Genomic DNA, 56372 nt, shown 5'->3' with positions numbered 1-56372 from the left:
AGCGGTCCGGACCACGACGGGCGTCGCGGTAGCTCGATATTTGGTCGTGAGATGGGTCTTCAGGGCTGTGCGTGGTCGACCGCGGCGGCGCGGTCGGCGCGGGCCGTGCGGCGTAGCCAGTAGAGGCCGATGAGCGGCAGGACGAGCGGGACGAAGCCGTAGCCGCGGCCGTAGACGGACCAGACCGAGTCGTCCGGAAAAGCCGCTTTGTCCGCGATGCTCAGCGTGCCTACCACCAGGACGCCGGCCAGCTCCACCGAGCAGCAGATCAGCGCCAGCCGCCGGCCGGAGGCGCCGCCGCGGGCCAGGCCGATCGTCGCGACCAGGTAGATCAGGGCGGCGAGGGCGGAGAGCAGGTAAGCCTCGGGCGCCTCGTCGAACTTGGTGGCGATCTGCACGGTGGCGCGGGCACCGGCGGAGAGCGCGAAGATCCCGTACACGATCACGAGGACCAGGCCGGGCCCCGAGTTGAGCCGGTCACGCACCGGTGGCCTCCCAGATCTGGTTGAGCCGTGCGACGAGCACGGGCATCACGAGCAGGGCTACGGTCAGGATCACCGAGCCCCACCGGGTCGGCTCCAAGCGGGCCAGCGCGATCGCGACCGGCGGCAGCGCGAGGAACGTGAAGAGGTAGCCCACGAACGTGCCCACCTCGGTGGGGCGGTCGCCGCCGATCATCGCGATCACGGCGACCACGGTCAGCACGAGCGCCGCCACCTCGACGAGCGCCGTGCCCACGTAGTGGCTGAGGTCCGGCGGCCGGTTGCGGATCGCCGCGACGAGGCACAGCAGCGCGACCACGAGTGCCGCGACGATGACGATGGCCCCGAGGGAGTCGTTCACGCGGACACTCTACTAATTCACGTAGTAGGGCTGGGGACGCCAACGGCGCCAACGTCGGACCGATTGTGCGGTGACGGATCAGTCACGTGACGCCTATAGTTGACGTTGGTCGATGGTCACCGGGGAGGCCCTCGTGGAGTTGACCGCCGTCTCCGCTCTGTTGGTGGTCGCTGGCTGCGTCGTGTTCGGCCTTGTGGTCCTGGCCGCGATCGCCGAGCGGCCGCGCCGGCAGCCCCGCCCCGATCCGGCAAAGCTGCGCGCCGCCGCCCGCGCGCTGGCCGCCCACGCCGGTCACACGCACGCCATCGCCGGGCGGGCCGCGGCGGCCGCGATCGAGGCACGGGAGCGGCTGGCGGCGGCGGAGGAGACCCGCGAGGAGGCCTGGCAGGCGCAGGAGGCGGCCGGTGCGGCGTTCCAGGCCGCCTGGCAGGAGGCGCAGGCGGCGCGGGACGAGCGTGACGCCGTTCCGACGGTCGACCTGGAGCTGGTCGTGGCCGGCGACGTCGAGGGGGCCGACGGCGACCGGCAGCGGGACGTCTCCCGGGCCGCCCTCTCCGCGTACCGGCGCGGTGACCTCTCCGTCGACGAGCTGCGCGAGGTGTGGCGCCGGGCCGGCGACTGGGATCCGGAGCAGGAGGAGCGCGAGCGGCGGGCCGACCACCTCCGGGCGGAGGAGCTGGCCGCGCGGCGGGCCTACGAGCGGGCCGCGCTGTTTGCCCGGCAGGCCGCCGAGGCGCTGTGGGCCGCCGAGGCCGATTCGCGGGCGATGTCCGGTGAGGCGATGGCCGCCGCGGCGGAGGCGCACGAGGCGCTGCTGGTCACGCAGCGGTTCGCCGGCAAGGGCGAGGGGCGGAAGAAGAAGCGGCGCAAGCGCTGACCTGCCGGTCCGGCCGGGCACCCCGCCGCCTAGGGTGACCTGCGTGGGAATGAGATTTGGGCTGCTCGGCACGGGTCACTGGGCGGCGGAGACGCAGGGCGCGGCGCTGGGCGCGCACCCCGGCGTGGACCTGGTCGCGGTGTGGGGCCGTGACGGGGCGAAGGCGGCGGCGCTCGCCGGGCGGTACGGCGCGACCCCGTACACCGACCTGGACGCCCTGCTGTCCGAAGTGGACGCCGTGTCGATCGCGCTGCCCCCGGACGTCCAGGCCGACCTCGCCGTACGGGCCGCCACGGCGGGCAAGCACCTGCTGCTGGACAAGCCGATCGCGATGGACACCGCGGCGGCGGACCGGATCGTGGCGGCGGTACGCGAGCGCGGCCTCTCCTCGGTCGTCTTCTTCACCAACCGCTTCCGCGACAACATCGTGCGGTTCGTCGAGGAGACCGCGGCGACCGGCGGGTGGCTGGGGGCCCGGGTGACCCAGTTCGCCTCGATCTTCCAGCCCGGCAACCCGTACGGCGCCTCGCCCTGGCGCCGCGAGCGGGGCGCGCTGTGGGACATCGGCCCGCACGTGCTCTCGGTACTGCTGCCGGTGCTCGGCCCGGTCGCCGAGGTCAGCGCGGTGGGCGGGCCCCGGGCCACCACCCACCTGACGCTGCGGCACGCCGGCGGTGCCGTGACGACCGCCTCCCTGACGCTCGACGCGCCGGCCGGGGCGATGCTGCGGGACACCGACTTCTACGGCGAGCACGGCGTCGCCTCGATGCCGGTACCGGAGGGGAGCGCGGTCTCCGCGTTCGGCGCGGCGGTCGACCGGCTGCTCGCGGGCGGGCAGGAGCCGTGCGACGCCGGGTTCGGGCGCGAGGTGGTGGCCGTACTCGAGGCGGGGGATATCGCCCTGCGCGAAAAGCGGCCGGTCGCGGTGGCCTGAGGGGTTACGGTCGCGGCAAGCGACGCACCCGGCGACCGCACCGGGCACCGCTTCCAGGGAGGCCCCTCATGGACCTGCGACACGATCCGCTCCGGCCGTGGCGCCCGCCGCTCGGTCCCGGCTCGCCGGGGCAGCCGCCGCTCCCGCCCGAGCTGCCGGCCAGCGAGGGCGTGCCGCCGTGGCTCCAGGAGCGCCTCTTCGACCAGCGGATGGTCGTGCTCACCGGGCGGCTCGACGACGGCGCGGCGACCCGGGCGGCCGCCGCGCTGATGACGCTCGACGCGCTCGGCAGCGAGCCGGTGCGGTTGCAGCTGGCCACGCCCGACGGCGACCTGGCCGCCGCGTTCGGGCTGATCGACGTGATCGACTCGATGGGCGCGCCGGTGCACGCGGTGGTCACCAGCCTCACCGGCGGCGCCGCGGTGGGCCTGCTCGCGGCGGCGGAACGGCGGCTGGCGTACCGGCACGCGCGCATCCGGCTCAGCGAGCCGCGGGCGGCGGCGGTGAGCGGTACCGCCGACGAGGTGGCCGCCGCCGCGGGGCAGTACCTGCGCGAGCTGGAGGAGCTGGCGGTGCGGATCGCGACCACCACCGGGCAGCCGCGTAGCCGGATCGAAGACGACCTCTCCGCCGGCCGGATGCTCACCGCCGAGCAGGCCAAGGAGTACGGCCTGCTGGACGAGATCGTGGGCCCGGACAAGTAACCGGTATCAGGCAAGTAGCCGGTGTCAGGTATGAATCGGGCATCGTCCGCCCCGGGACCGAGTGATCCTCTACGACTTTGGTCGTAGCCGGTGGGCGTGACATTCCACTTCCGGTAGGTCGTCGCGGGCCGGACGCCTACCTAGGCTCGAAGGCATGGGGGAACCGCAACACCAGTTGAAAGCCGAGGTCACCGTCGGCGCGAGGGGGATCGACGTACGCGTCGCCGGTGAGATCGACATCGCGAACGTGGACGAGTTCCGGGCGGTGCTGTGGGCCTTGCCGGCCACGCCGGCGCCGCTGCGGGTCGATCTGGGGGAAGTCGGCTTTCTGTCCGCCGCGGGGGTCCGGGCGCTGGTCGCGGTGCATCTGCGCACCCGCGCCCGGGGCGGGCAGCTGGTCATCTGCAATCCGAACGCGGTGGTCCGCCGCACGCTCCGCGCCACCCGGGTCAACCGGGTGATCCCGATCGTCGGCTCCTCGGTCGCCGAGGACGTCACCCGCCCCTGGCCGGAGCCGGTGCCGATCCGCCGTTCGCTCGCCGAGCTGTGACCGCCTGACGCGGCCGTGGCGCCGCGCCCGGGCCCGGAGAGGAACGCAGCGGGGGTGCATCCCCCCGGGAAGCACCCCCGCCGTCCCTCCCCCCAGCCCCAGAGGGGGAGCGGGCCGCGCGGCGCACCCCCATGCGCCGGCACGGCTCTGTGAAGTCCGGATACAGGAGCACCGAGCGGCGCCCGTGATACGCCGAAAAATTCTTTCGTGGGTACGTATCAGCGCGACTTTGATCACCTCCTCCCTTGTGCGCGACGCACTGTCGCTTCGGTGATATCGAAACGCACCTACGATGGCGCAGTGTGTGAGTGTGCAGGTCAGGCCCGGCCTTGGCGGCGGGGATCGGATGGGAGGGGGGTGCGATGACGTCGGCGACCTCTGACGACACCGGGGTCGGAGCGGCCTCCTGGGAAGTGGCCGCGCGGGAGTTCGCCGCGTGGCGGGCCGGTGACCGGGCGGCACTCGACCGCCTGGTTCGGCTGTTGACGCCGGTGTTGTGGCATCTTGTCCGGGCATATGGGCTCGATCGCGAGTCGGCCGAAGACGTGGTGCAGACGACCTGGCTCGCGTTGGTGCGCAATGTGGACTCGGTGCGTGACCCGCAGGCGGTGCTCCGGTGGACGACCACCACCGCGCGCCGCGAGGCGTGGCGCACGGCCCGGGCCGGCAAGCGGGTAGACGTGGCCGAGCCGCAGACGCTCGACGCCGCCCTGCCCCCGGTCGGTGGGCCGGACGGCACCGTGCTCGCCGAGCGCACCGCGCGGACACTGTGGCGCCACATCGCGGAGTTGTCCGAGCGTTGCCAGCGGCTGCTGCGCGTGATCGCGTTCGAAGACCGGCCGGACTACGCCTCCCTCTCCACCGAGTTGGGGATCGCGGTGGGCAGCATCGGGCCGACCCGCGGGCGCTGCCTCGAAAAGCTACGCGGCCTGCTGGCCGCCGATCCGGAGTGGAGTGACCGGCGTGACTGACGACCTGACGCTGTTGCGTGCGGTCCACGATATGTACGACACGTTGGACCCGCCGCCGGCTGACCTCGCCGACCGCGTGCTCTTCACGCTGGGGCTGGAAGACTTGGAATTCGAGCTCATGCGGCTGCAGGAGACCCTCCAGCCGGTCGGCGCGCGTGGCCCGGAGACCGCGTCGACGGTCACCTTTTCGGCGGAAAGCCTCACTGTGATGGTGACCGTGTCGGATTCGGGACCGCAGCGGCACCGGATCGACGGTTGGATCGCACCAGGCGGGGCCCTTCGGGTCGAGCTGCGCACCCCGCGAGGTGTGCACGAGACCCAGGCCGACGTCGACGGGCGGTTCGCCTTCGCGGAGGTGCCGTCCGGCCTGGTGCAAATCATGATCCATCCGACGTCCGGGGCGACGGTACCCCTGCACCGCCCGGTGGTGACGCCGCCGGTCCAGCTTTAGCCCCAGACCTCTTTTCGTGGGGAGTTTCATCGTGGCCACCGCAGACAAGCACGTCCCGACACCGCCGGCCGGTCTCCTGGCAGCACACGGCGCCCGAGCGCTCGATCCCGTCTCGGCCCAGGTGCTGCCCGACCAGCGGCTCCAGTCCACTGTCTACGTCGCCAACCGGCTGCTGATGCGCCCGGGCGGAGGTGACCACCGGCGCCTCTTCAACGAGGTCGGTGCCGGGCTCCAGCTCCAGCTCGACGACCCGCCCGCGGGCGGCCGCTGCGTGCGCGTCTCACCCGGCAACGGTGGCCCGGCCACTCCCGACGCGTGGCGGGTGCTGCAGGCGGCCCGGTCGAAGGACGCGGCCCGTTCGCGCGCTCTGGGCCTCGGCCTCGACCACCTCATGTTCGCGACGAGCTCGCCGATCACGGGGAGCCCGTTCCACTCGGCCTTCCCGTTCCACTCCGCGTTCCCGTTCCATTCGGCGTTCCCGTTCCACTCCGCCTTCCCGTTCCACTCGGCGTTCGGCGGGCCGATCGCGCAGTACGGGATGCTCGGTTTCGGCGCCACCCAGCCGGTCAACCTGGTCCTGCCGACCCCGCTGCGCCAGGCGACGGTGACCCCGCGGCGGCCGGTGGTGGCCGTGCTCGACACCGGTTGCGGCGACCACCCCTGGTTCGCCGAAGGGCTGCTCGACCCGATCAGCGCGCTCGTCGGCGACGACGGCACCGCGCTGGACACGACGGGCGACGTGACCGGCCCGCTCGACGGGATGCGCGACCCGCTCGCCGGGCACGGCACGTTCATCTGCGGCCTGGTCCGGCAGGCCTGCCCGGACGCCGACATCCTCCCGGTACGGGTGATCCACTCCGACGGCGTGATCGTCGAGTCCGAGCTGCTCGCGGCGCTCCAGACGCTTCGCGAGCTGGCCCGCAAGGCCGCCGCGGGGGAGGCGGGCGGCCAGGCGATCGACGTGATCTCGCTCTCGCTGGGCTTCTACCACGAGTCGCCGGACGACGACGCGTACATGTCGCTGCTCTACGAGGAGGTCCGCGAGCTCGCCGAGCTCGGCGTCGCGGTGGTGGCCGCCGCCGGCAACGACGCCACCGCGCGGCCGATGTTCCCCGCGGCGTACGCCGAGCCGCCGCAGGGCGTCGACGCGCCGGCCGTACCGGTCTCCAGCGTGGGCGCGCTCAACCCCAACGGCTCGATCGCGCTCTTCAGCAACACCGGCTCGTGGGTGCGCCACTGGGAGCCGGGTGCCGCTGTGGTGAGCACGATGCCGAGGTTCGACCACGCGATGGGCGCCGGCGCGGCGTACCCCGACCCGTTCCACGGGCGGAGCCGGGAAAACATCGACCCGGACGACTTCGGCGGCGGGTTCGCGATCTCCAGCGGCACCTCGTTCGCGGCGCCGATCCTCGCCGGCCGGATCGCCAAGGCGCTGATCGCGTCCAACGGTGTGGGTTCGCTGCTGATGACCGAGAGCGACCCGGTCAAGCGGATGCAGCGGGCGATCGAGGCGCTGCGGCCGCAGCCGTAACGGGTGGCGGCGGCAAACGGAGCGCCGCCGCTGGAGTATCGGTCGAGACGGGGTCGCGGGCCGCCGTGCCATGATGGGGCGTGTCCGTCGCCAGTGCCGCCGAGCTGCACGCCCAGTCCGTTCGGGAGACCGAGCACGGACGGCACGCCGCGGCTCGGCGGCTGCTGCGGGCCGCGCTGGGCAGCGGCCCCGACCCCGAGCTGCGCGCCCGGATCCTGATCAGCCTCGCCTACCACCAGGCCGAGGCGCGCAGCCTCGACGCGGGGCTGCGCCTGCTCGCCGAGGCCGACGAGGTGCCCGACCTGCCGCAGCGGCTACGGGGCATGGTCGCCGCGCAGCGCGGCCTGCTCTACATGCGGGCCGGCCGGTCGGGTGACGCGCTCGCGGCGCTCGACGCGGCGGTGGGCCTGCTCGACGAGTCGGTGCCGGAAGACATCTGCCGCCCCCTGCTCAACCGCGGCATCCTGCACATGCAGCGCGGCGTGCTGGCCGCGGCCCGCGCCGACTTTCGCCGCTGCGTCGAGGTCGCCGGCCGGCACGAGCTGGGCATGCTGGCCGCCAAGGCGTCACACAACCTCGGCTACCTGTCGCTGCTGTCCGGCGCGTTGCCGCAGGCGCTGCGCGAGATGGACGCGGTGTGGGCCACGCTGGCCGGCGAGTCCCCGACGTACGCGGCGGTCTGCCACATCGACCGCGCCCAGGTGCTGCTCGCCGCCGGCCTGTGGCGCGAGGCGGACGACGACCTCGCGCACGCCGTCGAGCTCTTCCGCGGGGCCAAGGCGCCGCAGGACCAGGCCGAGGCGGAGCTGGCCCGGGCCCAGGTCGCCCTGCTCGAAGAGCGCTACGCCGACGCGCGGCGCCTGGCCGAGCGGGCCCGGCGCCGTTTCGTGGCCCGCGGCGCCGACGCCTGGGCGCTGCTCGCCGAGCACGTGGCCGTCGCGGCGGCGGTCGGGCGGGGGCAGCGGGTGCGGGGCGCGGCCGAAGACGCCGCCCGGGTCGCCACCGGGCTCGCCGCGGCCGGCCTCGACGACGACGCGCGCCGGGCCACGCTGACCGGTGTGGCGGCGCTGCTCGCCGTCCGTCCACAAGGGAGCGTCGAGGGGATCCGGGCGGCGGCCGGCGGTGCGATCCGGCTGCGCCGCGACGACCCGATCGCCACCCGGCTGGCCGCCCGCTCGGTGCGCGCCGGGCTCGCTGACGCCGAAGGGGAGCCGGGGCGGGCCGACGCCGAGCTGCGGGCGGCGCTGGCCGACCTGCACCGCTACCAGGCCTCGTTCGGCAGCCTCGACCTGCAGACCGCGGTGAGCGGCCACGGCCGTCACCTCGCCGAGCAGGGGCTCGCCCGCGCGCTGGCCTCCGGCCGGCCGGCGACCGTCTTCGGCTGGGCCGAGCGGGCCCGGGCGCTCTCCACCCGGCTGCCGCCGGTGGTGCCGCCGGCCGATCCGGAGGCCGCCTCGATGCTGGAGGAGCTGCGTCACCTCCGCGTCGAGCTGCGCGGCGCCGTGCTCGCCGGCCAGCCCGCACCCGGTCTGCGCGCCCGCTGCGCCCAGCTCGAGCGGCTGATCCGGCAGCGCTCCTGGTACACGCCGGGGCCGGGGCAGACACTCGCGCCCGCCCCGCTCGGCGACGTGCAGGACAGGCTGGGCGTGGCCGACGCGACGTACGTGGCGCACCTGCTCTCCGGCGGCCGGCTGCACGCGCTCGTGGCCGGGCCGCGCCGCCGCGCGTTGATCGACCTCGGCCCGGCGGCGCCCGCCGTCGAGCTGCTGCACCGGGTCCGTGCCGACCTCGACGCGCTCGCCACGCTCAACCTGCCCGAGCCGATGCGGGTCAGCGTGCGCGCGGCCAGCCGCCGCTCCCTGCACCGCCTCGACGAGCTGCTGTGGCACCCGCTGCGCCGGCACCTCGCCGAGGGCCCGCTGCTGCTGGCGCCGGCGGCCGGGCTCGTGGCCGTACCGTGGACGCTCCTGCCGGCGCTGCGCGGGCGCCCGCTGGCGGTCGTGCCGTCCGCGACCGCGTGGCTGGCCGCCCGTGACCGGGCCGTGCTGCCGTCGCGGCCCACGCTGGCGCTGGCCGCGGGGCCGCGGGTGGCCCGGGCCGCGGAGGAGGTGCGGCTGGTCGCGGAGGTGTGGTCGGCGCGGTCGCCGACGGAGTCCACCACCGCCGGGGTACGGGACGCGGTGCGCTCCGCCGACGTACTGCACGTGGCCGCGCACGGCGTGCACGAGCCGGACAACCCGCTCTTCTCACACCTGGAGCTGGCGGACGGGCCGCTCTTCGGCCACGAGCTGCACCAGCTGCCGCGGCTGCCGGCGCACATCGTGCTGTCGGCGTGCGAGCTGGGCCTCGCCCGGCCGCGACCGGGCGAGGAGACGCTGGGGATGACCGCCGCGCTGCTGCACGGCGGCGCGGGGAGTGTCGTGGCCGGCGTCGCGCGGATCGCCGACGCGGTCGCTTACCAGGTCGGTCCGGCCCACCACGCGGCGCTGCGAGACGGGCAGTCACCGGCCGCCGCGCTGGCGGCCGCCATCGAGAGCGCGGCGAAGGCCGAGGAGGACCTGGCGCCGCTGGTCTGCTTCGGCGCCGGTTGGTGAGGTTCTCTCATGCAGGACAGGAGCGGGCTGGCGGAAATCCGATACACCTCGCGTCGCGATCGCGCTAGCGTTGTCGCCATGGCACACGCCCTGACCAACATGACCCCCGCCCGGACGGGTGCGTGGGGTCTCACCTCGGTTGTCAGGCCCCGGCCGGTGCGTCCGGCCCTGGGCTGACGCCGCACACCCACTCCGCGTTCTCTTCCAGGGCCCTCCGAGTCCCCGAATCGTCTCGGACAGGCCTCGCTTTCGCGCGCGCTCAAGCCTTCGCGCCGGCCTGTCCGCGTATGCCGGCCCGCTCGTGGGCCGGTGGGAGAGGACGCCGGCAGTGGCGCACAACACCCGATCAAGCCGCAATACCCAACGAATCCACAACGAGCGCGACCGCAGCCGCCGCGTGCTGTCGCAGACGTTCCTGCACGACCCGGACGAGCTGGACCGCGTGGTACGGGCCGCCGATCCGGGCCGCGGCGACCTGGTACTGGAGGTGGGCGCCGGCGACGGGCGGCTCACCCGGCGGCTGGCCAAGGTGGCCGGGCGGGTCGTGGCGTACGAGGTCGACCCCGCTCTCGCCACCACCCTGGCGGTACCGGAGAACGTGGCCGTACGGCACCAGGACTTCCTGACCGCCCGGGCGCCCCGCGAGCCGTTCGCGGTGGTGGGCAACATCCCGTACGCGCTCACCGCACCCATCGTGCAGTGGTGCCTGCGGGCGCCTGCGCTCACCGCGGCGACGCTGGTGACCCAGCTGGAGTACGCGCGCAAGCGCACCGGCGACTATGGACGGTGGAGCCGGCTGACCGTGTCGACGTGGCCGGAGTTCCACTGGGGACTGTCCGGGCGCATCCCGCGGCGGGCCTTCCGGCCGGTGCCCCGCGTCGACTCCGGCATCCTGCGGCTGGAACGGCGACCGGTGCCGCTCGTGCCCGCCGGGCGGATGGCCGCCTACCAGTCCTTTGTGGACCTCGGCTTCGGCGGCGTGGGCGGCTCGCTGCACGCCTCACTGCGCCGGCGGTACCCAGCTCGCCGGGTGGACGGGGCCTTCCGGGCGGCGCGGCTGGAGGCATCCACTGTGGTCGGTCACGTGTGGCCGGAGCAGTGGCTGCTCCTCTTCCGCCTGCTGCAGGCCCCCCGCCCGTAACCCTCGCCCCCGCCTCCCGCCCGTGACCTTCGCCCCCCCCCGTGATCGAAGCTCCCTTCATGCCGTTCTAGCGACGTGAAGGGAGCTTCGATCACCGGCTAAGCCGTCACTCCTGATTGGACGGCCAGCACCGCCAGGCGTACCCGGTTGGGTGTCCCGGTCTTGGTCATGAGGCTCGCGATGTGCGTCTTCACCGTGGTGACCCCGAGGTGGAGGCGCTCCGCGATCTCGCCGTTCGACAGGCCCTCGCCGACCAGGGCGAGCACCTCGGTCTCCCGCGGTGTGAGCCCGAAGTCCGGCCGGGCCGGGTACGCGGGCGCGGAACGGCTGTGCACCGCGGACGCGACGAGGCGGCGCAGCACGGCCGGGCTGAACGGAGAGTCGCCCGCGGCCGCCCGGCGCACCCCGTCCAGCAGGTCCTCGGGGGCGGCGTCCTTGACCAGGAAGCCGCAGGCGCCGGCGGCCAGGGCCGGGTAGAGGTGGTCGTCGTCGTCGAACGTGGTGAGCACGACCACCCGTACGGCCGGGCGGGCGGCGAGGACCCGTGCGGTGGCGGTGATGCCGTCGACGCCCGGCATCCGCAGGTCCATCAGGATGACGTCGGGCAGCACCTGGTCGGCGAGGCGTACGGCGTCGGCGCCGTTGTCGGCCTCGCCCACCACCTCCAGGTCGGGTGCCGCGGCGCAGAGCATGCGCAGCCCGGCGCGGACCAGGTGCTGGTCGTCGGCGAGCAGCACCCGGATCACGCTCGGGCCTCCACCGGTGCCGGCTTCTGGTGGCAGGTCTTCGTGGTGCGGGCGGTGACCGGTGGCGTGGCCGAGGGGAGCAGGGCCGACAGGCGCCACCCCCGCCCCGCGCGTCCCACCGACAGCGAGCCGCCGAGCAGCTCGACCCGCTCCCGCATGCCGACCAGCCCGTGGCCGGGGGCGCCGCCGGCGGTGGGGAGGGCCGGCGGGCTGGCGCCACCGTCGTCGACGATCTCCAGCAGCACCGCGTCGTCGGGCGTGAGGCGCATGGAGACCTCGGCGTGGGCGGCGGTACCGGCGTGCTTCGCCACGTTCGTGAGGCCCTCCTGGGTGAGGCGCAGGACGGCGAGCCCGCGTACCGGATCGAGCCCACCCACCGCGGGGTCGACCGAGGACGCGATGTCGAGCCCCACCTGGCGGCCGCGCTGCACCACCTCGTCGAGCGCGGCGTGCAGCTCGCCCGGCTCCACGAACGGCGGGGTGTCGCCCACCTCCGGGTCGCGCAGCACGGTGACCAGCCGGCGCAGGGCCGACAGCGTGGCGGTGCCGCTGCCGTGAACGTCGTCGAGCACCTCGCGCACGCTGGGGTCGTCGGTCGGCAGCACGTGCCGCGCGACGCCGACCCGCAGCACGATCGAGGCGACGTGGTGGGCGACGACGTCGTGCAGCTCGCGGGCGATCGCCGTACGCTCGGTGGCCCGCGCGGCCCGCGTCTCGGAGAGGCGGCGCCGCTGCTCCTCGGCCACCCGCTGCTGCGCCTGGGCGGCGGTCTGGCGCACCGAGCGGATGTACGCGCCGATCAGCACCGGCGCGCCGACCATGACCGCGGCCCGGTACAGCAGGGAGGGCAGGCCGTCGCTCGGGTGCAGGACGTAGACGGTCGCCGGAGCGAGCGCGCCGACCAGCACCTGCCAGCCGGAGCGGCGCATGGCGAGCTCGAAGAGGGCGACGGCCGCCGCGATCTTCACGACGACGGCGGCGTTGTTGCCCACCTCGTACGCCAGCATGAGCAGCCCGGACTGCGCGACGGAGGTCGCCAGCGGCCACCGCCCGCCGCCCGCGCTCAGCCCCACGGCGGCGAGGGCGATCACCCAGTCGGCCATGGTCGGCGGCGGTGCGGGGGCGCGCAGCAGCACCAGATAGCCGACGGTCAACACGAGCAGCAGCGTCAGGCGCGCCGGCCAGGCCCGCTCGTCGAAGAGCCGGCCGATCCACTGGGTCACCACATTCGAACAGTAGGCCCCGGACGGACGTGCTGGCCTCCTGCCGCGGCAGGAGACGACACAATGGGCCGGTGACGAGTGAAGATCCGTACACGGTGGTCTGGTCGGAACAAACCGCTCATCTCGGTCGCATCGCGGGCGAAGAGGCCGGCTGGTACGCGGCGACGGCCGCCGCACTGGTCCGCCCGGACGACCGGCTCGCCGTCGATGTGGGCTGTGGCGGCGCCGGCATGACCCGGGCGCTGGCGACCGCCCTGGGCGCGCAGGGGCGGGCGGTCGGCGTGGACGGCGAGCCGGCGATCCTGGAAGCGGCGAAGGAGCGCGCACCGCACCTGGAGTTCGTCGCCGCCGACCTCGACGGTGACCTCACCGACCTGCGCGCCGCGCTCGGCGAGCCGGCCGACCTGGTGTGGGCGTCCGCGTCGGTACACCACGCGGGCGACCAGCAGGCCGCGGTGAACGCGCTGGTCGGCCTGCTCGGCCCCGGCGGCCGGCTGGCGCTCGCCGAAGGCGGCCTGCCCGCCCGCCACCTGCCGTGGGACCTCGGCGTGGGCGAGCCCGGCCTGGAGGTCCGGCTGGACGCCGCGCAGGACCGCTGGTTTGCGGCGATGCGCGCCAGCCTGCCCGGCTCGGTGCGCATGCCGTACGGCTGGAGCGAGTGCCTGCGCCGCGCCGGCCTCACCGGCGTGACCGCCCGCACGACGCTCTTCGAGCGCGAACTGCCGCTCACCGACGCCGAGGTCAACCGCGTGCTCGACAAGCTGACCCACCGGGTCGACCACCTGCGCCCCGCCGGCCTGCTGGACCCCGCCGACCTGGACGCCTGGGACCGGCTCCTCGACTCGGCCGACACCGCCTGGCTCGGCCTCCGCGACGACCTCTACTGGCTCGACGCCCGCACCGTCCACACCGGACGCTGCCCGTAGCGCGCTGCGGGCCGCCTGCACCGGCGCCTGACCCCCAGGATCCCTCAACCCAAAGATTGAGCTACCGCGACGTCCGCGGTGGTCCAGACCGTCGCGGGCCCGTGGGCACCGAGCGTCTACGGGCGGGCCAGGGCCAGCCACTCGTGGGCGGTTACCTCGGAGCCGGGAGCCGCCAGCAGCCGGTCCAGGGTGCCGGGCACGCGGGCGGTCAGGTCCCACAGGGCGCCGCCGGGGAGGCGGACGCGGGCCAGTGGCACGCCCGCCACGTACGCCTGGCCGGGCGCGACCAGCCAGCGCAGCAGCCGGGCCGAGCCGCCCGGGATGGCGAACGACAGCGGGATCGACGGCTCGGGCGAGGTGGCGGCGGGCACCCGGCGCGGGCCGCTGTGGGGGAGCCAGCGAGCCGCACCGCGTACCACGGCGAGGTCTGGGTCTTCGACCTTGTGGAGCGGGAGGCGCAGCGCCTGCTGGAGGAGCTCGCCCACCGCGGGCATGCGCGACCCGCCGCCCACGGTGAGGATCGCCGCGACCTGGTGTGGCGGCACGCCCACGCGGGCGAGCAGGTCGGTGCAGCAGGCGACCGTGCGGCCGAGCAGCGGCGCGGCGAGCGCCCGCAGGTCGGCCTGGGTGAGCCGGTAGGCAGGGGCGTTGGGCAGGAAGAAGTCTTCGACCGCGGGGGCGGCGCTGAGCTGGTGCTTGAGGCGCCGGGCGAAGTCGGTGACGGCCATGCCCAGCCGCAGCGTCGCCGGGTCGGACGGGCTCGCGGCGGCGGAGGAGAGCAGCGGGGCGAGCCACTCCTGCCCGTCGGCGTGGATGCGGCCGGCGAGCAGCGCGTCGAGGTCGCGGCCGCCGCAGTCGTCGAGCGTGGCGTGGCCGAGCACCTCGTGCCACCGCTCGCCGATGCGCACGAGCGCGGCGTCGAAGGAGCCGCCACCCAGGTCGTACACGAGGACGAGGTCGCCGGGGGCGAAGGGCGGGCCGGCCATCGGCGCGAACGCGGCGGCGACCGGCTCGGGCAGCAGCTCGACGGTGTCGAGGCCGGCGGCCTCGGCGGCGGCGATCATGCGGGCGCGGCGCGGGTCGCTCGGGCCGTAGCCGGCGGGCACGGTGATCAGCACGCGGCTGATCGCGGCGCCGTGCAGGCGCTCGGCCTCGGCGCGGACCGCCGCGAGCAGCGCGACGACCTGCTCGACCGGGCGAAACCTCCGGCGGCCGAGCACCACCGACGAGTCGGCCGCCAGGCCCCGCTTGAACTCGGCGGCGAACGACTCGGGCTCGGAGCGCTTGCGCCGCTCGGCCAGCGCGCCGACGAGCATCTGCTGCCCGTCCCAGAAGACGGCGGACGGCCAGGTGGCGGCCCCGGTCACCGGCTCGGGCACCGGCCACGCCTCCTCGCCGGCGACCACGGTCGCGGCCGAGGTCGTGGTGCCGAAGTCGACCACGAGCACGGGCGTGTCGCGCGGCCGGGACGAGGGCGGGGACTCAGACGTGCCAGACATCGACCAGGCTCCTGCCCTCGGACTCCCAGTTGGCCAGCAGGTGCCGCCCGTCGGCGCTGAACCCGACCAGCGCCCGCCGGTCCGGTGACTCGCGGGCCCGGAACACCTCCTGCTCGGTCGCGATGTCGTGGACCAGCAGCACCCACGAGCCGGCGCCGGCCTCCGCCATCGCGGCGCGCAACTGCCCGTCGGGGCTGGCGACCGTGGCGCCGAAGCCCTGGGTGCGGCTGCGCCCGGAGTAGTCGGGGTGGCGGCGGATCCACGCCTCGTCGGTGACCTTGTCGACCCGGCCGCCGGTGCGCAGGTCCCAGATCGTGAACGTGGAGCGCCGGTAGCGCCCCACCGCCTTGCCCTCGGCCTCGGTGGCCAGCCGCCACTCGATCTCGTTGACCCGGACGTCGGAGGCGCCGGCCGGGTCGCGGAAGCGGGTCACCAGCTTGCCCGTGTCGACGTCCCAGACCGAAAACCAGCTCTCCGAGTCCCAGGCGACCAGGCAGAGCCGCCCGTCCGGACCCACGAACACCCGGCCGCCGACCGGGGCCGCGCCGCTCGCCTCGGGAACGAACTCGCCGATCACCGCGGTGTCGCCGACCGCGCGGTAGCGCACGTATCGCCCGGCGCCGTCGCACTCGACCAGCCGCTTGCGGTCGGGGGTGAGCAGCCACGAGCCGGCGACCTCCAGCCGGTGCTCGAGCGGGGGCGGGTGCTCGGCGAGCGCCTTGGGCGTCTTGGCGGCCGAGGCGACCAGCACCGGACCGACCTGCTGGCCGGGGGTGGCGCGGTGGGCGAGCAGGGTGCCCGCCTGGGGCGCGACGAGGTCGAACACCCGGTCGTCGGGCACCCGCACCCGGGCCACGACGGCACCGGCCGGGTACGGCTCGCCCTCGGGCACCAGCCACCGCACCAGCTCGCCCCGGCCGCCCGGGACGTCCCAGGCGACCGGCTCGATCCGCCAGCTCGGCCGCTCGGCCGGCACCGCGCGGCTGAGCGCGCCGACCGACCAGCGGGCCGCGCCACGGGCCGCCGCCAGCTCCGGCTCGGCCGCCCGGCGCACGGGATGGCCGAGCGCCGCACGGAGGGTCGGCTCGGCCATCGGCAGCCGCGCGCCGCCACCGGCGAGCACGACGGCGCCCAGGTCGGCCGGGGTGGCGCCGGCGGCGGCGAGCACCGCGTGGCAGCTGGTGGCCAGCCACCGCAGCACCGGCTCGGCGAACGCCGCCAGCCACTCCCGGGTCAGCCGGTAGGGCGGGGTGATCGGCGTGAGGTGGTCGGCGACCTCTTCGGCGTCGGCGAGCTGGTGCTTGAGCCGGCGCACGAAGTCGATCGCCTCGTAGTAGGCCCGCAGGCCGGCGTCGCCCGGCGCGGCCAGCAGCGGCTCCAGCCAGGCGCGCCCCTCGGAACGGAGATCGTTGATCAGCAGGGCGTCGAGGTCGTGACCGGCGGCCGAGGTCTCCTGGGCGAGCTGGACGGTGTGGTTGCCGCGCACCTGCACCAGCGAGACCGTCCACGTGGCGCCGAGCACGCAGGTCAGCACGAGCGCGCCGCCGGGCAGCCCGCCGCCGGTCTCCGGGTCGACCGCCACCGCCACCGCGCTCGACAGCAGCTCCACATCGGAGAAACCCGCCGCCTCGCCGGCCGCGATCAGCACGTCGCCGCGCGGGTCGCCGGGCAGGTACGCCGCGGGTGTGGTGAGCGTCACGCGGTCGACGTCAGCGCCGAACTGCTGCCGGGCCTCGGCGCGCACGACCGTCAGGTAGGCACCCAGCGCCTCGCCGCCGGTGACCTCCCGCCCCTCCAGCCACATCGAGGCCTGCGCGTCGACCGCCCGCCGCGGGCCGTCGATGTAGCGCCGGGGGATGGCCCGCTTGCGCCGCTCGGCAGCGGTGCCGACCAGGTAGCCGCCGTCGTCGAGGCACACCGAGGACGGCCACACCAGGCTGCCGGTGCCCGGCTCGCGCAGGAGCCCGGACTGGTCACCGACGACCAATGCCACGCGGGTGGCCGACGTGCCGACATCGACCACCAGGATCGGCTCGGCCATGAGCGGTCCTCGGGGGTTGGGGGGATTGAGGGGCGGCTGGGAGTTTCGCACTACAGGGAGTTCCGGCATAGTTTCCGCGAGTCTTACGGCCGCGTCCACCCTCCAGAGGGGCAGTGCACAAGCTGAGGGGACGATATGGATGCACCGGAAACAGGTCGGTAACAATCGATCGACCAATCCGGGTACCGTACGGCTCCGAAGTACCGACATGGGTGCGCAGGCGATGAGCGGGGCTGGCATTTATGAGCGAGCGAATCGACGGGCACAGTGCGACTGGAGCCTCATGGCCGCCGCCCGCAGCGAAGCGAGGACGGTCATGAGCGACGGTGCCAACGACGGGACGCGTCGGGCGGAGCACCTGTCGGCCGTGCCCACGCCGCCGCCGGACCCCACCGCGGAGGCCAACGAGCTGCTGCGCGCGGTCGCCCGGGGCGACGAGGCCGCGTTCACCCGCCTCTACGACCTGGTGGCCGCGCGGGTGTACGGCCTGGCCCGGCGCGTCGTCCGCGACCCGGCGCAGGCCGAGGAGGTGGCGCAGGAGGTGCTCGTCGAGGTGTGGCGCACCGCCAGCCGTTTCGACCCGGCGCGCGGCTCGGCCACCGCCTGGATCTTCACGATCGCCCACCGCCGCGCCGTCGACCGGGTCCGCTCCGAACAGGCCGGCGCCGAGCGGGCCCGCCGGCTGGCGGCCGGGCAGAGCGAGACGCCGTACGACGAGGTGGTCGACCAGGCCACCACCCACCTGGAGCAGCAGCAGGTGCGGCGCTGCATCCAGACGCTCACCGGGCTGCAGCGCGAGGCGATCACGCTGGCCTACTACGGCGGCTACACGTACCGCGAGGTCGCCGAGCTGCTCGGCACCGCGCTGCCGACCATCAAGACGCGCATGCGGGACGGGCTCATCCGGCTGCGCGACTGCCTGGGCGTGGAGGTGACAGCATGACGACGGACGTCCACGCGCTCGCCGGGGCGTACGCGCTGCACGCCCTCTCCGACATCGAGCGGGCCGCCTTCGCCCGCCACCTGGCCGAGTGCGAGTCCTGCGCGCACGAGGTCGCCGAGCTGCGGGAGACCGCCGCGCGGCTGGCCGACGGCGCCTGGTCGGTGCCCCCGCCCCGCCTGCGCGACAACGTGCTCGCCGAGATCCGCCAGACCCGCCAGCTGCCTCCCGGCCGCCCGGACCGCCCGGCCCGCGCTGCCGCACCCGCCGCCGGCGGCTGGCGGCGCAGGTCGGTGGTCGTGGCCGCGGCCGCCGCCGTGGTCCTGGCCGCGGGCACGGGCACGGTCTCCTATGTGGCCCAAGAGCAGCGGGTACGGGACGAGCGCGCGACCGCCGAGGCCCTGCGCGCCGAGTCGGCCCGGATCGAGGCGGTGCTCGCCGCCTCCGACGCGCGGCTGCGCACCGGTGCGGTCACCGGCGGCGGGCAGATCACGATGGTGCTCTCGGAGAGCCGCGACGAGGGTGTGGTCATGCTCTCCGGCGCCCGGCCGCCCGGCGCCGACCGCGCGTACCAGCTCTGGTCCATCGCCGGCGGCGCGGCCAACTCGCGCGGTGTCCTCCCGGCCGGCGAGGGCGGGGCGACAAAGCTGGTCGAAGACATCCGGGGCATGGAAAACCTCGGCGTCACGATCGAGCCGGCGAGCGGCTCCCAGAAGCCGACCGTGCCGGTGGTGGCGCTCGTGGCCGTGGAGGACTGAGAAATATCGCTTTCCGGTGCCGCTAGTCTGATCGTGTGACGTTCTTCTTCCTCGCCCGCTGACCCCACCGGCGGGTCGCGGGCCCACCCACCGCTGGTGATGCGGGGCGGCGCCGCGCCGTCCCGGGTCCTGCCGCGGGAGAAGAACGATGCACGCGCGCCTCCTGGCGCGGACGGTGCGAGGCATGGAGACCCTGGTCGCCGACGAGATCCGCGCACGCGGCCTCGGTCACGTCGACCTGATCGGCCACCGCGAGGTGCACTTCACCTCGCCGGATCCGGCCGCCGTGATCCACGCCCTGCCCACCGCCGACGACGTACTGCTCGTGGCCGCCGTCATCCACGGCATCGGCCACACGAAAGAAGACCTGCGCCGGCTCGGGGAGCTGGGCGACATCTCCTGGGCGCCGCGCCGTCCCCTCGACGTCTCCGCCACGGTGGTGGGAGCGCGCCGCTTCGGCCGGTACGACGTCGAGGACGCCCTCGGCACACACCTGTCGAGAGCGCTCGGCGTGCCGTACCACTCGCGCCGCGGCGGTCTGCGCCCACCACCCGGTACCACCTCGTGGCGGGTGACGATCGAGGGCAAGCGGGCCACCGTGGCCGTACGCCCGGGCGACCGCCCCAGCCACCGCCGCGACTACAAGCGGGCGAGCGTACCCGGCACGCTGCACCCGCCGGTGGCCGCCGCGATGGTACGGCTGGCCGCCGTCGAACCCGGCCACGTGCTGCTCGACCCGTGCTGCGGCGCCGGTACCCTCCTGATCGAGGCGGCCGGCACCGGTGCCCACCTGCTCGGCGCGGACGCCGACACGACCGCGCTGCGGGCCGCGGGCAGCAACGCGGACGGGCTCGGCGCCCGCTGGATCCACGCCGACGCCGGCGCCCTCCCGCTGCATACGGCCAGCGTCGACCGCATCCTGGTCAACCCGCCCTGGGACCGCCAGGTCGCCGCCCGCGGGCGGATCGCCCAAGGCCCGTCCCGCCTCTGGACCGAGCTTCGCCGCGTCCTCAGCCCCGGCGGCCGCCTGGTCGCCCTCGTGCGCGAAGCCCCACCGCCCGCCTGGCCGATCCTCGCCCACCACCCGATCCGCCTCGCCGGCGCCGAGGCGACCATCCTGGTCGCCGCCCCGCCCGCCTGATCAGGCACGCGCCCCTGCGCCCCGCTTCTCGCTCGTTGATCGAGACGATCCATCCCGGGACGGCCGGCGGCTGCGGACGGACGCTGAGCTTTGTAAACGGCTGGGCCGCGCAGGCGAGCGAGGCGGCGTCGCGGAATCAGATCGTGGTACTTAGCTGCCCCCAGAGGGGCACTCAAATACCACGATCACCGGCTGGGCGCGGGGCGTGGGGCGCGGGGCCGGGCGGGATCGGGGGCGCCCGCGTGGGTGCCCCCGATCGGGCGAGTGGTCAGCTGTTGGGCTGGGCCGAGTAGATGCTCTCGGCGAACTGGTGCATGCGGTGCTCGTCGAGGTGTACGGCGAGGTCGGCCTCGCTGATCATGCCGACGATGCGCTGCTCCTCCATCACCGGCAGGCGACGGATCTTGTTGCTCTCCATCAGGCGCAGCACCTCGTCCTGGTCGGCGTCCACGTCGACCCAGATCGGGGTGCCCTGCGCCATCTCGCGCGCGGTCATCGTGCGCGGGTCGCCGCCCTCGGCGACGCACCGCACCACGATGTCGCGGTCGGTGATGATGCCGTGCAGCCGATCGTCGTTGCCGCAGATGGGCAGCGCGCCCACGCGGAGTTGCCGCATCATGCGGGCGGCGCTCTCCAGCGTGTCGTTTTCGCCGATGCACTCGGCTCCCGGGTGCATGATGTCGCGAGCGGTGTTCATGGTGCTCTCCTTCCTCCGGCCGCATCGACGAGGCCGGTGGACGACTTCCCTCCGGCCGCGTGGCCGGGGCCGGTGGGCGGCGGCGCTCGCGCGGTGCCCGAGGCGGAGCGCCTCAGCCTCACCGTAGCCGCCGCACCGTACGCACGCAGGGCAAAGGGCGGATAAGCGGGGCCGGCTCCTGACGAGAGTCAGGGGATGCGGGTGACGATCGTGCCCTGCGCACGACATCTCGCTGCGGATCGCGCCGGGCCGGGTGACCGGGTTTCTCGGGCCGAACGGCTCGGGCAAGTCGACCACCATCCGCATGATCCTCGGACTCGACCGGCCCACCGCGGGCACCGCGCTCGTCAACGGCAAGCCGTACGCCGAGCTGAAGACTCCACTTCGGACAGTGGGTGCGCTGCGCTGCTCGACGTGTCGCTCGCCCAGTTCGCGCTGGCCATGCTGGTGATCACCGCGGAGTACTCGACCGGCGCGATCCGGTCCACGCCGCGGGCGGTGCCGGTCCGCGGGCAGGTGGCCTGGACCGGCACGGTCCTCGCGGCCGGCTATGCGGTGCTGCGGAAACGGGACGCCTGAACGACGCGCGGGAGTGCGGCGACCGGCCGCACTCCCTTGACCCATGGGGCTACGTGCGGTCGAACTCGCCGAGCTGGACGCCGTCCAGAAACTCCTGCCAGCGGTCCTGCGGGAAGCCGAGCACCGGCCCACCGCGGTCCTTGCTGTCTCGCATCTCGACGGTGGCGGCGTGGCGGCGCGCTTCCACGCAGTCGCCGTTGTTGTAGCTGCGCGAGCTCTTGCGCCAAGAGTCCGTCAACACAGAGTTGTTCTCACATTCCTAGGGGGCTGTTTCTTGCATGGCGAGTTCGATCTTAGTTATCGACTCGCCTGGATCGAGTGCAAGACGGTTAAAACGCTCGAACGTTTCTTGGTACGGACGGATGCTACCGGTCCGTTCAAATCGCCCCCCGGCGAAGTCTTCGACGTACACCGTCTCGGGTGTATCGGATTCCAGATAGATCAATACGAAGTGATGGAAGCTGCCGATCGGGCTCGTGTGCTCGTCGAGGAGGATCCGCAGGTCCACGTTTGGCAGGCCGGCCGCATCGATCAGGTGGCCCAGCTGGTCGCGCATGATCTCGGCGCCACCCACCCGCTGGCGCAGCACGCTCTCCTGGAGGATGAGCGAGAGGTGCAGGGGATCGGGCTTGCGGAGCACCTCCTGCCGGCGCAGCCGCACCTGGATCCGGTCTTCCACCTGGCTCGGGCTGAGCCGGGGCAGGCCGCTCTCGACCAGCGCCCGGGCGTACGACTCGAGCTGGAGCAGGCCGGGCACGACCATCGGCTCGTACGACTCGAAGCGGGTCGCCTCGTCTTCGAAGCCGATGAACGTGGCGTACGCCTCGGAGATCGCCCCGCTGAACTCGCTCCACCAGCTGCGCGCACGCCCCTTTTCGGCGAGCGAGAGCAGCTCGGTGCGGCGGGCGGCATCGTCCACGTGGTACAGATCGAGGAGGTCGCGCAGATCCCGGCCGCGGATGCCGATCCGGCCACCCTCCACACGGGAGATCCACGACGCGGAGCGTTCTACCCGCTCGCCGGCCTGCTCACCGGTCAGCCCCCGCTCCTGCCGCAATGTGCGCAAAGCGAGTCCGAGCCGGCGCCGCTGGACGGTCGGGCTCGTGCCGTCCACGACTCCTCCTCCCGCTCCGGGATACGACACATTTGAACATGCGGCCGCGGCGGCGTGGATCCAAGCCCGGCGGCCGAAACGTACCATGAGTGATCATGTTGAGTCGCTTGCAATTGCGACTCGCACAAGCCATGCTCATGTGACAGGAGCGGCGGGCTCTCGCAAAGCCTGCCAAGCTGCCTCCAGCCCCCGCTCCTTCCAATCTCCGGCCGGGCTGGCGACGCCGAGGGCAAGGGCGCCCCGTGTCGCCGCCCGGCGCGGACCTGTCAGACACGGGACAGTTCCCGGGCTCGGGCCGGTCACGCCGTGGAGGAGATCGTGTCCTTCGTGATCAGGCGGCCGTCCGCGAAGCAGAGGCGGTAGATGTCGAGCCGTGCGCGCAGCAGGTCGCCGTTGGAGCGGTAGTAGCGGCAGTCGCCCGGGCCGCCGTCCCGGGCCGGGGCGTCCAGCCACTCCCGGTCCGGCAGCACCCGCTCGACCGCAGCCCGGTCCATGCCGACGCTGAGCCGGGGGCGTACTCGGCGGGCGGCAGCACCGAGTTGGCCGTCACGTAGGCGTAGTAGGCCAGCGCCGTCCCGCCCACCACCGCGCCCAGCGCCACCGGCACCGCGAACGCCGCGATCAGCCCGCGCCGGGCCTGCCGCTGCACGAGCCGCCGCCGGTCGGTCGAGGTCTCCGGTGTAGGCGGTGCGGGTGCGGCCGCGTAGGGCAGGCGGGCCACCACCTCGAACCCGCCGCTGGGCGGCCGCGCGGCGCTGAGCGTGCCGCCGGCCAGCCGTACCCGCTCGGTCATCCCGACCAGGCCGCGCCGCCCCGGCACGGGCGCGGGCAGCGGGCCGGCGGGCGGCGCCGCGTTGCGGACGGTGACCGTCGCCGCCGTCTCGCCGCGCCGGATCCGGACGGTGACGGCGGCGCCGGGGGCGTGCTTGTTGGCGTTGGTCAGCGCTTCCTGGACGACCCGGTACGCGGCCCGGTCGACCATCGGCGGCAGCGGGCCGATCTCCCCCTCGTAGGCGAGGTCGACGGCCATGCCCGAGTCCTTGGCCCGGCGGACCAGCTCGGCGATGTCCTCGTCGACCGGTCGGACCGGGGCCGGCTCGGTCTGGTCGCGGAGTACGCCGATGATCTCGCGCAGCCGCTCGGTGGCCGCGCCGGCGCTGGCCCGCAGCTCGCCAGCGGCGTCCCGGTGCCGCTCGTCCAGGTCGGGGTCGAGCTCCAGCGCGCCGGCTCGGAGCGCGATGAGGCTCAGCTCGTGGCCGAGCGAGTCGTGCATGTCCTCGGCGATCCGGGTCCGCTCGCGCAGCCGTACCTGGTCGGCGGCCATCCGCTGCTCGCGTTCGAGCTGCTCGGCGTGCTCCCATCCGGCGGCGACCAGGTCCTGCTGCTGCCGCCGGTAGCGGCCGACGAGCCAGGGGAAGAGCCCCGCGTACACCAGGACGCCGGCCATCTGGGTCCAGACGAAGAAGCCGGCGTCGACCAGCACGTACGGTGTGGCGACCGCCACGATCGCCAGGAACCCGATCGCGGCCGGGAGCACGCTCGCCATGCGCCGGCCGACCAGGTAGCTCACCACCGGCAGGGAGAACGAGAAGTTGCCGTCCACGGCGGTGAGCGCGACCACGACGAAGAGCGACGCGAGCGGGTAGCGCCGGCTCACCCCCACCGCCGCGCCGAGCGCGGCGATCGAGAGCAGGAGCAGCCACAACGGGTACGCGTTGTGGCCCGGCCAGGCGAGCACGACGGGCACGGCGAGCACCACCCAGAGCAGGATGTCGGTCGCCGTACGCCGCACAGCCTCGACGTTAGCCCTGCTTGCCGCCGGTCAAACCCTGTCTAAAGTCAGGGCCACCGGACGACGTTAGGCCGGGGCGGCCGGCCCCGCGGGCGATCTACGGTTGGGCCATGTTGCGCGTGGAGACGGGGCTGACCGCACCCGAGGTGGCCGAGCGGATCGCGGCCGGCCAGGTCAACGACGTCCCGGCGCGGTCCAGCCGGAGCGTGGGCGAGATCGTCCGGGCCAACCTCTTCACCCGGATCAACGCGATCATCGGCGTACTCCTGATCATGATCCTGGCGGTCGGGCCGATCCAGGACGCGCTCTTCGGCGGCGTGATCATCGCCAACACGCTGATCGGCGTCATCCAGGAGCTGCGCGCCAAGCGAACGCTTGACCGGCTGGCGATCGTCGGCGCGGCCCGCCCCGTGGTACGCCGCGACGGCGAGGCGGTCGAGGTGGACGCCTCGGAGATCGTGCTCGACGACCTGATCGAGCTCGGCGCCGGCGACAAGATCGTCGTGGACGGGGTGGTCGCCGAGGCCGACCACCTGGAGGTGGACGAGTCGCTGCTCACCGGCGAGGCGGACCCGGTCGTCAAGGAGCCGGGCGACCAGGTGCTCTCCGGCAGCTTCGTGGTCTCCGGCGCCGGCTCCTTCACGGCGACCAAGGTGGGGCACGAGGCGTACGCGGCCCAGCTCGCCGAGGAGGCCAGCCGCTTCACGCTCGTCGACTCGAAGCTGCGCAACGGCATCAACACGATCCTGCGGGTGGTCACCTGGATGATCATCCCGACCGGGCTGGCGCTCGTGGCGAGCCAGCTCCTGGTCAACCGCGACGACCTGCCCGAAGCGGTACGCCGCATGGTCGGCGGCCTGGTGCCGATGGTGCCCGAGGGGCTGGTGCTGCTCACCTCGGTGGCGTTCGCGGTCGGCGTGATCCGGCTCGGCCGGCGCAACACGCTCGTGCAGGAGCTGCCGGCGATCGAGGGCCTGGCCCGGGTGAGCGTGGTCGCGCTCGACAAGACCGGCACGCTCACCGACGCGGAGATGACGGTCGACGAGGTACGCCGGCTGGGGCCCGACGCCCCGGTCGAGGGGGTGCTCGGCGCGCTCGCCGCCGCGGACGAGCGCCCCAACCCGAGCATGCGGGCGATCGCCGCCACGTACCCTGAGCTACCACAGTGGACGATCGGCGAGCGGACGCCGTTCTCCTCCGCGCGGCGGTGGAGCGGGGCCACGCTCACCGCGCCCGACGGGAGCACGGCGACCTGGCGGATCGGTGCCCCCGACGTACTCCTGCCCGCCGGGCACCCGGCCCTCGCCGAGGCCGACGAGTACGGGGCACGCGGGCTGCGGGTGCTGCTGCTGGCCGGCGAGGACGGGCCGGTCGCGCTCGTCGTGCTCGCCCAGCGGCTGCGCGCGGACGCGTCCGAGACCCTGCGCTACTTCGCGGACCAGGGCGTCGCGGTCAAGGTGATCTCGGGTGACAACCCGGTCTCGGTCGGCGCGGTGGCGCAGTCGCTCGACCTGCCCGGCGCCGACCGGCCGGTGGACGCCCGTACCCTCCCCGAGGACGACCCGGCGGCGCTGGCCGACGCGGTCGAGGCGGGCACCGTCTTCGGGCGGGTGGGGCCGCGGCAGAAGCGGGAGATCGTGGCCGCGCTCCAGTCCCGCGGCCACACGGTCGCGATGACCGGCGACGGGGTCAACGACGTACTCGCGCTCAAGGACGCCGACATCGGCGTGGCGATGGGCTCGGGCAGCCCGGCGACCCGTGCGGTGGCTCAGATCGTGTTGCTGGACAACAGTTTCGCCGCGCTCCCGTCGGTGGTGGCCGAGGGGCGGCGGGTGATCGGCAACATCGAGCGGGTCGCCAACCTCTTCCTCACCAAGACCGTGTACTCGGTGCTGCTCGCCGTCATCGTGGTGCTGAGCCAGGTGCCGTACCCGTTCCTGCCCCGCCACCTCACGCTCATCGGGTCGCTGACGATCGGCATCCCGGCGTTCTTCCTCGCGCTCGCGCCGAACACCGAGCGGGCCCAGGGCGGCTTCGTCGGGCGGGTGCTGCGGTTCGCGGTACCGGCCGGGCTGCTCGCGGCGGCCGCCACGTTCGCGTCGTACCTGACGGCACGCTCCGTCTACGACGGCAACCTGGACGCCGAGACCTCGGCCGCCACGCTCACGCTCTTCCTCGTCGCGCTCTGGGCACTGGCGATCATCGCCCGGCCGTACACGTGGTGGCGGATCCTCCTGGTGGCCGGGATGGGCGGCGCGTTCGCGGTGGTGTTGGTGGTGCCGTTCCTGCAGGACTTCTTCCAGCTCGAACTGGTCGGCAGCCGCGCGCCCACCCTGGCGGTGACGATCGCCGTGGCCGCGGGCCTGCTGATGGAGCTCGTCACTCGGCTGCTGCGACCAGCCCCGCCTCGTACGCGATGATCGCCGCCTGCACCCTGTTGCGCACGCCCAGCCGGGTCAGGGCGGATGTCCAGCAGCGCCACCTGCGGGCGGTGGGCCAGCGCGAGGTCGACCGCCTCGCGGCCGTCGCCGGCCTCGGCCACGACCTCGATCTCGGGGTCGGCGGCGAGGATGGCCTTCACCCCGGCCCGGATCATCGCCTCGTCGTCGGCGAGCAACACCCGGATCACCCCGGGCCCCGGCGGAAACGTGGAGCGGAGCGGAGCGTTTTCGTTGGGTGGTTCACCTGGCCGACGCTACCCCGCCCTATTGATATGGCGGTGATATGGGCGAGCTTGCGCCGCGATGCGATCCTTGACCGGTGACCACTGCGCACGGCCCCGGGGGAGGTGGCCCGGGCTCCGACGAGCCGACCGGCCGGATCCCGTTGCCGGCCCAGGGTGGAGCACCCGCACCCCAGCCCCAGCCCGTGCCCGCCCAGCAGCCCGCACCCGTCCATCTTCCGCCCGCCCATCCGCCGCCGCCGATGGGCCCGCCCCCGCCGATGGGTCCGTCGCCGGCAATGAGCCCATCGCCGGCGATGGGTCCGCCGCCGCCGATGGGTCCGCCCCCCATGCCGGCACCGGTCTCCGGCGTGGCGGTCTCCGGTGCGCCGGCCCCGCCCAGGCCGCGCCGGGCGGGCTTCGTGCTGGCCGTGGTGGCGGTCGTGTTCACCCTCGTGCTCGGCGCGGTCGCGATCGTCCAGGCCCGCCAGATCAGCGACCTGCGCGGCGACCTCGACCGGGCCCGTGCCGACGCCGACCGCGTGCAGGCCGGCGACGACCAGCGGCTCGACAGCCTGGAGGGGCAGGTCACCCAGCTCGGCGAGCAGGCCGGCAAGGTCTTCGACCCGCAGGCGGTGGCCGCTGCGGTGCTGCCCAGCGTCTTCCGGATCACCGCGGGCAAGGTCACCGGCACCGCGTTCGCCGTCGGCAGCCCCAGCTCGGGCACCAGCCGCCTGCTGACCGCGTACCACGTGGTGCAGGAGGTCTGGGGACGCGGTGGCAACCGGGTGCAGCTGGAGCGCGACAGCGAGACCTACAGCGCCACGGTGACCGACGTCGACCAGGCCAACGACATCGCGGTGCTGTCGGCGCCGTTCGAGTTCGCCGGGCTCGCCACGTCTACCGAGCCGGTCCAGTCGGGGCAGCAGATCGTCGTGGTCGGCTCGCCCCTCGGCCTGACCGACAGCGTCACCGTGGGCGTGGTGAGCGCGCTGCGCAAGGGTGAGGCCGGCGCCGGAGACCTCATCCAGTTCGACGCCTCGATCAATCCCGGCAACTCGGGCGGCCCCGTGGTCAACACCGCGAAGCAGGTGGTGGGCATCGCCAGCCTCAAGGCCCGGGATTCCGAAGGGATCGGGCTGGCCACCCCGATCCAGACCGCCTGCACCAAGTTTCGGGTCTGCTAGCCGAGCCCGAGTCCAGCCCCTCAGGAGGAAGTGCGATGACCCACCCCGGGTACCCGCCGGAAGACCCGCAGCAGTACCCGCCGCAGTCGCCGGCCTACCCTGGCTACCCGCCGCCGTCCCAGCCGACCGGGAGCTGGCCTGCGTCGAGCCCCCCGCCGTACGCGGTCTCCGGCGCGCCGCAGCCGGCCAGTGTCCCTTATGGACAGCAGCAGCCGCCGGCCGGGCGGGCACCGATGCTGGTGGCGGTCGTGGCGGCGGTCGCGCTCTTCCTGCTGGCCGGCGTGATGACCGGGCTCTACGTGGCCAAGAGCAGCCAGCTCGGCGACACCCGCGACAGGCTCAACAGCCAGGTCGCCGAGCGCGACGACACCATCAAGGCCAACTCCGACCGGATCACCAAGCTGGAGGCGGACCTCAAGACGGCCAACGACGAGCTGACGAAGAACAAGGAGTCGCTCGACAAGGTCACCAAGGAGCGCGACGTGCTACTGCCCTGCATGCGCCGCTTCGTCGAGGCGGTCGACGCGGCCGACTCCAACAACGAGGCCGCGCTGGAGACCGCGCTGCGCCAGGCGACCACCGCGTGCCAAAAGGCACAGGGCGAGATCGACTCCTGATACGGCGGGTGGCGGGTCCCGCCGTGGGACCCGCCACCCGCAACGTTTCGGATCAGGCAGTGACCTCGCCGCGGTCGCCGCCCCACAGCACGTGGAAGCTGCCCTCGCGGTCGACCCGGCGGTAGGTGTGCGCGCCGAAGAAGTCGCGCTGCCCCTGCACGAGCGCGGCGGGCAGCCGCTCGGCGCGCAGGCCGTCGTAGTACGCCAGCGCGGACGAGAAGCCGGGCACCGGGATGCCCATCGTCGTCGCCGTCGCCACGACCCGCCGCCAGGCGTCCTGCGCACCCCGTACGGCTTCCTGGAAGTGGTCGTCCACGAGCAGCGAGGGGAGGCCGGGGTCGCCGTCGTACGCCGCCTTGATGCGGTCGAGGAACTTGGCCCGGATGATGCAGCCGCCCCGCCAGATGGTGGCCATGGCGCCCGCGTCGATGTTCCAGTTGTACTCCGCGCTGCCGGCCTGGATCTGGTTGAAGCCCTGCGCGTAGGCGACGATCTTCGACGCGTACAGCGCCTGCTCCACGTCGTCGACCAGCACGTCGGAGGCGCCGGTCGGCACCGGGCCGGGCAGCCCGCGGGCGGCGGAGCGCAGGTCGGCGTCGCCGGAGAGCGAGCGGGCGAAGACCGCCTCGGCGATGCCGCTGACCGGTACGCCCAGGTCGAGCGCGATCTGCACGGTCCAGCGGCCGGTCCCCTTCTGCTCGGCCTGGTCGAGCACCACGTCGACGAACGGCTTGCCGGTGGCCGCGTCGGTGTGCGCGAGCACCTCGGACGTGATCTCGATGAGGTACGACCCGAGCCGCCCCTCGTTCCACCCGCGGAAGATGTCGGCGATCTCGGCGGGCTGCCGGCCGGCGCCCCGGCGCAGCAGGTCGTACGCCTCGGCGATGAGCTGCATGTCCGCGTACTCGATGCCGTTGTGCACCATCTTCACGAAGTGTCCGGCGCCGTCCGGGCCGACGTGGGTGCAGCAGGGCGTGCCGTCGACCTTCGCCGAGATGTCTTCCAGCAGCGGGCCGAGTGCCTCGTACGACTCGGCGGAGCCGCCGGGCATGATGCTGGGCCCGTGCAGCGCGCCCTCCTCGCCACCGGAGATGCCGGTGCCGACGAAGTGCAGCCCGCGCTCGCGCAACGCCTGCTCGCGGCGGCGGGTGTCGGCGAAGTGCGCGTTGCCACCGTCGACGATCATGTCGCCCGGCTCGAGCAGCGGTGCGAACTCGTCGATCACGGCGTCGGTGGGCCCACCGGCCTTGACCATGATCACAAGGCGGCGCGGGCGCTCCAGGCTCGCCACGAACTGCTCCGCGGTCTCCGCCGGCAGGAAGGTGCCCTCGTGGCCGAACTCCTCGACCAGCTCCTTGGTCCGGCCGTACGAGCGGTTGTGCACCGCCACCGGATGGCCGTGCCGCGCCAGGTTTCGGGCGAGGTTGCGGCCCATGACCGCCAGCCCCGTGACCCCGATGCGCGCCAACTCCGTCATTAGGTCTTCCTCCCTCACGGCCGAGCAATGGCTCGATTCTGCCCTACATACGTAGTCTGGCGGCCAGGAGTTGAGGTCAACCGGCGGGTCAGCGGCGTTCCCGGATGGTGCGCGCGGCGTTGCTCTGCCAGGTGCCGCGGATGCCGGGGCGACCGGCGGGCTGGCCGCGCAGCAGCTTGCTCCGCGCCCGCAGCAGCAGCGTCAGGCCGAGGAAGACCATCATCCCGCCGACCGCCAGGCCCACCGGGAGCAGACCGGAACCGCCGGTGCCCGCGGCCGGCGTGGTCGGCTCGCCGATGCCGCCGCCGGCGATCGGCGCCTCGGCCTCCTCGGTCGGCTCGACGGTCTCCTCCTGGGCGGGGGTGGGTGAGGGTGAGGGCGACTCGTCGCCCTGGACGTTGCGGGTGGCGGTGTCGCTCTCCAGGAACTCGTTGCGCGCGTCGAACGCCTCCGCGCGGAGCGTCACCCGCCCGCCGCTGGCGTCGTCGTCGAACGCGATCGTGTATCGCGCGGTCACCGTGCGGTTGCGGCAGAGCGTGCCGGGGTCGAGCCGCTCGTCGGTCAGCCGCCCCTCGGCGCCGTTGTCCTGGAACTCGACCGGAAACGAGCCGTCCTCCTCGCGCCGGTCGACGGTGATCTGGTCGAGGCTCATGTCTTCCACGCGCAGCACCAGCGACCAGCGCACCTTGATGCACTCACGGGTGCGCTTGGTGGCCACCACGGTCATCTGGGCCGGCGTCGCGCCCGCCTCGAACCGCCCGGTGACCTCGGAGATCCGCACGGTGACGCCCTGTGCCGCGGACGCCGGCGCGGCGACCACGGCGGTGGACACGACGAGGAGGCCGAGCACCAGGCTCAACCGGCCCGCGAAACGCCACACGCTTTCTCACCCCCTAGAGACCCTGCTGGCTGCGCTCGCTCCGCTCGCTTGGGACCCGCAGCTTGCGCCGCCCTCTCTCGTCGCTCCGCTCCTCGCGTCGGGCGGCGCAGGCCCCGGGACCCAAATCTCCAGACGCCACGCTAGGGCGGGCCAGGGGGAGATCGAAAGGCGCCGTATTGGCGCCTTTCGCGGATGAAGGACATGACAAACACGATCAGTGGTGAACCGATCACCCGCTGGCTCTCGCGAGTCGCTGGGCCAGCGCCCGGATGTGTTCCACGAGCTCCGGCGGTTCCAGCACCTCGAAGTCGATCCCCTTCAGTCCTATATAGATCGCCATCTCGTCGAGCGAGTTGCCGCCGGTGTGCAGTACACAGCTGTGCTCGTCGACCGGCTCCAGCCGTCCCGCCGTGGGCGACGCCACCTCCGCGACGACCGCCAGCGGCGCGTGCATCAGGATCCGGGCCTGGTAGCGGTACGGCGCGGAGGAGACCGAGCGGGACACGTACGCGGCCGCGTCGGCGGGCAGGTCGCGCGGCTGGAAGCGGGGGCCGGTGGGGATGCGCGGGGTGAGCCGGTCCACCCGGAACGTGCGCCAGTCCGCCCGCCCGGTGTCCCACGCGACCAGGTACCAGCGGCGTCCGGTGTGGACCAGCCGGTACGGCTCCACGTCCCGCCGGCTCTCCACGCCGTCCGGCTGCCGGTAGTCGAAGCGGAGCCGGTGGCTGTCCCGGCAGGCGGCCGCGATCGCGGTCAGCGTCGCCGGGTCGACCGTCGCGCCACCGGCGGTCAGCGGGACCGTGACGCTCTGCAGCGCGTTGACCCGGTGCCGGAGGCGGGACGGGAGCACCTGCTCCAGCTTGGCGAGCGCGCGTACCGACGTCTCCTCGATCCCGGCCACGGACCCGCCGGCGGCCGTGCGGAGGCCGACCGCGACGGCGACCGCCTCCTCGTCGTCGAGCAGCAGCGGGGGGAGCGCGGCGCCCGGACCCAGGCGGTAGCCGGCGATGCCGGGCGCCGCGTGCACCGGGTAGCCGAGGCCGCGCAGCCGGTCGACGTCGCGCCGCACCGTGCGCGCGGTCACGCCGAGCCGCTCGGCGAGCTCCGCGCCGGACCAGTCGCGCCGATTTTGCAGCAGGGACAGGAGCTTGAGCAGCCGTGCCGACGTCTCCCACATGCGCTTCAGACTGCCACGAAGGCTAGGACCGAACTTGACCTAACCGGCTCCTAGCGTGATGTGCATGACGAGCATCGAGAGCTTTCGCATCGACGTACCCCAGGCCGACCTCGACGACCTGCGCCGCCGCCTCGACGCCACCCGCTGGCCGGACGAGCTGCCCGGCGTCGGCTGGACCCGGGGCGTGCCGGTGGCGTACCTGAAGGAGCTGGCCGACCACTGGCGCCACGGGTACGACTGGCGCGCGCACGAGGCACGGCTCAACGAGATCCCGCAGTTCACCACCGAGATCGACGGCACCCGCCTGCACTTCCTGCACGTCCGCTCGGCGGTCGAGGGCGCCACGCCGCTGATGCTGATCCACGGGTGGCCGGGGTCGGTGGTGGAGTTCCTCGACGTGATCGGGCCGCTGACCGACCCGGCCGCGCACGGCGGTGACCCGGCCGCCGCGTTCCACCTGGTCATCCCCTCGCTCCCCGGGCACGGCTTCTCCGGCCCGATCGCCGAGGCGGGCTGGACGGACGGGCGGGTGGCGAAGGCGCTCACCGAGCTGATGGCGCGGCTCGGCTACGAGCGGTACGGCGTGCAGGGCGGTGACGTGGGTGCCTTCGTGGCGCCGGAGATGGGGCGCCTCGCGCCGGAGAAGGTGATCGGCGTACACGTGAACGCGCTCGTCACGTTTCCGACCGGCGAGGCGGCCTCGCTGACCGAACGCGAACAGCAGCGGATGGCGCTGTTTCAGCGCTTCCAGGACGACATGAGCGGGTACATGCAGATCCAGGGCACCCGGCCGCAGACGCTCGCGTACGCGCTCACCGACTCGCCCACCGGCCAGCTCGCCTGGATCGTGGAGAAGTTTCACGAGTGGACCGATCCGGCCGCCAAGCTGCCCGAGGAGGCGGTCGACCGGGACCGGCTGCTCACCAACGTGATGATCTACTGGCTCACCAACACCGCCCGCTCGTCGGCGAACTCGTACTACGAGCGCTTCCACGACGCCGCGATGTGGGCCCCGCGTGGCGTCTCGCCGGTGCCGACCGGGGTGGCCGTCTTCACCACCGACGTGGCGATCCGCCGCTTCGCCGAGGCGGCGCACACGATCAGGCACTGGGCCGAGTACGACCGCGGCGGCCACTTCGCCGCCCTGGAGGCCCCCGACCTGCTGGTCGCGGACGTGCGCGAGTTCTTCACAGCGCTTTGAGAACGAGTTCTCCAGAGCGCTTTGACAAACGCGTTCTTCACAGCGCTTTGAGGAACGCCTGGAGCGCCCCGTCGAAGTCGGCGGGGCGCTCGAGATTGGGCATGTGCGCCGCGCCCTCGACCACGACGAGCGTGGCGTCCGGGAGCGCGTCACTCATCAGCCGCGCGTCGGCCAGCGGCGTGAACTCGTCGTCCGCGCCGACCACGACCAGCGCGGGCACCGCCACCCCGGCGAGCATCGCGACGTAGTCCGGCCGCTCGGCCCGCCCGCGCAGCGCGGCCGCCGCCCCCGCGGGGTCGGTGCCGCGCATCATGCCCAGCACGTGCGCGGCCACCTCGGGCGGAGCGCTTCGGGACACCATCTTGTGCAGCACCTCCTCCGCGTACGGACCCATGCCCTCGCGCAGCAGCCGCTCGGCGGTGCTCCGGCGCCACCCGCGCATCGCGGGGGTGTCGGCCGGCGCCGAGGTGTCGGCGAGCACCAGCCCGCGCAGCCGGTGCGCGAAGAGGCGGTGGCACTCCAGCACGACCTGGCCGCCCATCGACAGTCCACCGAGGACGAACCGCTCGACGCCCAGCCGGTCGAGCAGCCCGGCGACGTCGCGGGCGAAGACGTCCAATGTGGTCTTGCCGGGCACGACCGTGCTCTCGCCGTATCCGCGCAGGTCGGGGGCGATCACCCGCCAGCCGGCCCGGCTGAGGCGCGCGACCTGCGGCCGCCACATGCTCCGGTCGAACGGGTGCCCGTGCACCAGCACCAGCGTGTCGCCGGCGCCCTCGTCCTCGTACCCGATGGTGATGTCCCCGATGGTCGCCGTAGCCATCCGTCGAGGCTATGTGGTGCAATAGCCGAGTGCAATGCTTGCATTGCGCTCGGTGCAATGTTCCGGAGGTGGCCGTGGACGACTACCGGTTGATCGCCGAGGCGCTGGCCGGCGACATCGCGGCCGGGCGGCTGCGCCCCGGCGACCGGCTGCCGCCGCAGCGGGCGTTCGCCCGGTCCCGGGGCATCGCCCCCTCCACCGCCGCCCGCGTCTACGGCGAGCTGGTCCGCCGCGGCCTGGCCACCGGCGAGGTGGGGCGGGGCACGTTCGTCCGCGCCGCCGCGCCGCCGGCCCACCCGCCGCTGGCCGAGCCGGCCGGCGCCCGGGTCGACCTGGAGCTCAACTTCCCCGTGCCGCCCGAGCAGCCCGCGCTGCTCGCACCGGGGCTGGAGCGGCTGCTCCGCCCGGACGCGCTCGGGCCCGCGCTCGCCCCGGCCACGGTCACCGGCCCGCCCGGCGCCCGCGAGGCGGCCGCGCAGGTGCTCACCCGCGCCGGCTGGACGCCCGACCCGGAGCGCGTCCTCTTCGCCGGCAACGGCCGGCAGGCGATCGCCGCGGCGGTGTCCGCGCTGGTGCCGGTCGGCGCGCGGCTGGGCGTGGAGGCGCTGACGTACCCGGTGGTCAAGGGCATCGCCGCGCGGCTCGGCGTCACGCTCGTTCCGCTGCCGATGGACCCCGACGGCCTGGTGCCGGAGGCGCTGCGCGAGGCCCGCGTGCGCGCCGTCTACGTCCAGCCCACGCTGCACAACCCGCTCGGCGTGACGATGCCGCCGGCCCGCCGCGCCGCGCTGGCCGCCGTGCTGGACGAGCTGGAGATCTTCGCGATCGAGGACGCGGTGTATTCGTTCCTGCGCGACGAGCCCGCCCCGCTGGCGGCCGCCGCGCCCGCGCGGACCCTTGTGGTCGAGAGCCTGTCGAAGCGGCTGTCGCCCGGCCTCACGCTGGGCTTCCTGGTCACGCCGCCGGGCGCCGTCCGGGACCGGGTGGCCGCCGCGCTGCGTTCCGGCGGGTGGGCGGCCGGCGGGTTCGCGCTCGCCGCCGCGACCGGCTGGATGGCCGACGGCACGACCGCCGGCCTGGTCCGCGCCAAGCGGCGCGACGCGGCGGAGCGCCAGCTGATCGCCGGCAAGATCCTCGGCGGGTACGCGTTGCGCGCCGACCCGCACGCCTATCACTGCTGGTGGGAGCTGCCGGAGCCGTGGCGGGCGGAGACCTTCGTGGCCGCCGCGGCCCGCCACGGCATCGCGGTCACCCCGGCGGCGGCGTTCGCCGTGGGTCCGGCGCACTCGCCCAACGCGGTGCGCCTCGCCCTCGCGGCCCCGCCCCTCCCCGTGCTCGCCGGCGCCCTGGAAACGCTGGCCGCGCTCGCGCGCGAGGAGTACGCCGGAGTGGACTGATGAGCCTTACTTGCTGCCGTCGGCGAGGTTGACCAGCGCCTGGGCGGCCTTGAAGTACTTGCTGCGACCGAGGTCGCCGATCGTGGTGATGTTGAAGGCGCTCTTCAGAAGCTGCGCGTCGCCCTCGCTCACGCCCGAGAGAGCAGCCACCGGGGCATCCACGAGCTCGGCGAGGGTCTTGTCCTCGAACGCCTTGTCGAGGAGCTTCGCGAGATCCGCACTGACAGCCACAGGTCCTCCACATTTGGGTATATCACCCTGACCGGGTGGCCAGGGACTGACGCCCACACCCTACAAACCCGCCAAGCGACCCTGTCGAGTACCGGCACGCCGTTGCCGAGGAGGACCGATGAGCAAAACCCCGCAAACCGTGGCCTCGGCCGACGGCACGCCCATCGCGTACGAGGTGACCGGTGACGGCCCGCCGGTGATCCTCGTCGGCGGCGCCCTGGACGACCGTACGTCCGTCGCCGCGCTCGCCGCCACGCTCGCGTCCCGGGTCACCGCCATCGCGTACGACCGGCGCGGCCGGGGCGGCAGCGGCGACAACGCGGACGCGTTCGCGGTGCGGCCCGAGATCGAAGACCTGGCCGCGCTCATCGCGGTGGCCGGCGGCCGGGCCAGCCTCTTCGGCCACTCCTCGGGCGGCGTCCTCGCGCTGGAGGCGGCCGTACGGGGGCTGCCGGTCGAGCGGCTCGCCGTCTACGAGCCCCCGTTCGTCGTGGGTGGACTGCGCCCGCTGCCGGCCGAGGGCACCGCCGAGCGGATCCGCACCCTGATCGCCGAGGAACGCCGCGACGACGCCGTCCACCTCTTCCTCACCGAGGAGGCATCGGTGCCCGCCGAGACGGTCGACGGCCTGCGGGCCGGCCCGGCCTGGCCGTTCCTGGCGCGGCTCGCCCACACACTCCCGTACGACGTCGCGGTCTGCGGCCCCGACCTGGCCGTCCCCGTCGACCGCCTGGCGACCGTCGCCGTCCCCACGCTCACGATGGCCGGCGGCGCCAGCCCGGCCTGGCTGCCCGCTGCCGCCCAGGCGGTCGCCGAAGCGATCCCGGGTGCCAGCTACCTGACCGTCGAGGGCCAGGACCACGGCGTGCTGCGCGACCCGCAAGCCCTCCGCGACCCCCTGTTGAACTTCATTGCGCCAGCTTGTACCTGAGCAACAGGAACCCGGCTGGGAAACGGCGGACGCCCGCGAGCCGGAGCATGCGGTACCCACCGCGGCGCTTACATGCACGAACGAGAAGGTCTTCCGCGCGGACCGAAGCTGGCGCCGTGACCGTCGGGCGATATGGTGCAATACGGCTGAGCGGCGTAGAAGGGGGGCGCAATGATCACCAGCGCAGCTGGCATCGTGGGTGTCGGCTATGAGAGTCGGACGCTGACGGAGTTCGTCGATGGGCTCTTGGCCGACGGCGTAGGGCGTCTGGTGGATGTACGACTGACACCCATATCCCGTAAGCCCGGATTCAGCAAGACCGCCCTGAGCAGAGCACTGTCCGAGGTGGGTATTGGATACGAGCATCGCCCCGAGCTCGGCAACCCGAAGGTGAATCGAGCGGGATTCGCTGGTGACCGCGACCAACTCGACCAGGCGCGGAGGATCTATGCCGACATGTTGCGTCTCCCTGCGGCGGTCCAGACGCTTGATAGCCTTGCCGCTCGATCCCGTGAGGAACTGATAGCAGTCCTCTGCTTCGAGGCCGATCAAGCCCGCTGTCACAGGGACGTTGTGCTGGCCGAGATTGCCGAGAGGACCATCACCGCTGTGGGTAGTAGATCCCGAGCACGCTAAACACATGTGCCCGCTTTGCTTGATTGCCGACGTAGAACGCGGGTGCCCGGGCAGCGTCGAACATCATCGTCAGAAACCTCGCCTCCAATTGCGCCCGAACCTCGTCGTCCGTCCGACCTACCAGATTCCGTTGTAGTGCCACAAACTCCCAGTCCAACAAGCCTTGCTCGTGTCCCTTGCAACCAGCCTCGTGGCACCGGTACTGGTAGCGCGCTCGGAACCGAGGGGCCTGGAGGGGCTTTTTGTCTCGGGGGTTGAGCAGGTCCATCTGGCGGACGTACTGGTCGATCTTTCGTTGCTCATCTCGCGTCCAGCCTGGATGGCGCTCTATCTGGAGTCGGTAGACCTCCCGGGGTCGGATCAGTGCCAACGATTTGGCGTCCGAACGGGTCCGAGCGTCGGCGTTGAGCCGACACATCGAGTCCTCGACGTACTCATCCAACCAGCTCTGACGTGGCTTCCACGGCTTCAGTGTCTCGCCCCGGACGAGGACGAGAGGACCGGCCGCCAGCTCTCGCGGCGTTGATCATTCCTCGCCGGGAAAGCTTCAAGCGTAATGAACTGATACTTGGGGAATGACTCCTCTGAGGGAAGATCCCGAAAGTTGATCGGGTACAGCCGAACCCACCCGCGACGGACAAGGTCCGCGTGTATTCCTGCCACGCAGACCGTCTCACCGTACTTTTCGGACGGATTTGGAGCCGCCTTTACAGTCACAAGCACCGTCAGGCGCCGCCGGATATCGCCGTCCGGCTTGGGTTCTGGCTCGTGTCCTAGAGGGCCGAAGAGTGTTTGCGCCATGAATCCGTCCTGATAGGGACTGCGGGCCAAGCAAACGTCAATCGATGTTCGCATGCGCGGGCACTCGGCGCTACACCTCGTCTCGGTCGGATCAGGGACGGTCTTCTCTCGGGACAGCGTGTGAGCGGGAGGTTGTTTCCGGCGCGGCGCGGGCGGGTAGCAAGGTACGCGCATCGACCGACATGTTCATGTCCCCTGTGGAGGAATCATGCGCGTCTCGACGGTCGCGGTCCTGACCCTGGCCGGCCTCGGCCTCGCCGCGGGCGGGTGTGCCGGCACCGAGCCGGGCGCGTCCGGACCCACGCCCGACACCACGACTTCGGCCGCGCCCGCGCCGACCGTCAGCGGTACGGCGTCCGGCTGCATGGTCGGCACCTGGCGCACCACCCAGGTCAGCGGCCACGCGGCCAGCGCCGCCGCCAGCGGCAGCATCTCCGGCGGCAGCGGCGCCACGCTCACGATCAGCCCGAACGGGCAGGTGCGGGCCGACTTCAACGGCATGGAGCCGCTGTCGTTCACCGCCGAGGTGGCCGGTAACGCGGTCGCGGGCGCGGCCACGTACGGCGGGCAGGGCACCGCCACGATCAAGGCGAGCACCCGGTCGACCGCGTCGCCGGCCACACCCGGCACTCCACCGGCCCCGACCGGCTCGGCAAGCGCGGCGCCGTCTCCCAGCGCATCGGGTTCGGCGGCCGAGGAAGGCATCTGGGAGCCGGTGGGGCAGATCGACTGGAGCGCCCTGCGGCTGACGCTGGAGCTGAGCAAGCCGGTGCAGGCCCGGCTGCTGGACAACGCGCCGATCGGCGACTACATCGACGACGCGGCCGAGCAGAGCGGGCAGGCCATCGAGACCGACCCGATCCTGGGCGCCGGCGCCTACACCTGCCAGGGCTCGACCCTGATCCTCAAGGGCGACACCGACACCGACGGCCTGATCTGGACCCTCACGAAGATCTGACCCTGGTGCCGCCTGCCGAGCCGGCCGGTGACCGTCGATCGAGGAGCGGGCCGCCGGGCGCACCAGGTCGCCCAAAGGGTGACGGGGCGTCAGGCCAAGCGGGCGGCGCGGGCCTGGAGGTAGCGCTGCTCGGGCAGGCTGTTGGTGCGCTTGGCCGCCCGCTGGTAGCTGGCCCGGGCCGCCGCCAGGTCGCCGGCCAGCTCCTGGAAGTGCGCCCGCACCGCGTCGAGCCGGTGGTGGCTGGCGATCCGCTCGTCTTTGTCCAAGGTAGACAGTTCGTCGATGCCGGCCGCCGGGCCGCGTACCATCGCGACCGCCACCGCCCGGTTGAGGGTGACCATCGGGTTGTCCGACACGCCGGCGAGCAGGTCGTAGAGGGCGAGGATCTGCGGCCAGTCGGTCTCCTCCGCGCGCGGCGCCTCGTCGTGCACCGCGGCGATCGCCGCCTGAAGCTGGTACGGGCCGAGCGGCGCGCGGGCCAGCGTGCGGGTGACCAGGGCGACCCCCTCCTTGACGTACCCGGCGTTCCACAGCGCGCGGTCCTGCTCGGCCAGGGGGATCAGGTCGCCGCCCGGGCCGGTGCGGGCGGGGCGGCGGGCGTCGACGAGCAGCATCAGCGCCAGCAGGCCGGCCACCTCGCCGTCGTCGGGAAGCAGCGCGTGCACCCCGCGGGCCAGCCGGATCGCCTCCGCGGTCAGCTCGACCCGGTGCAGCTGGGCGCCGGAGGTCGCGGTGTACCCCTCGTTGAAGACGAGGTACAGCACGTGCAGCACCGCCTGCAGCCGTTCCTCCCGCTCCTCCGGAGGCGGCAGCTGAAACGTGCTGCCGGCCGCCTTGATCCGCTGCTTGGCCCGGCTCACCCGCTGGGCCATCGTCGCCTCCGGTACCAGGAAGGCGTGCGCGATCTCGGCGGTCGTGAGGCCGCCGACCGCGCGGAGGGTGAGCGCGATCTGCGACGCCGGCGTGAGCGCCGGGTGGCAGCAGAGGAAGAGCAGCGTCAGCGTGTCGTCCCGGTCCGGGGCGCGCTCCTCGTCGGCGGGCGGGGCGACGAGGTCGCCGGCCGGCGCCATGACCACGAGGTTCTCCTCGCGGCGGCGGCGCGCGCTCTCGCTGCGAAACTGGTCGGTCAGCCGCCGGGTGGCGACGGTCAGCAGCCAGGCGCGCGGGTTGTCCGGAACGCCCTCTTCGCGCCACTGCAAAGCGGCCGCCAGCAGCGCCTCCTGCACCGCGTCCTCGCACGCGTCGAACTGCCCGTACCGCCGGACCAGCACGCCCAGCACCTGCGGCGCCTGCTCCCGGATCACAGCCTCGAAGCTCACGCCCCGATTAAACCCGCCCGCGGCCGGCGAGGCGCGCTGACCAGGAAGCTCTTCGCATCGGGGGCGCGGCAGATGTGCCCCGGTCCGCGGCAGCGGCGGACCGTTTGCTCCCGCGGGCACCGCGGAGGCCGGCGGCTCGCTGGTGCTCGCCGACTGCCCCGGCCCCCGCTGCCGGGCCCGCGGCACAAGCCCACCCCGGCTAGCCGCCGTGGGCGCCGTGATAGGGGGTGGTCACGCCGTCGTAGCGGAGGTGGAGGGCCATGCCCAGCGCGGCGTGCGCGAGGTTGTGGCAGTGGTTCATCCACTCGCCCGGGTTGCCGGCCTCGAAGGCGACCCGCCAGACCTCGCCCGGCTGTACGTCGAACGTGTCCAGCCACAGTGGACTGCCGGTCACCCGGTGGCCGTTGCGCTCCAGGACCAGTACCCGGTGGCCGTGCAGGTGCCAGGGGTGGGTGTCGAAGCCGCGGTTGGCCACCGTCACCTCCACCAGGTCGCCTTCGCGCACGAGCTGCGCCGGTATGTTCGGGAACGCGCGGCCGTTGACCGTGTACGCGTACCGGGGGGTGCCGTCCACGAGCGCGATGCCGCGGTCGAGCACCAGTGTGAAGCCGCGGTCGAAGTCGCTCTCCGGGCCGAACGGGGTGGCCGCCGGCGTGCCGTACCCGGTGATGTCCAGCTCCGGCCAGCCTTCCGGCGCGGGCGGCGGCGTGCCACCACCCGCGCCCAGCCGCGGCCCCGGATCGCCGTCGACGAAGAGGGTCACCGGGGCGGCGGGCATCGTGAACGACAGGTCGTACCGGCCGCCGGCGGGCAGGCGCAGCGTCGCCTCGCGTAGCTCGCCGGGCTCGTTGAGGTCGCTGCCGTCGATCGCCACCAGCCGGTACGCCGTGCCGGTGAGCGCGAACCGGTGCGGTACCCCGTCGGTGTTGACCAGGCGCAGCCGCACGGGCGTGCCGGGTGCGGCCGCCGGCGGGTCGACCGGGCCGACCACGGTCGTGGCGCCGAACGTGTGCACCGGCAGCGTCACGTCGACACCCGCCGCGGGCGGACCGACCACGAGCGTGCCGTAGAGGCCCATCTTCACGCCCACGTCGGAGGCCTGGTGGGTGTGGTACCAGTAGGTGCCCACCTGGTCGGCCCGGAAGCGGTAGACGAACTCCCCGCCGGGCGGCACGGCGTCCTGGGTCAGGCCGGGTGCGCCGTCCTCGCCGGCCGGCACGTCGTAGCCGTGCCAGTGCAGTGTCACGCCGCGCGTGATGTCCGCGTTGTGGAGCGTCACCTCGACGAGGTCGCCCTGGCGGGCCGTGATCGGCGGGCCGGGCACCTGGCCGTCGTACCCCCACGCCTCGACCGCCCGCCCACCCACCTGGATGGTCGTCGTGCGCGCCGTGAACTCGTACCGCCGCACCTGCCCGCCCGGCGTCGGTGTGGTCGGGCCGCGCAGGTCGGTCACGGAGACGCCGTGCCCGGCCGGGTGGTGGGCGGTGGGGCCGCCGCCGGCGTCGAGGTCCGCCCCCGTTGCGAACCCGGCCCCGACGCCGGCCAGCCCCATCGCGAGCACCGGCAGGAATGTCCACAGTGGTGGACCCGAGCCGGCCACCCGCCAGGTCACCAGGCCGGCCACCCCGACCAGCGCCACCGTCACGAGCACGTCCCCCCAGGTCGCCGGGTACCCGACGAGGAGCGGGAAGAGCAGGCCGGCCGCGCCCGCGTACCCGGCGACGAGCAGCGGGACCACGGCGGTGGGTGAGTTGCCCGGCGTGCCGGCCCGCACCGCGTAGAGCAGGCGCGGGCCGGCGACGAGGACGGCGGCGAGCCCGGCCACGCCCAGCAGCGGCCCGGTCAGGACCACGCGGTCCTGCGCGAACCACCAGCCGCCGGTGGCGAGTGCGACGGAGGTCGTGACCCGTGCCAGGGTCACCACGACCGCGACCACCAGGAGGGCGAGCGCGGCTCGGGCGTGCCGGGCCGCCGCCGCGACACCCGCGCCCACCCAGCCGGCCGCGGCGAGCAGCGTGGCCAGCAGGTCGAGCGCGATGAGCTGTGCGGTACTCATGCCGCCGGCGTAACCGTCGGCTGTGGAGTGTCTACAGTGGAGGTATCGGCGGCGAACGCCCTCGCCCGGCGGAGCACCGCGCCGGCGGCGCCCATGACGAGGAGTGCGTTGACCGCGTGCAGGCCGAAGACGAAGAGCCCGGCCGCGCCGGTCTCCTCGTCCGAGCCGCCGGAGATGGCGTTGCCGACGACGATGATGAGCACCTGCACCACCACGAGCCCGAGCGGGGCGAGCGACATCCCGATGAGCCGGCCGGGCGCCCGGGCGAGCGCGGCGGCGAGCGTGGTGAGGATGGAGAGGAGCGGGATGATCATCATGCCGGTGGTGCTGTGGAGCGCGAACGAGTCGTCGTCCTGCGGCCGGTCGAAGGCGCCCACCGCGGCGAAGTAGAACTGCGCCAGGATGGCGAGGAACAGCAGGCCGGAGAGGACCACGAAGACCCTGCGCATGGCGTACTCCTTTCGTCACCGCTGATCCTGCGGGCCGGGGCGCGCCGGCACGTCTGCCCGTCAGCGGCATCGCCCTACGTCACCGCACGGCCGGGCGGCCGCCAGCCGTACGCAGGCTGACGTATGCGCCTACGCCCCAAGGCGGATCTGGTGGACCGGAACGGCGGATACGATCGCGCCATGGCCGCGCTTGACCCCCGGCTGCGCCTGCCGGTGTGGGCGCAGGACCTGCTGCTCGCCGCGTTCGTCGCGTTCCTGCAGGTGCAGGGCACCCAGCAGGTCGGCGCCCAGGAGGCGTTCGACCGGCTGAGCCCGGTCGGCATCTACCTGCACGCCATCCTGCTGGTGCTCAGCGGGCTGAGCCTCGCGGTGCGGCGGCGGTGGCCGGTGCCCGTGTTCGCGTTCGAGGTCGCGACCAGCGTCATGTACTACGGCTCCGGCTATCCGGACGGCCCTAACTGGATCGGCGTCTTCGTCGCGGTCTACACGGTCACCGCGTACGGCGACGGGCGCCGGCCGTGGATCGTGCGGGCCGGCCTCGGCGTGCTCGTCGCGGGCTGGTTGCTCGCCGCGATCATGTACCCGCCGGGCGACGGGATCGGCTGGCTGGCGTTCCGGATCGGGACCGCCATCATGGCCGCGGTGCTCGGCGAGTCGATGCGCATGCGCCGGGTGCTCGCCACCGAGGCGCAGGAGCGGGCGGAACGGGCCGAGCGCACCCGCGAGGAGGAGGCGCGCCGCCGGGTGGACGCCGAGCGGCTGCACATCGCCCGCGAGGTCCACGACACCGTGGCACACGCGATCGCCGTGATCAACGTACAGGCCGGGGTCACCGCGCACGTGCTCGACAAGCGGCCCGAGCAGGTACGGGAGACGCTGCACACGATCGAGCGGACCAGCGCGCGGGCGCTGCGCGAGCTGCGCGCCACGCTCGGGGTACTGCGGGACGCCGGCGACGGCCGCGCCCCCGCGCCGGGCCTGGACCGGATCGAGGAGCTGGCCGGGCTGGCCCGGGAGGCCGGCCTCGACGTCAAGGTGGAGGTGGCGGCGCCGCCGCGCGAGCTGGCCTCCGCGGTCGACCAGGCGGCATACCGCATCCTCCAGGAGTCGATCACCAACGTGATCCGGCACGCCGGGCCGGCGCGGGTCACTGTCGAGGTCGCGTACGACCCCTCCGAACTGCGGATCCGGGTCACCGACGACGGCAGCGGCTGCGACGGCGGGGGCGGCGCCGGCCGCGGCATCGAGGGCATGCGGGAGCGCTGCGCCCTGCTCGGTGGCGACCTCACCGCCGGGCCGCGGTCCGGCGGCGGATTCGAGGTGTACGCGCGGCTGCCGCTGGTGGGGTCCGCGTGATCCGGGTCCTGGTCGCCGACGACCAGGTGCTCGTGCGCACCGGCTTCACGATGCTGCTCGACCTCGAAGACGACATCACCGTGGTGGGCGAGGCGGCGGACGGGCGGGAGGCGGTGGACCTGGCCCGCGCGCACCGGCCCGACGTGGTGCTGATGGACATCCGCATGCCCAAGCTCGACGGCATCAAGGCCACCGCGCAGATCGCCGCCACGCCCGGGCTGGAGCGGACGCGGGTGCTGATCCTGACCACGTACGACACCGACGAGTACGTCTTCGACGCGCTGGAGGCGGGGGCGAGCGGCTTCCTGCTCAAGGACGCCGGGCCGGCCGAGCTGCTGCACGCGATCCGGGTGGTCGCCGCCGGCGAGGCACTGCTCGCGCCGCGGATCACCCGGCGGCTGATCGGCCAGTTCACCGCCGCGCGGAGCGCCCGGCACGCGGCCGAGCACCGGCTGGCCGTACTCACCCAGCGGGAGCGCGAGGTGGTCGCGCTGGTGGGGCGCGGGCTGAGCAACGAGGAGATCGCCGCCGAGCTGACGCTCAGCCCGGCCACCGCCCGTACCCATGTGAGCCGCGCGATGGTCAAGCTCGGCGCCCGCGACCGGGCCCAGCTCGTGGTCGTTGCCTACGAGACCGGCCTAGCGAGGTGATGGCCTGTGATCGAAGCTCCCCCCAAGTCGCTAGAACGACTTGACGGGAGCTTCGATCACAGACGTGGGGTGGGGTGGGTGCGGTGCGGTCAGGTGCCGGGCTTGACCAGGCCGGTCTCGTAGGCGAGCACCACCGCCTGGGCGCGGTCGCGCAGGCTCAGCTTGCCGAAGATGTGCGCGGCGTGGGTCTTGACGGTGGCTTCGCTCAGGGTGAGCGCGGCGGCGATCTCCCCGTTCGACAGGCCGCGCCCCATCAGCGTGAGCACCTCCCGCTCACGCGGCGTCAGCCCGGCGAGGTCGCGGTGGAGGGCGGGTGGGGCGGAGGCGTCGGGAGCGGCGAAGCGTTCCACCAGGCGGCGGGTGATCGACGGGGCCAGCAGGGCGTCGCCGGTGTCGACCAGGCGTACGGCGGCGACCAGGTGCTCGGGCGTCACGTCCTTGAGGAGGAAGCCGCTGGCGCCGGCGGCCAGTGCGGCGTACACGTACCGGTCGAGGTCGAACGTGGTCAGCATCAGCACGCGGCACTCCGGCGCCTGCTCCAGCACCCGGCGGGTGGCCTCCAGGCCGTCCATGCCGGGCATGCGGATGTCCATCAGCGTGACGTCCGGGCGGAGCCGGCGGACCGCGGCGACCGCCTCCGCGCCGTCGGCCGCCTCGCCTACCACCTCGATGCCGCCGGCCGTCAGGATCATGCGGAAGCCGCTGCGTACCAAGGCCTGGTCGTCGGCGATGACCACCCGGGGCGGGGCCGTGCTCACGGGCGTTCCAGAGGGATTTTGGCGCGGACCCGAAACCCACCACCCAGCCGGCGCCGCGCGTCGAGGTCGCCGCCGAAGACCGCGACCCGCTGGCGCAGGCCGAGCAGGCCGCGCCCCTCGCCGGGGTTGCCGGGCGGTCGTGGGCTGCTGCCGGAGAGGACGCTCGGTCCGGTGTTGAGCACCTCGACGCGCAGGTACTTCTCCGCGTAGCGGACGGTGACCTCGGCCTTGACGCCGTCGCCGTGCTTGAGGGCGTTGGTGAGGGCCTCCTGGATGATCCGGTAGGCGGTCAGGTCGACGCCGGACGGCAGCGGCCGAGGCTCGCCGGAGATGCGGACCTCCACCGGCAGCCCGGCGAACGCGATGCGGTCGACCAGCGGGCTGAGCTGGCTCAGGCTGGGCTGCGGCGCGAGGTCGACCTCGTCTTCGCCGCCGGCCGACGGGGCGAGCACGCCGAGCAGGTGGCGCAGCTCGGTCATCGTGTCGCGGCCGGCGCTCTCCACCGCCCGCAGCGCCGCGGTGGCCTCGTCGGCGTCGGCGTCGACCACCTGGCGGGCGGCGCCGGCCTGGACCACCATGAGGCTCACGTTGTGGCTGACGATGTCGTGCAGCTCGCGGGCGATCCGGGCGCGCTCGGCGTCGACCGCGCCACGGGCGGCCGCCTCCCGCTCCCGCTCCAGCAGCCAGCCGCGCTCCTCCAGCGCCCGGGTGAAGGCACGCCGGGTGCGGACCAGCCGCACCGCGAGCAGCGCGGCGACCAGCGCCGCCACCGCCGCGACCAGCCAACCCACCATGGGAACCACTCTCTCAGGCGGCCACCGGCCAGCACATCATCCCGGGGAGGCAGCGCCTACATCCCCGGGATGAGACGCGCCGGGAGTTACCACCGCGAGCCGATGCCCGACCGGTGCCCGGCGGGCCACTCTCTATGACTATGAGTGACGAAGCGAACGAGCCGGCGGTCGTCCAGCTCTCCGGCGTCCGCAAGGAGTACGGCGACGCGATCGCCCTCGACGGGGTCTCGCTGGAGGTCCGGGCCGGCGAGGCGGTCGCCGTGATGGGCCCCTCGGGCAGCGGCAAGTCGACCCTGCTCAACGTCATCGCCGGGCTGGACCGGCCGACCGGCGGCTCGGTCGTCGTGCACGGTGACGACCTGGGACGGCTGGACGAGAAGGGGCTGGCGCTCTTTCGCCGCCGCCGGATCGGGATGATCTTCCAGTTCTTCAACCTCATCGACGACCTGCCCGCCCTCGACAACGTGGCGCTCGCCGCCCAGCTCGCCGGCGTGGCCGCGCCGCACGCCCGCCGCCGTGCGCTGGAGCTGCTCGACGAGCTGGGCATCGCGGGGCGGCGCAACACGTACCCGGCGCAGCTCAGCGGCGGCGAGCGGCAGCGGGTGGCGGTGGCCCGGGCACTGATGAACCGGCCCGCCCTGCTGCTCGCCGACGAGCCCACCGGCGCGCTGGACAGCCGGGTCGGCGAGCAGGTGATGGACCTGCTGCTCGACCTCAACCAGATCGGCCAGACGCTGCTGATGGTCACCCACGACGAGCGGCTCGCCACCCGCTGCGCCAGCCGCGTGATCGAGATCGTCGACGGCCGGGTCGCCCGCGAACGCACCCTGGAGCGCACTTCATGAGCGCCGTGTGGCTGGCGGCGCGGGCCGCGGTACGCCGCCGCCGGCTGCAGACCGCCGTCGTGGGCATCGTCGTCGGCGTCTCCACCACGATGATCGTGGTGGCGCTCGGGCTGCTCGCCGTCTCGTCCGGCCCGTTCGACCAGGCGTACGCCCGGCAGCTCGGCGCGCACCTCGCCGTCACGTACGACCGGGCGAAGGCGACCGACGCGCAGCTCACCGCGGCCGCCGGGTGGTCCGGGGTCGAGGCGGTGGCCGGGCCGTTCCCGCAGGCCACGGTGGAGCTCGGCGCCCTGGGCCGGCCGCGGGCCCAGCCGCTCACCGTGGTCGGGCGGGCCGACCCCGAGGGGCCGGTGGACCGCCTCAACGTGTGGGACGGGCGCTGGGCGACCGCGCCCGGCGAGATCGTGGTCAACCAGAACCCGGTCGGCCAGGGCTTCTTCTTCCGCATCGGCGACCAGGTCACGACCCCCGAGGGCGGCACGCTGACCGTGGTCGGGCGGGCGTTCAGCATGAGCCGCTCGGCGGACGCCTGGGTCAGCCCGGAGCAGATGGCCACGCTGGGACCGACGGCGACCCAGATGCTGTACCGGTTCGCCGCCGCGGGCACCACCGCGCAGGTCGAGGCGGGCCAGGCCGAGGTGACCAAGGGGGTACCGGCGCAGGCTCGGCTCGGCTCGACCTCGTACCTGGTGCTCCGGAACGAGGCGGCCCGCGAGGCGGCGACGTACGTGACGTTCCTGGTCGCGTTCGGCCTGCTCGGCCTCGCCGTCGCGATCCTCATCGTGGCGAACGTGGTCAGCGGCGCCGTGGTCGCCGGTTTCCGGCACATCGGCGTGCTCAAGGCGCTCGGCTTCACCCCGACCCAGGTGCTCGTCGTGTACCTGACGATGGTCTCGGTGCCCGCGGTCGCCGGGTGCGCGCTCGGCACGGTGCTGGGCAACGTGCTGGCCCGGCCGCTGCTGTCCCAGGCGTTTCGCAACCTGGGCAGCGCGGGGATCGGCGTACCGGCCTGGGTGAGCGTCGCGGCGCTGCTCGGCGTACCGCTGATGGTCGCCCTCTCCGCCCTCGTGCCGGCGCTGCGGGCCCGGCGGCTGCCGGCGGCCGAGGCGATCAGCGCCGGGAGCGCGCAGCACGCCGGGCGCGGCCTGCGGGCGCAGCGCTGGCTCAGCGGCACCCGGCTGCCCCGCGCGGTGAGCCTCGGCCTCGGCCTGCCCTTCGCCCGGCCGGCGCGCAGCGCGCTGACGATGGCCGCGGTGGTGCTCGGCGTGACGAGCGTGACGCTGGCGATCGGGCTGGGCGACTCGCTGAACCGGTACCAGCGGGCCGAGGCGCGCTCGGGTGCGGTGCAGGTGGAGGTGTTTCCCGCCGGTGGCCCGCGTGGCGGCTCGCCGGGTGACGAGGCGCTGCTGCGGTCGGTGCCCGGCACCCGCTACGTGCTCGGCAGCGCCGACGTGCCGGTACGCCAGGTCGGCAACAACGAGCAGACGATGCTGAGGCTCTACAAGGGAGACACCGGCCCCCTTGGCCAGCAGGTCCTCGATGGACGGTGGCCGTCCGGGCCGGGTGAGGTGGCGGTGGCCAAGCGCTTTCTCGTCCAGCGTGGACTGTCCATAGGGGACACCTTCACGATCGAGGCGGGCCAGGGTCCGGTACCGGTGCGGATCGTCGGCATGGTGCTCTACAACGAGACCGAGACGATCGTCGCGGACTGGTCCACCGCCGCGCTCGTCGCGCCGGACGCGGTCCTCGACCGCTTCGAGGTGCAGCTGGCCGAGGGTACCGACCCGCAGGCGTACATGGCCGAGGTGACGAAGGCCGCGCCGAACCTGGTGGCGGTGCCGCCCGAGGGCGCGGAGCAGTTCGTCTGGATCGTGCTGGTGACCGTCACGTTGCTGACGCTGATGCTGGCCGTGGTGGCCGCGCTCGGCGTCTTCAACACGGCCGTGCTCAGCACCCGCGAACGCCGCCGCGACCTGGGCATGCTCAAGTCGATCGGGATGACCCCCGGCCAGGTCGTCGTGATGGTGGTGACCTCGATGGCGGCGCTCGGCGCGCTGGGCGGCCTGCTCGGCATCCCGATCGGCGTGGCCGCCCACCGCGTGGTGCTGCCGGCGATGGCCGACGCCGCCCAGGTCGGCTTCCCCGCCTCCGTCCTCGACGTCTACAAGCTGCCCATACTGGCCCTGCTCGCCCTGGCCGGCGTGGCGATCGCCGCGGTGGGCGCGCTGATGCCGGCGAGGTCGGCCGCCCGGGTCACGATCGCCGAGGTACTGCACAACGAATGACCGGGTTGCGACACGATCGTCAGCTGCCGCGACGCCCGGTCGGCGTACGGCGATCGTGGTATTCCAGTGCCCCCTGCGGGGCACCTAAATACCATGATCTGCCGAAACGATGGTTGGCTCTCTCAGATCACGGGATAGGGGATGCCGACGCGATCATTGATCAATCTCTGGGGTCGGGTGCATCGTTAAGACATGCGAAACGGGGAGGCTCTGCTCGGGGCGGAGGAGGAGTGGGCGTACCGGCTGCTGGTGCGCCTCGGCACGGCCCGCGCGGACGAGGTGGCGGAACGGATGTCGCTCGCGTCGGAGGACGTGCTGCGGCTGCTGAAAGGGCTCGGTGACCGGGGGTTGGTGGCGGCGGACGGCGCGGACATGTACCGCCCGCTGCCGCCCGAGCCGGCGCTCGGCACCGAGCTGCTGCGCCGGCAGGAGTCGCTGGAAGAGGCGCGGCGCGGGCTGGCGGCGCTCAGCGAGGAGTACCTGACCAGCGCCCGCCGCCGGCACGCGGACCAGCTCGTGGAGGTGGTGGTCGGGGCGGCGGCGCTGCGGGAGCGGATCCGCCGGCTCCAGGACACGGCCAGGACCGAGATGCTCTGGCTCTGCCGGGCGAACGCGGTGGCGATGGAGAGCGCCGACAACACCGAGGAGTTCGACGCGCTCGACCGGGGCGTCCACTACCAGGTGATCTACGAACGGGCGTTGCTGATGGAGCCGGGCATGCAGGCCAACGTCGCCGAGGGCGTGCGCCGCGGCGAGGAGGCGCGCAGCCTGCGTACGCTGCCGGTGCGGCTGGCCGTCGCGGACCGGACGACCGCGATCTGCCCGCTCATCCGCGGCGACGAGGGTGACATCGGCGAGCCGTCGGCCGCGATCATCGGGCGCAGCCAGCTGCTCGACGCGCTGATCGCGCTCTTCGAGAGCCACTGGGACGTGGCCACGCCGGTGCGGATCGACGGCGGGCTGCCGGACGAGGTGCCGGACCTGCCGGACGAGTCCGAGCGGTTCGTGCTGTCGCTGCTCGTGGCCGGCGTACCGGACAAGTCGATCGCCTCCCAGATGGGGGTGAGCCGCCGTACGGTGCAGCGCCGCCTGGACCGCCTGATGGCGCTCGCCGGCGTCGACACACGGCCCGGCCTGGCCTTCCAAGCCGCCCGGCGCGGCTGGCTCTAGCGACCCGCCGGTGATCGAAGCTCCCTCCACGTCGCTCTAGCGACTTGACGGGAGCTTCGATCACCGGGCTAGTGGAGGCCGTAGGCGCGGATCACCGTCTGGGTCACCGTGTTGCCCGCCGCGTCGCTGGCGTGCACCCGGAGTGAGACGCTGCCCGTGCCGGCCGGTACCAGGGCGCGGTAGCCGTCGCCGTTCCGGATCACCGGCACCCGGAGCCAGGTCGCGCCCTCGTCGAGCGACACCTCGGCCCGCAGCGTGGTGCCGCGCGGCTCGCGCAGCCCTTCCTGGTGCCACAGGGTCAGCCCGATCAGGTGCGGGTGCCGGCCGGAGACGTAGCCGCTGAGGTCGGCCGGTACGGCGTACCCGATCTGGAGCAGCGGCAGCGGCTCGGTGCGCCCGGCCGCCGGGCGCCCGGAGCGAAACTCCCACGCCGTCTCGGTGCGGGTGGCCCACTGCCACTCCTCGCCGCTCCGCTCGGTGGTCAGCTCCAGCCGGTACCCGGCCCGCTCGGCGCTCGTCGCCACGTCCCGGCGGGCGTCGGGCAGGTCGGCGAGGAGCTTGCCGTCCCGCCACAGCTTGGCGGTCACCGGGTCGCCGTCGGCCACCTGGAAGTGGCCGCGGGTCGCGTCGACGAACTCGGGTACCCACAACGCGAGCGTGTCGGCCGTACGGGCGGAGACCATGCCCGGTACGGCGGCGGGGCGGACGACCGGCGTAAACCACCCCTCCGTTCGCGTGCTGCGCGCCGCGTAGCTCCGCGGCACCTCGGTCATTCCTCCGCCGATGGGGTTCATGTCGTCCCAGGTGTAGTAGTAGTGCACGCGGTGCTGCCAGACGGAGTCACCCGCCGACACCCACTCCTCGCGCACCTTGGGCGTCTGTACGAACCGCTGCGTGTCGTTCCAGGCGTACTCCTGCCACGGCCGCCAGCCGAAGCGCTGCTCCTTGGCCCAGCCGAAGCCGCCGTTCTCCCCGTACTCCGACGTGATCCGCACGGTGTTGTCGCGGGTCACCCGGTGCACGATCCGCTCCGGCACCCGGCCCCGTTCCACGTGGATGACGTCGTACAGGTAGGGGCTGGAGGCCTGGAGGGTGAGGTCGATGGTGGGGCGGCCGGCGGCGGCCTTGAGCAACCGCTGGCCGTCGTCGTTCGCGACGACCAGCGAGGGGATCGGCTCCCGGTCGCCGGTCGGCCGCCAGACGGTCCAGGCCGGCATGTCCGGGGTACGCACGATGATGGCCACCGCCGCGCCCGCCTCGGCCGCCGCCCCGATCTGCTCCTGCTCCGACCGGTCCTCCGCGCCGACGATCAGCGCGGCGGCGCCGCGCACCGAACCCTTGTCGGAGAGCGCTTTGTCGAAGAGCACGAGGCGGTACCGGCGGGTGCCGTCGTACACGGGGGAGCGGTGCAGCAGGTTGACGTCGAGCGGGCCGGCGACGCCGGGCACCTTGATCCGCACCATCGGCGCGACGAGTTGCCAGCGGGAGGAGAACTCGTACTGGCCGGCCGAGGGTCGCCTCGTCGGCGTGACGTTGACCTGCTGGACGGTGCTGAAGTGCATGACGCCGTGCGCGGTGGATCGCCCGTTCGCGTGTACCCGCCGCTCGTAGTAGCTGATGACGCTCTGCTGCTCGGCCGGCTTCGGCGTCTCGATCCGGATCGGGGTGCCGGTCCGCGCGTCCAGCAGGATCTCCAGGTCACCGGTGACCCGCAGCTCCGGGTTGGTGATGAAGGTGGCCTGCTCGTCGAGGGGGCCGCCGTCCTCGACGAGGGCGTTCATGACGTACGTACCCTCGTACACCTCGACGGCCTTGCCCTCGTCCCACGGCATGATGTAGCCGGACCGGTCCTTGCGCTGCTCGTCGCCGAAGAGCAGGATCACCGGGACCGAGGCCTTCTCGCCGCGCCGGTCGACCGCCCGAAACGTGACCTTGTGGATCGGCGGCTCCAGCGTCGCGCCGACCACCGTGCGCACCAGCACCCCGCCGGGCCCGGTCGCGGTCACCTGGCCGGTGTGCCGTCCCCGGCTCAGCTTCGCCGCGTCCAGCGTGAGCGGCACGGTCGCCGACTGTCCAGGCTGGACGGTGACCTGCTTGGCGGAGAGCGTGAACGCGGTCGAGCCGGCCACGTCGACCGCGAGGTCGAGGGTCACCGGGGCGGCCGTGGCGTTCGTGTACAGCAGCTTCTGCTCGCGGGTACCGGTGGCCGGCTCGCGGTGCACGCCGAGGTTGGCGGTCGCCGTGCCGTACACGCCCTGGCTCACCGCGCGGGCCACGTCGACCCGGCCGCCGCCCTGCGCGTCCACCGCGATGGCGGGGTTGCCCCGAGCGGTACTCACCAGCGCGTCCTTGAGCTGCGCCGCCTGCCAGCCGGGCCGGGCCTGGGCGAGCAGCGCGGCCGCCCCGGCCACGTGCGGCGTGGCCATCGAAGTACCGGAGGCGGCGGTGTAGTTGTCGTCCACCGGCGTGTCCAGGCCGGTGCCGGCGGCCCGGGCGGCGACGATGCCGACGCCGGGCGCGGTGATCTCGGGCTTCACCGCCTCGTCGCCGAGGCGCGGGCCCCGGCTCGAGAAGTAGGCGAGGCTCTCGTCCCGGTCCACCGCGCCCACGGCGAGCGCGGCGGTGGCGGCGGCCGGCGTACCCACGTCCAGGCTCTGGCCGGTGTTGCCGGCAGCTACTACGAAGAGCGTGCCGTGCTCGGCGGTGAGCCGGTTGACCGCCTCGCTGAGTGGGTCGGTGCCGTCGGTCGCGTCGCCGCCCAGGCTCAGGTTGACCACCTCGGCGCCCTGGGCGACCGCCCACTCCATCCCGGCGATGATCCAGGAGTCGTAGCCGACGCCGGCGTCGTTGAGCACCTTTCCGGCGAGCAGGTCGGCGCCGGGGGCCACGCCCTTGCGGCTGCCGCCGGAGGCCGCGCCGGTGCCGGCGATCGTGGCCGCGACGTGCGTACCGTGTCCGAAGTGGTCGGTCGCGTCGGTGGCGTCGCTGAAGTTTCGCTGCTCCACGACCTTGCCGGCCAGGTCCGGGTGCGCCGCGTCGACACCGGTGTCGAGGACCGCGACGTCGACACCGCTGCCGTCGTACCCGGCCTGCCACGCGGCCGGCGCCCCGATCTGCGGGACGCTCCGGTCGAGGCTGGCGCGCACCCGGCCGTCGAGCCAGATGCCGGCGAGGCCGCCGCCGAGCGCCGCGGTGGGCGTCCGGGCCGCGGCGGGCGTGGCGGTGACCGACCGCCACAGCTCGCCGAGCGAACCCTTGTCGGCCGCGACGGCCGCGCCGCCCACGCTCGGCAGCGGGTGTACCGACCGGGCGCTGGAGAACGCGCTGACCGCGGGTGCCCGCCCGCCGGCGTACCGGACGATCAGCGGCAGGCTGCCGGTCGACGCGTCGGCGTACCCGTCGGCGACGAGTTCCTCGATGTCGAAGAGGTCGGGGTCGATCACGCCGGCGGAGACGTAGGGCGCGGCGTCGCTGGGGAGCAGCCGCAGCCCACCGTCCGCCTCCACGGTGTGGAACGTGATCCGTTCGCGCCCCGGACCGGGCCGTACCGACGCCGCGTACCGGCCGCCACCGGCGGGTGCGAGGTCTACGACGTCGCCGGTGATCAGGGTGACCCGGGACGTCCCCGTTGCGGCGGTGGCCGCGCCTTCCGCCGGCGTCCCGAGTGGTGCCGCCGCGACCGGCCTGGCCAGTGCGGCCGGCGAGGTGACAGCGACCAGGACCCCGGTGACGGTGGCCAGCGTCCGGCGCGCGATACGAACCATGGCGTGAGTCTGTGGTCGGGTGCGCGCGAGGGTCACTACCTCCGTGCGCGCGCAAAGGCGACATGTCGCCAGATGGACATCCGGCGCGGGCGCGGGCGGGACGGCGCGTGCCGTCCCGCCCCTGGTCCCGCAGCTCAGCCCTTGCCGCGCAGCACGGACCGCCGCTGCTCCAGCTCCTCGGCGTCGATCTCGCCACGCGCGAACCGCTCGGCCAGCGTGCGCTCGGCCGCCGTACGCGCGGCCCGCCGCGGGGAGAACCGGTAGATCAGGTAGCCCACGGCGGAGAGCACGACCACCCAGAAGGCGATGGGCACGAGCACCCACCAGCCGGGCCCGTCCCAGCCGTCGCCGTCCCAGCCCGGGCCCGGGTGGGCGTACGCCGCGTAGCTCGCCAGCTCTGCCATCATCACGATCTCCTTTGCCGTTCGCCCTCGATAGGGAAATCGTGTCCCCGGCCGCCGTCCGGGGCGTCGGCTCCAGAGCGGCATCGGGCGTACGCACGGCGACGCAGTTGCGGGTTTACGCGCTTCGCTTCTGGCGGTACGCCTGGATCTGTTAACTTCCTTAAACGTTAATCCATGCGAACTCCTGGATGGGAGAAACGATGAAGCGAGCGCTGTACAGGCTGGCGATCGTGGCCGTGGTCGCGGCGGCCTTCGGGGGCGCGGTGGCGGCACCGGCGAGCGCCGGGGTGGTGGGTGTCTACCCCAGCGCGGAGTCCTGCCACCACGTCGGCCAGCAGGGCGTCGGCCGGCTCTGGAACTACTACTCCTGCTACGAGGTCACCGGCGGCTGGGCTCTCTGGGCGCCGGGCTACTGACCACTCGTGAAACGATCCGGCCGGACCGTCCCGTCGTGGACGTCCGGCCGGCTCACGTCTCGGCGACGATCCGCTGGCTCGACTCTCGTACGACGAGTTCGGGTTCGAAGATGACTTGGTGGTGTTGGTGGGTTTGGGGGTTGTTGGCTTCGTCGAGGAGGAGTTCGGCGGCGGTTTGGCCGAGGCGTTGGCGGGGTTGGCGGACGGAGGAGAGGGGTACGGCTGCGGCGGCGGCGAATTCGATGTCGTCGTAGCCGACGAGGGCGATGTCGTGGGGTACGCGGATTTGTTGGCGGGTGAGGACTTGCAGGGCGCCGAGGGCGAGGAGGTCGTTGGCGCAGAAGATGGCGGTGGCGCGGGTGTTTTTGGGTTGGCCGAGGATGCGGGCGGCGGCGTCTCGTCCGGCGGTGACGGTGAGGGCTGGTGTGTCGTACCGGCGTAGGTGTTCTTCTTCGGTGAGTCCGGCGTCGGTGAGGGCTTGGATGGCGCCGTGGTAGCGGTCGTGGACTTGTTCGAGGCGGTGTGGTCCGCCGACGAACGCGATCCGGCGGTGTCCACTTTCGACCAGGTGGCGCATGGCGAGCTCGCCACCGAGCCGGTCGTCCACGGAGACCGAACAGATGTCGGGCTGCCGCGACCGCCGGTCGAGCAGGACCACGAGCACGCCGCGGTCGCGGAGTTGGTGGAGGCGTGTGCTGGCGTCGTGGATGGGGGTGATGAGGACGCCTTGGACGCGTTGTTCTTCGAGGAGGTCGAGGTAGGCGTTTTCTTTGGTGAGGTTGCCGTCGCTGTTGCAGAAGATGACGGCCATGCCGGCGGCGCCGGTGGTGTCTTCGACGCCTTTGGCGACGTCGGTGAAGAAGGGGTTGGCGACGTCGAGGACGACGAGGCCGAGGGTGCGGCCTTTGCCGCGGCGTAGTTGGCGGGCGGCGTCGTTGGGGACGAAGCCGAGTTCGGTGATGGCGGCCAGGACGCGGGTGCGGGTGGTGGGGGCGACGATGTCGGGGCGGTTGAGGACGTTGGAGACGGTGCCGACGGATACCCCGGCGTGGCTGGCCACGTCACGGATGCTGACC

The 56372-nt window shown here is 73.5% G+C and carries 53 protein-coding genes and 2 pseudogenes; 29 read left to right on the top strand and 26 right to left on the bottom strand.

Going from position 1 to position 56372, the window contains the following annotated elements:
• Nucleotides 1–59: 59 nt before the first annotated feature.
• Both RB614_RS21845 and RB614_RS21840 read right to left on the bottom strand, forming a co-directional pair.
• Nucleotides 60–485 carry a hypothetical protein gene (locus tag RB614_RS21845; protein ID WP_308714437.1) on the bottom strand — a complete coding sequence of 142 codons (426 nt, stop codon included), beginning with the start codon at nt 483–485 and terminating at the stop codon, nt 60–62.
• Entirely contained in the window at nt 478–843 is a 366-nt protein-coding gene (locus RB614_RS21840) for a hypothetical protein (RefSeq protein ID WP_308714436.1), read from the bottom strand. Before RB614_RS21840 ends, RB614_RS21845 begins: the two co-directional genes overlap by 8 nt.
• Before the next feature lie 133 nt (nt 844–976).
• On the opposite strand from RB614_RS21840, the gene RB614_RS21835 reads away from it, so the two are divergent.
• The 9 genes from RB614_RS21835 (at nt 977) to erm (ending at nt 10596) form a co-directional block, all read left to right on the top strand.
• Nucleotides 977–1720 carry a hypothetical protein gene (locus RB614_RS21835; RefSeq protein ID WP_308714435.1) on the top strand — a complete coding sequence of 248 codons (744 nt, stop codon included), beginning with the start codon at nt 977–979 and terminating at the stop codon, nt 1718–1720.
• Between the two features lie 49 nt (nt 1721–1769).
• The gene (locus RB614_RS21830; RefSeq protein ID WP_308714524.1) at nt 1770–2654 is read left to right on the top strand and encodes a Gfo/Idh/MocA family protein; all 885 of its coding nucleotides are present in this window, start codon (nt 1770–1772) and stop codon (nt 2652–2654) included.
• Between the two features lie 68 nt (nt 2655–2722).
• Nucleotides 2723–3358 (top strand): ATP-dependent Clp protease proteolytic subunit, encoded by a 636-nt coding sequence (locus RB614_RS21825; protein ID WP_308714434.1) that lies wholly within the window; start codon nt 2723–2725, stop codon nt 3356–3358.
• Nucleotides 3359–3512: 154 nt separating this feature from the next.
• Nucleotides 3513–3908 carry an STAS domain-containing protein gene (locus RB614_RS21820; protein WP_308714433.1) on the top strand — a complete coding sequence of 132 codons (396 nt, stop codon included), beginning with the start codon at nt 3513–3515 and terminating at the stop codon, nt 3906–3908.
• Nucleotides 3909–4270: 362 nt separating this feature from the next.
• Nucleotides 4271–4879, top strand: coding sequence for an RNA polymerase sigma factor (locus tag RB614_RS21815; protein WP_308714432.1), 609 nt, complete (start codon nt 4271–4273; stop codon nt 4877–4879).
• Nucleotides 4872–5330: a hypothetical protein gene (locus tag RB614_RS21810; protein ID WP_308714431.1), complete on the top strand. Its 459-nt coding sequence runs from the start codon at nt 4872–4874 to the stop codon at nt 5328–5330. Before RB614_RS21815 ends, RB614_RS21810 begins: the two co-directional genes overlap by 8 nt.
• 31 nt (nt 5331–5361) lie before the next feature.
• Entirely contained in the window at nt 5362–6861 is a 1500-nt protein-coding gene (locus RB614_RS21805; RefSeq protein WP_308714430.1) for a S8 family peptidase, read from the top strand.
• An 80-nt stretch (nt 6862–6941) separates the two neighbouring features.
• On the top strand, nt 6942–9455 hold the full coding sequence (locus tag RB614_RS21800) for a CHAT domain-containing protein (RefSeq protein WP_308714429.1): 2514 nt from the start codon (nt 6942–6944) through the stop codon (nt 9453–9455).
• A gap of 367 nt (nt 9456–9822) precedes the next feature.
• The gene (gene erm, locus RB614_RS21795; protein WP_308714523.1) at nt 9823–10596 is read left to right on the top strand and encodes an ErmE/ErmH/ErmO/ErmR family 23S rRNA (adenine(2058)-N(6))-methyltransferase; all 774 of its coding nucleotides are present in this window, start codon (nt 9823–9825) and stop codon (nt 10594–10596) included.
• A 98-nt stretch (nt 10597–10694) separates the two neighbouring features.
• On the opposite strand, the gene RB614_RS21790 is transcribed toward erm, so the two are convergent.
• Complete coding sequence (locus tag RB614_RS21790) at nt 10695–11342, bottom strand: response regulator (RefSeq protein WP_308714428.1); 648 nt, start codon at nt 11340–11342, stop codon at nt 10695–10697.
• Nucleotides 11339–12565 carry a sensor histidine kinase gene (locus RB614_RS21785; RefSeq protein ID WP_308714427.1) on the bottom strand — a complete coding sequence of 409 codons (1227 nt, stop codon included), beginning with the start codon at nt 12563–12565 and terminating at the stop codon, nt 11339–11341. The genes RB614_RS21790 and RB614_RS21785 overlap by 4 nt, the downstream gene beginning before the upstream one ends.
• Nucleotides 12566–12636: 71 nt before the next feature.
• On the opposite strand from RB614_RS21785, the gene RB614_RS21780 reads away from it, so the two are divergent.
• A complete protein-coding gene (locus tag RB614_RS21780) occupies nt 12637–13491 on the top strand; it encodes a class I SAM-dependent methyltransferase (protein ID WP_308714426.1) in 855 nt (284 codons plus the stop codon).
• A gap of 116 nt (nt 13492–13607) precedes the next feature.
• On the opposite strand, the gene RB614_RS21775 is transcribed toward RB614_RS21780, so the two are convergent.
• Both RB614_RS21775 and RB614_RS21770 read right to left on the bottom strand, forming a co-directional pair.
• Complete coding sequence (locus RB614_RS21775; protein WP_308714425.1) at nt 13608–14990, bottom strand: Hsp70 family protein; 1383 nt, start codon at nt 14988–14990, stop codon at nt 13608–13610.
• Entirely contained in the window at nt 14974–17031 is a 2058-nt protein-coding gene (locus tag RB614_RS21770) for an Hsp70 family protein (RefSeq protein ID WP_308714424.1), read from the bottom strand. The genes RB614_RS21775 and RB614_RS21770 overlap by 17 nt, the downstream gene beginning before the upstream one ends.
• 316 nt (nt 17032–17347) lie before the next feature.
• Between RB614_RS21770 and RB614_RS21765 the strand changes: the two genes are divergently transcribed.
• The 3 genes from RB614_RS21765 (at nt 17348) to RB614_RS21755 (ending at nt 19870) form a co-directional block, all read left to right on the top strand.
• Nucleotides 17348–17974 (top strand): sigma-70 family RNA polymerase sigma factor, encoded by a 627-nt coding sequence (locus RB614_RS21765; protein ID WP_308714423.1) that lies wholly within the window; start codon nt 17348–17350, stop codon nt 17972–17974.
• Nucleotides 17971–18729: an anti-sigma factor gene (locus RB614_RS21760; protein WP_308714421.1), complete on the top strand. Its 759-nt coding sequence runs from the start codon at nt 17971–17973 to the stop codon at nt 18727–18729. Before RB614_RS21765 ends, RB614_RS21760 begins: the two co-directional genes overlap by 4 nt.
• A gap of 184 nt (nt 18730–18913) precedes the next feature.
• Nucleotides 18914–19870, top strand: coding sequence for a methyltransferase domain-containing protein (locus tag RB614_RS21755; protein WP_308714420.1), 957 nt, complete (start codon nt 18914–18916; stop codon nt 19868–19870).
• 268 nt (nt 19871–20138) lie between these two features.
• Here RB614_RS21755 and RB614_RS21750 read toward each other — a convergent pair whose 3' ends face one another.
• The gene (locus RB614_RS21750; RefSeq protein ID WP_308714419.1) at nt 20139–20567 is read right to left on the bottom strand and encodes a CBS domain-containing protein; all 429 of its coding nucleotides are present in this window, start codon (nt 20565–20567) and stop codon (nt 20139–20141) included.
• Nucleotides 20568–20793: 226 nt separating this feature from the next.
• On the opposite strand from RB614_RS21750, the pseudogene RB614_RS21745 reads away from it, so the two are divergent.
• Both RB614_RS21745 and RB614_RS21740 read left to right on the top strand, forming a co-directional pair.
• Nucleotides 20794–20970: pseudogene (locus RB614_RS21745) on the top strand (ATP-binding cassette domain-containing protein); the annotation flags it as partial.
• 11 nt (nt 20971–20981) lie between these two features.
• Nucleotides 20982–21146: a hypothetical protein gene (locus RB614_RS21740; protein ID WP_308714418.1), complete on the top strand. Its 165-nt coding sequence runs from the start codon at nt 20982–20984 to the stop codon at nt 21144–21146.
• 49 nt (nt 21147–21195) lie between these two features.
• Here the strand turns inward: RB614_RS21740 and RB614_RS21735 are convergent, their stop codons facing one another.
• The 3 genes from RB614_RS21735 to RB614_RS21725 form a co-directional block, all read right to left on the bottom strand.
• Entirely contained in the window at nt 21196–21387 is a 192-nt protein-coding gene (locus RB614_RS21735) for a DUF397 domain-containing protein (protein WP_308714417.1), read from the bottom strand.
• A gap of 18 nt (nt 21388–21405) precedes the next feature.
• On the bottom strand, nt 21406–22260 hold the full coding sequence (locus RB614_RS21730; RefSeq protein WP_308714416.1) for a helix-turn-helix domain-containing protein: 855 nt from the start codon (nt 22258–22260) through the stop codon (nt 21406–21408).
• 331 nt (nt 22261–22591) lie between these two features.
• Complete coding sequence (locus RB614_RS21725) at nt 22592–24052, bottom strand: sensor histidine kinase (protein ID WP_308714415.1); 1461 nt, start codon at nt 24050–24052, stop codon at nt 22592–22594.
• A 110-nt stretch (nt 24053–24162) separates the two neighbouring features.
• Here RB614_RS21725 and RB614_RS21720 point away from each other — a divergent pair, with 110 nt between their 5' ends.
• Complete coding sequence (locus RB614_RS21720) at nt 24163–26472, top strand: cation-translocating P-type ATPase (protein WP_308714414.1); 2310 nt, start codon at nt 24163–24165, stop codon at nt 26470–26472.
• Nucleotides 26473–26513: 41 nt separating this feature from the next.
• On the opposite strand, the pseudogene RB614_RS21715 reads toward RB614_RS21720, so the two are convergent.
• A pseudogene (locus RB614_RS21715) lies at nt 26514–26648 on the bottom strand (DNA-binding response regulator); the annotation flags it as partial.
• Between the two features lie 416 nt (nt 26649–27064).
• Here RB614_RS21715 and RB614_RS21710 point away from each other — a divergent pair.
• Both RB614_RS21710 and RB614_RS21705 read left to right on the top strand, forming a co-directional pair.
• Complete coding sequence (locus tag RB614_RS21710; protein ID WP_308714413.1) at nt 27065–27901, top strand: S1C family serine protease; 837 nt, start codon at nt 27065–27067, stop codon at nt 27899–27901.
• Between the two features lie 35 nt (nt 27902–27936).
• Nucleotides 27937–28518: an MCP four helix bundle domain-containing protein gene (locus RB614_RS21705; protein WP_308714412.1), complete on the top strand. Its 582-nt coding sequence runs from the start codon at nt 27937–27939 to the stop codon at nt 28516–28518.
• A 52-nt stretch (nt 28519–28570) separates the two neighbouring features.
• On the opposite strand, the gene gndA is transcribed toward RB614_RS21705, so the two are convergent.
• From gndA to RB614_RS21690, 3 genes are all read right to left on the bottom strand, one after another.
• Nucleotides 28571–29995 (bottom strand): NADP-dependent phosphogluconate dehydrogenase, encoded by a 1425-nt coding sequence (gene gndA, locus RB614_RS21700; protein WP_308714411.1) that lies wholly within the window; start codon nt 29993–29995, stop codon nt 28571–28573.
• An 88-nt stretch (nt 29996–30083) separates the two neighbouring features.
• Nucleotides 30084–30875, bottom strand: a complete 792-nt coding sequence (locus RB614_RS21695; RefSeq protein WP_308714410.1) for a hypothetical protein — start codon at nt 30873–30875, stop codon at nt 30084–30086.
• Nucleotides 30876–31104: 229 nt separating this feature from the next.
• Complete coding sequence (locus tag RB614_RS21690; RefSeq protein ID WP_308714409.1) at nt 31105–32052, bottom strand: helix-turn-helix transcriptional regulator; 948 nt, start codon at nt 32050–32052, stop codon at nt 31105–31107.
• A 73-nt stretch (nt 32053–32125) separates the two neighbouring features.
• Between RB614_RS21690 and RB614_RS21685 the strand changes: the two genes are divergently transcribed.
• Nucleotides 32126–33253, top strand: coding sequence for an epoxide hydrolase family protein (locus RB614_RS21685; protein WP_308714522.1), 1128 nt, complete (start codon nt 32126–32128; stop codon nt 33251–33253).
• A gap of 37 nt (nt 33254–33290) precedes the next feature.
• On the opposite strand, the gene RB614_RS21680 is transcribed toward RB614_RS21685, so the two are convergent.
• Nucleotides 33291–34076 carry an alpha/beta fold hydrolase gene (locus RB614_RS21680; protein ID WP_308714408.1) on the bottom strand — a complete coding sequence of 262 codons (786 nt, stop codon included), beginning with the start codon at nt 34074–34076 and terminating at the stop codon, nt 33291–33293.
• A gap of 68 nt (nt 34077–34144) precedes the next feature.
• Here RB614_RS21680 and RB614_RS21675 point away from each other — a divergent pair, with 68 nt between their 5' ends.
• The gene (locus tag RB614_RS21675) at nt 34145–35473 is read left to right on the top strand and encodes an aminotransferase-like domain-containing protein (protein WP_308714407.1); all 1329 of its coding nucleotides are present in this window, start codon (nt 34145–34147) and stop codon (nt 35471–35473) included.
• Between the two features lie 6 nt (nt 35474–35479).
• Here RB614_RS21675 and RB614_RS21670 read toward each other — a convergent pair whose 3' ends face one another.
• A complete protein-coding gene (locus RB614_RS21670) occupies nt 35480–35704 on the bottom strand; it encodes a hypothetical protein (RefSeq protein WP_308714406.1) in 225 nt (74 codons plus the stop codon).
• Between the two features lie 118 nt (nt 35705–35822).
• Here RB614_RS21670 and RB614_RS21665 point away from each other — a divergent pair, with 118 nt between their 5' ends.
• Nucleotides 35823–36635, top strand: coding sequence for an alpha/beta fold hydrolase (locus tag RB614_RS21665; RefSeq protein ID WP_308714405.1), 813 nt, complete (start codon nt 35823–35825; stop codon nt 36633–36635).
• A 171-nt stretch (nt 36636–36806) separates the two neighbouring features.
• Nucleotides 36807–37271: a DUF488 domain-containing protein gene (locus RB614_RS21660; RefSeq protein ID WP_308714404.1), complete on the top strand. Its 465-nt coding sequence runs from the start codon at nt 36807–36809 to the stop codon at nt 37269–37271.
• Here the strand turns inward: RB614_RS21660 and RB614_RS44625 are convergent.
• A complete protein-coding gene (locus tag RB614_RS44625; protein ID WP_487379834.1) occupies nt 37237–37689 on the bottom strand; it encodes a hypothetical protein in 453 nt (150 codons plus the stop codon). The genes RB614_RS21660 and RB614_RS44625 overlap by 35 nt on opposite strands.
• Nucleotides 37690–37739: 50 nt before the next feature.
• Entirely contained in the window at nt 37740–38072 is a 333-nt protein-coding gene (locus tag RB614_RS44620; protein WP_487379833.1) for a hypothetical protein, read from the bottom strand.
• 208 nt (nt 38073–38280) lie between these two features.
• Here RB614_RS44620 and RB614_RS21655 point away from each other — a divergent pair, with 208 nt between their 5' ends.
• Nucleotides 38281–39030, top strand: a complete 750-nt coding sequence (locus RB614_RS21655; RefSeq protein WP_308714403.1) for a hypothetical protein — start codon at nt 38281–38283, stop codon at nt 39028–39030.
• 89 nt (nt 39031–39119) lie between these two features.
• Here the strand turns inward: RB614_RS21655 and RB614_RS21650 are convergent, their stop codons facing one another.
• The 3 genes from RB614_RS21650 to RB614_RS21640 all read right to left on the bottom strand — a co-directional run bounded on the left by RB614_RS21650 (nt 39120) and on the right by RB614_RS21640 (nt 42854).
• Nucleotides 39120–40349 carry an RNA polymerase sigma factor gene (locus RB614_RS21650; protein WP_308714402.1) on the bottom strand — a complete coding sequence of 410 codons (1230 nt, stop codon included), beginning with the start codon at nt 40347–40349 and terminating at the stop codon, nt 39120–39122.
• 199 nt (nt 40350–40548) lie between these two features.
• Nucleotides 40549–42405, bottom strand: a complete 1857-nt coding sequence (locus tag RB614_RS21645) for a multicopper oxidase family protein (RefSeq protein WP_308714401.1) — start codon at nt 42403–42405, stop codon at nt 40549–40551.
• On the bottom strand, nt 42402–42854 hold the full coding sequence (locus RB614_RS21640; protein WP_308714400.1) for a DUF6220 domain-containing protein: 453 nt from the start codon (nt 42852–42854) through the stop codon (nt 42402–42404). Before RB614_RS21640 ends, RB614_RS21645 begins: the two co-directional genes overlap by 4 nt.
• Before the next feature lie 180 nt (nt 42855–43034).
• Between RB614_RS21640 and RB614_RS21635 the strand changes: the two genes are divergently transcribed.
• Nucleotides 43035–44210: a sensor histidine kinase gene (locus RB614_RS21635; RefSeq protein ID WP_308714399.1), complete on the top strand. Its 1176-nt coding sequence runs from the start codon at nt 43035–43037 to the stop codon at nt 44208–44210.
• Nucleotides 44207–44860, top strand: a complete 654-nt coding sequence (locus RB614_RS21630) for a response regulator transcription factor (protein WP_308714398.1) — start codon at nt 44207–44209, stop codon at nt 44858–44860. The genes RB614_RS21635 and RB614_RS21630 overlap by 4 nt, the downstream gene beginning before the upstream one ends.
• A gap of 89 nt (nt 44861–44949) precedes the next feature.
• On the opposite strand, the gene RB614_RS21625 is transcribed toward RB614_RS21630, so the two are convergent.
• Together RB614_RS21625 and RB614_RS21620 are read right to left on the bottom strand one after the other, a co-directional pair.
• The gene (locus tag RB614_RS21625) at nt 44950–45618 is read right to left on the bottom strand and encodes a response regulator transcription factor (protein ID WP_308714397.1); all 669 of its coding nucleotides are present in this window, start codon (nt 45616–45618) and stop codon (nt 44950–44952) included.
• The gene (locus tag RB614_RS21620) at nt 45615–46412 is read right to left on the bottom strand and encodes a sensor histidine kinase (protein WP_428983082.1); all 798 of its coding nucleotides are present in this window, start codon (nt 46410–46412) and stop codon (nt 45615–45617) included. The genes RB614_RS21625 and RB614_RS21620 overlap by 4 nt, the downstream gene beginning before the upstream one ends.
• Before the next feature lie 140 nt (nt 46413–46552).
• Here RB614_RS21620 and RB614_RS21615 point away from each other — a divergent pair, with 140 nt between their 5' ends.
• From RB614_RS21615 to RB614_RS21605, 3 genes are all read left to right on the top strand, one after another.
• Entirely contained in the window at nt 46553–47257 is a 705-nt protein-coding gene (locus tag RB614_RS21615; RefSeq protein ID WP_308714395.1) for an ABC transporter ATP-binding protein, read from the top strand.
• A complete protein-coding gene (locus tag RB614_RS21610; RefSeq protein ID WP_308714394.1) occupies nt 47254–49542 on the top strand; it encodes an FtsX-like permease family protein in 2289 nt (762 codons plus the stop codon). Before RB614_RS21615 ends, RB614_RS21610 begins: the two co-directional genes overlap by 4 nt.
• A gap of 192 nt (nt 49543–49734) precedes the next feature.
• A complete protein-coding gene (locus tag RB614_RS21605; RefSeq protein ID WP_308714393.1) occupies nt 49735–50712 on the top strand; it encodes a helix-turn-helix domain-containing protein in 978 nt (325 codons plus the stop codon).
• Between the two features lie 68 nt (nt 50713–50780).
• Here the strand turns inward: RB614_RS21605 and RB614_RS21600 are convergent, their stop codons facing one another.
• Both RB614_RS21600 and RB614_RS21595 read right to left on the bottom strand, forming a co-directional pair.
• The gene (locus tag RB614_RS21600) at nt 50781–54476 is read right to left on the bottom strand and encodes a S8 family serine peptidase (protein ID WP_308714392.1); all 3696 of its coding nucleotides are present in this window, start codon (nt 54474–54476) and stop codon (nt 50781–50783) included.
• 134 nt (nt 54477–54610) lie between these two features.
• The gene (locus tag RB614_RS21595; protein WP_308714391.1) at nt 54611–54883 is read right to left on the bottom strand and encodes an SHOCT domain-containing protein; all 273 of its coding nucleotides are present in this window, start codon (nt 54881–54883) and stop codon (nt 54611–54613) included.
• A 197-nt stretch (nt 54884–55080) separates the two neighbouring features.
• On the opposite strand from RB614_RS21595, the gene RB614_RS21590 reads away from it, so the two are divergent.
• Complete coding sequence (locus RB614_RS21590) at nt 55081–55296, top strand: hypothetical protein (RefSeq protein WP_308714390.1); 216 nt, start codon at nt 55081–55083, stop codon at nt 55294–55296.
• 52 nt (nt 55297–55348) lie between these two features.
• On the opposite strand, the gene RB614_RS21585 is transcribed toward RB614_RS21590, so the two are convergent.
• On the bottom strand, nt 55349–56372 hold a 1024-nt coding region (locus RB614_RS21585; protein ID WP_308714389.1), incomplete at its 5' end, for a LacI family DNA-binding transcriptional regulator.

Origin of the sequence: Phytohabitans maris, from assembly GCF_031085175.1 — a bacterium.
Lineage (GTDB): Bacteria > Actinomycetota > Actinomycetes > Mycobacteriales > Micromonosporaceae > Phytohabitans > Phytohabitans maris.
This window is presented reverse-complemented; position numbering and strand designations above follow the sequence as displayed.

Bases quoted from the DNA above. Each gene is read 5' to 3' on its own strand.
- RB614_RS21830 (WP_308714524.1), top strand. From the start codon at position 1,770: ATGAGATTTGGGCTGCTCGGCACGGGTCACTGGGCGGCGGAGACGCAG.
- RB614_RS21825 (WP_308714434.1), top strand. From the start codon at position 2,723: ATGGACCTGCGACACGATCCGCTCCGGCCGTGGCGCCCGCCGCTCGGT.
- RB614_RS21820 (WP_308714433.1), top strand. From the start codon at position 3,513: ATGGGGGAACCGCAACACCAGTTGAAAGCCGAGGTCACCGTCGGCGCG.
- RB614_RS21815 (WP_308714432.1), top strand. From the start codon at position 4,271: ATGACGTCGGCGACCTCTGACGACACCGGGGTCGGAGCGGCCTCCTGG.
- RB614_RS21775 (WP_308714425.1), bottom strand. From the start codon at position 14,990: ATGTCTGGCACGTCTGAGTCCCCGCCCTCGTCCCGGCCGCGCGACACG.
- RB614_RS21770 (WP_308714424.1), bottom strand. From the start codon at position 17,031: ATGGCCGAGCCGATCCTGGTGGTCGATGTCGGCACGTCGGCCACCCGC.
- RB614_RS21765 (WP_308714423.1), top strand. From the start codon at position 17,348: ATGAGCGACGGTGCCAACGACGGGACGCGTCGGGCGGAGCACCTGTCG.
- RB614_RS21760 (WP_308714421.1), top strand. From the start codon at position 17,971: ATGACGACGGACGTCCACGCGCTCGCCGGGGCGTACGCGCTGCACGCC.
- RB614_RS21755 (WP_308714420.1), top strand. From the start codon at position 18,914: ATGGAGACCCTGGTCGCCGACGAGATCCGCGCACGCGGCCTCGGTCAC.
- RB614_RS21750 (WP_308714419.1), bottom strand. From the start codon at position 20,567: ATGAACACCGCTCGCGACATCATGCACCCGGGAGCCGAGTGCATCGGC.
- RB614_RS21720 (WP_308714414.1), top strand. From the start codon at position 24,163: ATGTTGCGCGTGGAGACGGGGCTGACCGCACCCGAGGTGGCCGAGCGG.
- RB614_RS21710 (WP_308714413.1), top strand. From the start codon at position 27,065: ATGCCGGCACCGGTCTCCGGCGTGGCGGTCTCCGGTGCGCCGGCCCCG.
- RB614_RS21705 (WP_308714412.1), top strand. From the start codon at position 27,937: ATGACCCACCCCGGGTACCCGCCGGAAGACCCGCAGCAGTACCCGCCG.
- gndA (WP_308714411.1), bottom strand. From the start codon at position 29,995: ATGACGGAGTTGGCGCGCATCGGGGTCACGGGGCTGGCGGTCATGGGC.
- RB614_RS21690 (WP_308714409.1), bottom strand. From the start codon at position 32,052: ATGTGGGAGACGTCGGCACGGCTGCTCAAGCTCCTGTCCCTGCTGCAA.
- RB614_RS21680 (WP_308714408.1), bottom strand. From the start codon at position 34,076: ATGGCTACGGCGACCATCGGGGACATCACCATCGGGTACGAGGACGAG.
- RB614_RS21665 (WP_308714405.1), top strand. From the start codon at position 35,823: ATGAGCAAAACCCCGCAAACCGTGGCCTCGGCCGACGGCACGCCCATC.
- RB614_RS21660 (WP_308714404.1), top strand. From the start codon at position 36,807: ATGATCACCAGCGCAGCTGGCATCGTGGGTGTCGGCTATGAGAGTCGG.
- RB614_RS44625 (WP_487379834.1), bottom strand. From the start codon at position 37,689: ATGTGTCGGCTCAACGCCGACGCTCGGACCCGTTCGGACGCCAAATCG.
- RB614_RS44620 (WP_487379833.1), bottom strand. From the start codon at position 38,072: ATGGCGCAAACACTCTTCGGCCCTCTAGGACACGAGCCAGAACCCAAG.
- RB614_RS21655 (WP_308714403.1), top strand. From the start codon at position 38,281: ATGCGCGTCTCGACGGTCGCGGTCCTGACCCTGGCCGGCCTCGGCCTC.
- RB614_RS21645 (WP_308714401.1), bottom strand. From the start codon at position 42,405: ATGAGTACCGCACAGCTCATCGCGCTCGACCTGCTGGCCACGCTGCTC.
- RB614_RS21640 (WP_308714400.1), bottom strand. From the start codon at position 42,854: ATGCGCAGGGTCTTCGTGGTCCTCTCCGGCCTGCTGTTCCTCGCCATC.
- RB614_RS21635 (WP_308714399.1), top strand. From the start codon at position 43,035: ATGGCCGCGCTTGACCCCCGGCTGCGCCTGCCGGTGTGGGCGCAGGAC.
- RB614_RS21620 (WP_428983082.1), bottom strand. From the start codon at position 46,412: ATGGTGGGTTGGCTGGTCGCGGCGGTGGCGGCGCTGGTCGCCGCGCTG.
- RB614_RS21615 (WP_308714395.1), top strand. From the start codon at position 46,553: ATGAGTGACGAAGCGAACGAGCCGGCGGTCGTCCAGCTCTCCGGCGTC.
- RB614_RS21610 (WP_308714394.1), top strand. From the start codon at position 47,254: ATGAGCGCCGTGTGGCTGGCGGCGCGGGCCGCGGTACGCCGCCGCCGG.
- RB614_RS21605 (WP_308714393.1), top strand. From the start codon at position 49,735: ATGCGAAACGGGGAGGCTCTGCTCGGGGCGGAGGAGGAGTGGGCGTAC.
- RB614_RS21600 (WP_308714392.1), bottom strand. From the start codon at position 54,476: ATGGTTCGTATCGCGCGCCGGACGCTGGCCACCGTCACCGGGGTCCTG.
- RB614_RS21595 (WP_308714391.1), bottom strand. From the start codon at position 54,883: ATGATGGCAGAGCTGGCGAGCTACGCGGCGTACGCCCACCCGGGCCCG.
- RB614_RS21590 (WP_308714390.1), top strand. From the start codon at position 55,081: ATGAAGCGAGCGCTGTACAGGCTGGCGATCGTGGCCGTGGTCGCGGCG.